Here is a 57,671-nt window from a genome sequence, read left to right as displayed (position 1 = left end):
CGCTCTGCCCAAACTTGTTCCGGTACCGGCACGGCGATAAGCCGGCAATCAAAAGCCTGTTCACCCTTGCCGACAGTTACGATCGTTTCCAATTTTTTATCAAAGCTGCCTTGCATTTTTTTGTAAAGTCCTACCCAGTCAATAAACTTCCCAGTGATGGCTTGTACCGGCTTCCATTGCGGGTGTAGCCTGTTCAGGAAAAAAGCTTCTTCAGCCGCCACGGTAGCCAGGTATTCATGAGTCATATAACCCAAGTCACGAATAAGCAGATCTCCTTTAAGGATGTGTTGATATGTGCTCTTTGAATACCCATTATCGCTTTGGGTGGCTTTAACCAACTCCAATGTTTCCCAATTGCCCGACTTAATATCAAAAGCATACTGAATATTCATTAAAGCTTGACTACGCATCCCACCAAAACCGGGGTAATCGTTCTTACATTGCTTCGGCAATGCAAACTTAGTAGAATCAGAAATCAATACCCGGGAGAATGGCGGCCAGTCGTTTTCCCCGCTTAAGTCAAGCTTAAGTGACATTTGCTCTGAAAGGACCAATTTAAGAAATTCCAGGCTCCGTTGATTGAATCGTTTGTGCAGTGCTACCTTGCTTAATGATTTGCCACTTTGCTGTTCAAGTTCATTGCAACAATCCTGTAAACTTAACCGGCTATGGTCAAGATCACTAAACATTAGCGTAGTAATAAAATCCTCTGGTTTAAGTTTAGAACCACGCTGCAAAAATCCGCTTTGACGGGCAAGAGATGCAAGCTTATCAGGCTCAAAACTATAGTTAATGCCATCTTGTAAGGCGGCCGCGTAATCTTTTAAAAAAGCAGCATCATTGAAATTAAAAGGAACTTTCCCCCTTGGAAAATGCCTCTTTTTGATTTTTTTTGGCTATATTTATAACAGAAAAAGGCGGTAAATGCTTCGAAAACATACCGCCTTTTCAATAAAAATAATCTATACAAATCTCAAAAAAACTTTTCGAAAAATCCTTAAGTTAACGGCTATGGCGTAGACGCTTACAACTGTTGTTGTATGTGCGAATGAGGCCAGAGGCCTAGAAATACAAATCACGAGCGGGACGCTCGCGCTAGCATACTTTATGAATAATCCCCCTTATCCCCCCTTTGTGGGAAATATATCAGATAAGATGCCTGCCTGTCGGCAGACAGGGAAAATGTGGCGCAAAAAAATCTTACTTTATCCCCCTTGGCTATTGGAGTTTCTTGAGGTAAATTAAATCTTCTTAGTTGATTTCGTGCCTGATACCCTATCGGAATTATCTTTAATAAAGGCAGCCCAGCCTGTGGCGCTTTTTTTGCCGCCACCTATACTTGATGTTCCTTTGAGGCTTATTTTTTGGAAGGAATGACATACGGCTACAGCGAGACCATCGGTAGCATCCAAAAACTGCGGTGTTTCGGTAAACTTTAACAGTGTTTGCAGCATGGCGGCTACCTGTTCTTTCGTAGCGTTACCGTTGCCGGTGATGGATTGCTTGATCTTCCGGGGGGCGTACTCGCAGATGGGTAGGTTTCGTGAGAGTGCCGCGGCCATAGCTACGCCTTGAGCACGACCCAACTTGAGCATTACCTGGATATTTTTGCCGTAGAACGGCGCTTCGAGGGCCATGCAATCGGGCTTGTATTCGTCTATTAAGGCTATCGTTTTCTCGAAGATGCGCTGGAGCTTGAGGGCATGATCGTCCAGATGATCCATTTTGACTACGCCGAGGCTTACCAGTTCGACCTTCGAGCCAGTTTCTTTGATCAGGCCGTAGCCCATTACGGCAGTGCCGGGGTCGATACCTAAAATAATACGTTCTTTAACACTGGGCGCCTGCATACTGTAGCAAGTATAAACAAAAGGTTAACTCCAATTAAAACAAATTACAAAAAACAGGCTTTTATAGGGATGCATTGTATAATGCATTTTGTAACATTGCACCAAAATCTTATCCTGTTGACTAAAGCTACCAAAAAAATAATTTCGTACACAATTAAAGCACTCATAATTGTGCTGGCTTACGTTTTTATTTATCGCACGGTAAGTAACAATAACAAACTCCAGCAGTTTAAATCGCTTATAGGTAAAATAGATCACGACCGGGTTGTTACCATATTGGTAGCCGTTGTAGCGCTTATGCTGGTTAACTGGTTCCTGGAAGCCTTAAAGTGGAAATACTTAACCCGCAAACTGCAACATATAGGCATTTGGGAATCGGTAGAAGCTATATTTTGCGGACTAACCTGGGCCATTTTCACACCTTACCGATTGGGCGAATACGGTGGCCGGGTTTTGTTTTTACCTGCCCGTAAGCGAGCTTATGGCGTGTTTGTAATGGGCATTGGTCAGTTTGGGCAGGGTGCCATTACCGATGTTATGGGATCGCTCGCGATAAGCTGGTTTTTTTTTACCTACTTCCATTTAAATAGCTGGCTCATGTTGCTTATAGGCCTGGTATTCGGTTCGTTCGCCTTGCTCAGACTCATCTGTTATTTTAACATGAAGTGGTTTGTATCCAAATTGGACAAGGTATCCTTTTTGCAAAAATACAGTCGCTTCTTTGACATCATAGCAAGATATTCCACGCAGGAACTCATTATTACATTCCTGTTTTGCATAGCACGTTTCTCGGTATTTTCGTTCCAGTATTTTCTTGTTTTACATTTACTATTGCCAGCTTTACCGGTATTCCCGAGTATGATGATGGTGTTTAATAACTTCTTTGTACAATCGGCACTACCAACCTTAGACCTGATCGATGTTGGCTTACGTGGTTTAACCGCTTCTACATTTTTTGGCTTTATCACCAACCAGCAAATAGCGGTGCTGGCGGCAGTTTCGTCCATATGGTTTACTAATTTAATTGTTCCTGCTATTTTAGGTTCTGTATTCGTTTTAAAACTCAAATTCTTTGATCGTAATTCATAGTATTATATCGCTTCTGTGCACGGGCATTTACCTGGCAGTTTTGTCGTATCTGATCAAAGGCTGGTCGCATTTAAAAACCCCGGCAACATCGGGCAAACCATTTACCACTAAGGTTACAGTACTAATCGCCGCAAGGAATGAAGAGCAAAAGATAGGTTTAACTATTGACGATATACTGGCGCAAGATTATCCCAAAGAGTTATTTGAGATTATCATTGTTGATGATCACTCAACAGACCGTACTGCCGAGATCATTACCAGCTATGCCGACCGGGGAGTTAGGCTTTTGCAACTGAAGGATGAGGCGGCGTTAAACTCGTACAAAAAACGGGCTATAACCGAGGCCATTAAATTGTCCACAGGTGATTTTTTGGTTGCTACCGATGCCGATTGCCGGATGGGTACACAATGGCTATCATCGGTAGTGGATTACTACCAGTCGAATGATCTGGTGATGATATCATCGCCGGTGACGTACTTTGAGGAGAAGAGCCTGTTTGAATTGATGCAGACTTTAGAGTTTGGCTATCTTATTGGGATAGGTGCCGCATTTATTGGCAATAGCCGCGCATCAACCTGTAACGGGGCCAACTTTGCTTATCGTAAAGATATATTTTATGAGGTTGGTGGTTTTAAGGGTATTGACGACCTGGCATCGGGCGATGACGAGTTGTTGTTGCAAAAGGTAGCTGAGCGATATCCCAACAGAATTGGCTTTTTGAAAAAACGTGAAGCCATTGTTTATACCGATGCCAAACCCAACTTGAAAGAATTTATGCAACAACGCAGGCGTTGGGCATCCAAATCTGTTAAGTATAAAGATAAGCGGGTGGTTGCGGTTGCGGTTGGCATATGGTTATTTAACCTGTCGCTATTGATCAATGGCTTGCTTAGTTTTTATGATATCGCTTTTTTTAAGCTTTTACTGGTTCAATTTGCGTTGAAGTATGTGTTCGAGATCGCTTTCCTGGTACCGATCATGGCGTTCTTTAAGCGGAAGAATTTGGTTGGGCTGTTGAGCATTATATCGCCCATACATGTAATTTACTTTGTATATGTGGGTATTATGGGGAATGCGAAGAAGTATAATTGGAAGGGTAGGAATGTGAGGTGATTTGGGTTTGGATATCGGATGTTCGATTTCGAATTTGATAGTATTGATTTCGGCCACCACATCATTCTTCGACTGCCGCTCAGAATGACACCGCCTGCATCATTATAGGACATAAAAAAAGCGGCTGATTTGCATCAACCGCTTTTCACGATAATAATTTATGCGCTATAATTAAGCAACAACCACTACATTAACAGCGTTCATTCCTTTTTTACCACGTTCTACTTCGTATTGAACTGAATCGTTTTCACGGATCTGATCTTTCAGGCCTGAAGAGTGAACAAACACTTCTTCACCACCATCGTTAGGAATAATAAATCCAAACCCTTTTGTTTCATTAAAAAACTTTACTTTACCTTCTGACATTGTATTATGTATTAAAAATTTGAACGAAAGTAGACATTTCAAATCAATTATCACCTACTTAAAAGGCATTGTTTTAATTAATTGACAATAAGGGGCATTACAAGCCTTTTAATGACAGTTTTTAGACCTCATTTAATCGCACAAAATATATTAACGTACAATATTATCCTCTGGGAATTGCAATATCACGTTAGGATCGGCAATGTTTTGTTGATAGCTTTCCTTCTCGGATAAGCGGCATGCACCTGGATAATCGCCTACATTACCTTCCATATCAAACATCAACTGAAAGTGCAGATGAGGCGGCCAGTTACCATTTTCTTCGCAATCGCCAAAATGCCCCACCGGCTCGCCTTTGGCCATGGGCATACCAATATGGAGGCCCATTAATGATTCGTGACTAAGGTGCCCGTAAAGCGAATAGAGTTTAAGGCCATCCAGATCGTGTTCCAAAATGATGGTTGGGCCATAATTACCCTCGCCGCTATTATCCTGATAACTGTGTACTTTGCCTGCTATGGGATTATAAACCGTGGTTTCGGCATCACCCCAAATATCTACACCTAAATGCAGACTGCGGATGTCGCCATCGGTATTAAATAATTTGGTTCCATTATAAAGCACCCGGTCTTCAAGATAACCACCAATACCATACCTGCAATTATCTACCTTCATCTTATCAAAAACCCAAAACGATAGCTGCTCTGTGCTCCCTAAAAGCTCGGGTGTCAATTCGGCGTTATTAGCGGTAAAATCAAACAGTAATAGTTTATGGCGCTTGGGCTCAAAAAATATCAGTTTACCAATTTTACCGGCATTGTTGGTAACGTATTGTTTTAATTGCTGGTGCTTATCCATGGTACCGGATTATGCTTCTTCGTTACTTGAACTTTCTTCTTTATGGATCTTATCGAATATTTTATCCATACGCTCTACATATTCGCTGGTATCATCAATAAAAAACTCAAGCTGTGGTATAATGCGAACCTGATCTTTAATACGAGCACCCAGTTTATAGCGAATTTCGGAAGCATGCAGTTTTATGGTTTGCAGCGCTACCTGAGTATTGGTATTGTTGAAAAAGCTTAGGAAAATACGGGCCAAAGCCAGATCGGGTGTAACCCTTACTTTGGTGATAGTTACCAGTGTGTTGGGCAAAAAGGTCATCCCCTCGCGTTGAAATATGGCTGCCAGATCTTCTTGTATTACTCCTGCAAATTTTTGTTGACGTTTTGATTCCATGATAAGATGTATTAAACAGAGGGATGAATTACTTAAACCAAATATATTGAAATTAACAATGTAACCTATACTTTGTAAATGTTTACAAAACAAAGTGGTACAATAATATAAGTAATTTAGAGCGTTTTTGTTTATACTTGAAATGGAAAACACAGTGATGTTATGCGGTTAACATCAAAAACAAATGATCTGATCAAATTGAATACCCTTAAACTGATAGTAATATTATTAATAAGCTGTTTGGCAGCCAGTGCTCAAAACAGCTATTACCGGCCATTTAGTTTTGGTGTTGGTTATGGTGTAACTATCGCCAGTGCCGGCGAAGAAACCTTAACATCGGCCAATGCAGCCGAAGTAAACTTTAACTATCATTTTACCCCTTTTGTATCACTTAGCCTTTCGGGACAATTTGGACAGCTAACTGGTGGCGACTTCGCTAACGATACTTACGGAAAGCAATTTATAAACGACTATACAGCGGTGTTTGTATATTTTGACTTGCAAGCCGGTGAGTTTATAGATTATGAGCATAGCCAATTTTTAAACGGACTTAAAAATGTGCATGTAGGTGTGGGCATGGGTTTTATGGCGAACAATATTACCAGCATTAATTTGATAAACAAGGTTGATGGTTCAACGCTGACGTATATTAAGAATAGTCCCAATTTTGTGGTACCGCTAAGAGTGGGGTATGAGTTTAAAATATTTAACCGGTACGATGAACCACAATTAAGGTTTGATATTAACTACAGTTTCAATACTGCGTTTGGGACGGGTTTAGATGGTTATACAAGTATCTATTCGCATAGCTTTATTAACTTTTATAATTATTTCTCGGTTGGGTTAAAGTACTGCTTTGGCCCTGTACGCTCCTATCGTAAACAAATATATTATTCCAATTTTTAAAATAGTTGGTCTTTTTCGGCCTTTAAGGCCCGTGTCATTTCAGGGTAGCCCATTCTTCGCGATGCAGCGTTTACTGTGTTTACAATCCGCTTAATACGGGTGGCTTCTGTTTTGGCACCTTCTATCCATTTTACAAAGTAATCGCGGTGTGAGCGGAGCAGGCTGTTGAAAAATTCTAAAGCTTCGGGATCGGCTTCAAAACATTCGATCAAATCGGCCGGCATTTCAACTTTATAATCAGTATCTAACTCAAGTTTCACCTGTAACATGGCACCTTCGCGTTTATGAATAGCTTTGCGGATATCCGCTTTAAGCGCCATAATAAAATTACCCTCGCCCATGGGCATTAAAGCTAATCCGGCAATGGGATAAGCATCCAACATACCTTTAACTCTGAATGATTGCTTGTTACCCGGTTTAAGCTGTTGGGCAATATCTGCCGGGATATCAATATAGCGCCAGCCAGTTTTTTCGCCCTGATCGCCAAATTTTAAGATGATGGTATTAAACTCAACCATACTACTAATGTATCAAAACTGGTAGTATTTTCAATGTTTTAATGTTTTGCAGATAAGCGTTAACAGTAAAAATCAAATAAGCCCGTAAAGTTTCTATCATTTTGCGATAAATGTTAAATGATTGTTAAATATATTAAAAAAGGCCAATCTGCTGTAACGATTTTTTTATAGATGCGTCTTATCTATAAAACAACAATAATTTAAATACTAAACTTAATAATCATGAAAACTTTAAAAACAATCATCCTGGGTTTAATCGCAGTAATAACTTTTGGTGCAGCAAGTGCAAAATCAAACCCTACTGCTGCCGAAAAATCATCTGTAAATTATACCTTAACATCGTACGTTAACGCGCTAACTTTAGGTCAAAATGATGCTGTAAGCGAAGTGCTTGATAACGACTTTAAATTTACAATGCTACGTGGCAAAAGCATAGTAAGCTGGAACAAAGATCAAATGCTGGAATCGTTAAAATCAACTGCGGATATTAAGCAAGATTGCAAATCAACAGTAACTATCACCGAAAGCAACTCGGATATTACCGTTGCCAAGGTTACTTTGGAATACCCAGGTTTCACACGTACTAACTATGTAACCGTAGCTTCTACTACTGATGGTTGGAAGATCACCAGTATTTATTCGGTATACAAATCATAAGTTAATTATAATACCATTGAAAGAGCGATAGGAAACTATCGCTCTTTTTATTTTAAGCGATCTTCAAAAAACAGGAAGGGCAAAAAGCATTGTACACCACAGGTTTTCCAGATAGATCCGTTTTGACAATACAACATTACCTCGATCGCTTTGCCTTGTTTTTGCTCATATTCGGCCAGTACCTGCAAGCATGAGCCACATGGCGTTACCGGTTTAACTAACGAAAATTCGTTGGTGTGAGCCGTTACGGCTAAACTTACAATAGGATCATCGGGATGATTGGCTCCCCAATGGAAAAGCGCCACACGCTCGGCACAAAGGCCCGATGGATAGGCTACATTCTCCTGATTACTGCCGTAAATTACTTTGCCGCTTTGTAAGCGTAAAGCCGCGCCTACCCGGAATTTTGAATAGGGTGAATGTGAATTGCCCATGGCCTTTACGGCTTCCAGACACAGATCTTTATCTGATGAGTTGAGTTGATCTAAAGTTGAATATTCTTCGAACGCTATTTTTATTTCTTTGCTGATCATAAGCCTTACATGTACTCCCGGCAATAATCGGGAGATGATTATATTAATCCCCCTGCTTAATTAAGAGGGGGATACAATATAAGAATTTTTCTTCGATTTGCAAATTCTATTTAAATCCACCCATAAAAAGCATTTTTTGCATTTATACAGCAATAGCTGCCGGCTCCATCTCAGTTATGGTTGGATTAATGCTTTCGTCGTCTTTCTCTACACGCAGGTTGTTAACAATGTGCTGCTGCCTATCGGGTGTGTTTTTACCCATAAAATATTCAAGCAGGCCTTTGATGTTGGCATCTTTCAGATAAACCGGATCAAGGCGGATATCTTTACCGATGAACAAGCCGAACTCGTCGGGCGATATCTCACCTAAACCTTTAAAGCGGGTTATTTCGGGCTTATTGCCTAATTTTTCAATGGCGTTGCGGCGCTCTTCGTCGCTATAGCAATAAATGGTTTCCTTTTTATTACGAACACGGAACAAGGGCGTTTGCAATATAGATACATGCCCGGCCTTCACCAGATCGGGGAAGAACTGCAAAAAGAAGGTCATCAATAGTAAACGGATGTGCATACCATCAACATCGGCATCAGTAGCTATTACAATATTGTTGTAACGGATACCGTCGATACCATCTTCAATGTTCAGCGCGTGTTGCAGCAGGTTAAATTCTTCGTTCTCGTAAACCACTTTTTTGGTTAGTCCGAAGCAATTTAATGGCTTACCCTTTAAGCTGAATACAGCCTGCGTCATCACATCGCGAGATTTGGTGATAGAACCGCTGGCCGAGTCACCCTCGGTGATAAACAGTGTAGTATCCTGACGGCGCTCATGCTGATCATCAAAATGAATCTTGCAATCGCGGAGTTTTTTGTTGTGTAACGATGCTTTTTTAGCGCGTTCGTTGGCCAATTTTTTAATACCTGCAATATCTTTACGTTCCCGTTCCGATTGCATAATGCGTTTTAACAAAGCATCGGCTGCAGCCGGATTTTTGTGCAGGTAATTATCTAACTCTTTCTTAATAAAATCGTTAATAAAACCACGAACCGTTGGCCCATCGGGAGCAATATTTTGCGACCCCAACTTGGTTTTAGTTTGCGATTCGAATACCGGTTCTTGAACTTTAATGGCAATGGCAGCTACAATTGACGCTCTTACATCTGATGCATCAAATTCCTTTTTATAAAACTCGCGAATGGTTTTTACCACCGCTTCGCGGAAAGCGGCCTGGTGTGTGCCGCCTTGTGTGGTATGCTGCCCGTTAACAAATGAGTAATACTCTTCACCGTATTGCTGGCCGTGTGTCATAGCCAGTTCAATATCTTCGCCTTTTAAATGGATGATCGGGTAACGAATATTATCGGCATCGGTTTTTTTGGTTAACAGATCATATAATCCCCGTTCCGAGAAAAACTTAGTGTTATTAAAATTAATGGTTAGGCCCGAGTTTAAGTATACATAGTTCCATATCATGTTATCCACAAACTCCGGGATAAAGTGATAATGGCGGAAAATGCTGTCATCCGGAAGGAAATTGATGGCTGTACCGTTGCGCTGTGTAGTTTCTTTTTCAGGCTCGTCGCGAATTAGTTCACCTTTGGCAAACTCGGCTATTTTGGTACGGCCATCACGATAGGATTGCACAACGAACGAATTTGACAAGGCATTCACCGCCTTTGTACCCACACCATTTAACCCTACCGATTTTTGAAATGCCTTACTATCATACTTACCACCTGTATTTATTTTGGATACGCAATCGATCACCTTGCCCAAAGGTATACCACGGCCATAATCGCGAACGGAAACCTTTTGATCGCTCATCGTGATCTCAATGCTTCTGCCCGCTCCCATCACAAATTCATCTATTGAGTTATCTACAATCTCTTTCAGCAAAACGTATATCCCATCATCATAAGCGGAGCCATCGCCCAGCTTACCAATGTACATACCAGGGCGCAGGCGGATGTGTTCCTTCCAGTCTAATGATCGTATACTATCGTTATCGTAATTTACATTTTCGGCCATATTACAAATATAAGCGTGTTATTGAGGTGCGGACGAATAAGTAATCCACATTGTGTTAAAATAAGAAATTTTGGCGATCAATTAGCCATTAAACTTGAAGCAATACCTCAGTTTATTGATGTTTTTGAAAAAGATTGGCCCTTTTTCGTTGGTCAAACAAGCCACTACAATATTGCCATAATGGTTTTTATGCAATACAATTAATAGCGCGTATTGATAATGCTTGGTTTCGGGCATATCTGCCAGGGTTATCAGATATGAGCGGCCTTCATCGGCATTGTAGCTATCCAGTATACGCTGGGGCATTGGCCTGCTCAAAAAATCCTTCGTCCCGCCCATTATGAGGGCTTCGTCTGATGCTGTTTTAATATAGGTTGAATCTGGATTTGTTCCCTGCTTACCACCCTTTTCAAAACGCGACCATTCGCCTTTAATTGAATTTACCTGGAACCATACTTCGCAATCAGAATCAGGAAATTTTAAGGCATATTGAAAAGGGAGTTTATCGTTATTAGGTACTTTTGCCTCTGTGAAATTTTCGGGTAATACAAATGATCCATTAATACCAGATAATAACGCTTTAAATCCGGTTAAAGATTGGCTTGAAAATGGTTTTGACTGCCCCATAACACAGGACACCATTACCATTAAATACAACAATATTCCTAATAACTTTTTCAAACCAATATACTAAGGCCAGGAAGATTTACTAATTAAAGGTAATTTGTTTAAAGCAGAATTTGAAATACTATTTACAAATATTTCCTATTAATTAATTAGTGTCTGTTTCACTATTCTTTTTATAAACTATCCAGACGTAGAACGGTACACCGGCCATTAATAGTATAAAGCCCCAATAAACTTACTTTGCCCGGAGCCGCCAATAGCTCACATAATGATTAATAGACACCAATTACCACAGCCGGCCTTAATTACCTTTTGCTATACATTTATGCTGTAACCGATGATAACGTATGATACCGCTGAAAAGAGGTATTAAAACAAATAATGAGTCGCCTTCCGGATAGTTCTTGTAAATATTCACCTTTCAGTTAAAGCGGGAGCAAAGGCTGGTAAATGCTTACCCGTCAGCAACCGTTCGTACTCAGCTTCATTAATATCAATAAACTTTAGAATATAATAACGATTTTTTTCATTATAAATGAGCAGTAAATGTTTAGCATATTTTGATAAATATTTCTCAGATGGAATAGGGCTCCATTCAAGATTTTTCCTGCTCAACATTAATTTCAGATCTTTTTGATAACAGGAATCACAATCAAAAGATATCTTTTGGGAAATACAATCTCCTTTTTTATTGAAAGTACAGTAAACGCTTACCTTACTTATGCTGCTATCTGCTGTGGTTAACATATAGCTCGTATCAGTTTGAGCTATATTGTATTTCAATTTTCTAAAATCACCTTTTAACCATACGGCAGCGCTACTTTTACTTTTGCCTATAAGTATGGTTTGACCAAAGCTGTTAACAAATAGCCCTGTAAATAAGATAAGGAAGAATAAAAAACATCTCATAGCAATTCAAATATAACAAAAATGGCACATCGTAAACAGATGCGCCATTGGATATAATTCGTAATATAATTAAGCTAAATTATTTAACACTCACCTTATAAACTGTAGTGCTATGGAATGTTTCGCCTGGTTTTAATACCGTGTTAGGGAAAGCTGGCTGGTTTGGTGAATCAGGATAGTGCTGAGTTTCTAAACATAAAGCGGTATGCTGATTGATCGGCTTACCACTATCGGCAATTAGTTTACCATCTAAAAAGTTACCGGTATAAAACTGGATAGCTGGTTGGGTTGTGCTAACCTCTAGCTGGCGGCCGCTTTTGGCATCGTACAATACGGCTGCCTGGTGCATGGTGGTATCGCTAGTGTTCAACACAAAGTTATGATCGTAACCTACGGGAGTTCCGGGTACCTGGCTCATGCGCGAACCGATTGCCATAGGCTTGGTAAAATCAAACGGTGTACCTTTAACAGGCTCTAATTTACCTGTCGGGATCAACTCTGAATTAACCGGGGTATAACGATCCGCATTGATCTGAATAGTTTCATCCAGAATAGTGCTGCTTAAATCGCCGCTCAGGTTAAAGTAAGTATGGTTAGTTAAATTGATAGGCGTTGCTTTATCAGTTGTAGCCGTGTAATCAATCTTTAGTTCATCAGCATCTGTTAAAGTATATTTAACAGTTACTTTCAGGTTTCCCGGGTAACCTTCTTCGCCATCTTTACTCAAATAAGTTAAGGTTAGGGCCGATACCGAATCAACAATTGGCTCGGCTGTCCAAATCACTTTATCAAAACCTTTGTTGCCACCGTGCAATGCATTTTTGCCATTGTTGGTAGCTAAGGTGTACGTTTTCCCATCAATAGCAAATTTACCGCCTGCTATACGGTTACCGTAACGGCCTATCAGCGCGCCAAAATAAGGTACATCTTTAGTATAACTATTCGGATTGTTAAAGCCCAAAACAATGTTTGATTTTGCACCGCTTTTATCAGGTGTTATCCACGATGTTACCTTGCCTCCGTAGTTAGATATTTTTACCTCAACCCCGTTTTTATTGGTCAGGGTATACAAGTCAACCGCCTGGCTGTCTACTTTGTCCCAGGCTTGTTTGGTGATGCCGCTCTTTGGCGCTTCATCCGTTTTTTTCTTTTCCATACACGACGTAAAAATTGTGCTTACTACCAGTGAACCCACTAATAAGCGACTTAAAATTATTCTTTTTTTCATACTATAGGTTTTATTTATTGGGAATGCGATTATACAATTTATTTTAGAGTTAATACCACAACCGAATGTGCAGGCAGGTCGGCCACTAATTCGTCGCCTTGTTTTGATGCTCCTGCAAAGCCTGCTATCTTCAACTTATTTGGATTTTCGAACGAGTTAACGTCGGTGAGCTTTTCTGAGTTTAAGATCTGCCCGCTAACGGTGCTCCAGTTTAAACCTTTCAGGCTTGTTTTGATGCTGATCTTTTTATTAGCATCCAGGTTCACCAACGAAATATGAATTACTTTGTTTGCATCGATAGATGCCGAAACATTCAAGGCAGGTATCTTTTTACCGTCTATCTCGTAGTCAGGCGATTCAAACTTGATCGGCAGGTACTTAGCATCCTGGTGAACCTTATACAAGTCGAATACATGGTAAGTTGGCGTTAGCAACATTTTTTCTTTATTGGTTAAAATAAGCGCTTGCAAAACGTTAACCGTTTGTGCCAGGTTAGCCATTTTAACCCTATCGCAATGGTTATTAAAAATATTAAGCGTTGATGCGGCAATCAAAGCATCGCGTAAGCTATTTTGCTGGTATAAAACGCTCGAGTTTGGTTCAGGGTCCGTCCATATCCCCCACTCATCAACAACCAAAGCCACTTTTTTACCCGGATCATACTTATCCATAATAGCCGAATGTTTTGAAACGATCTCGTCCATCTCCAAACAGTTCTTCATCGTATTAAAATACTCTTTCTCGTCAAACTGCGTTGCCGAGCCTTTTTTGCCCCAGTCGCCAGTTGGCAAAGTGTACCAATGCAAGGTTAAACCCCACATGCTCCTGCCTATATTTTTCATACATACCTCGGTCCAGTTATAATCCTTCCCGTTTGATCCGCTTGCTACTCTTTTGAGCGGTGTACCCGGATAGTCGCGGGCGTAGGTAGCATATTGCCTGTAGTTATCGCTGTAAAACTCTGGTGTCATGTTTCCGCCACAACCCCAGCTTTCGTTGCCCACACCCCAAAAAGTAACCTTGAAAGGCTCCGGGTGTCCGTTTTGCTTACGCAGATTAGTTACGGTAGTTTCGGCACTACAGTTGAGGTATTCAACCCATTTAGCCATTTCTTCAACGGTACCGCTACCCATGTTACCTGCAATATAGGGCTCTGTTTTAAGCAGTTTGCATAGCTCTAAAAATTCGTGTGTGCCAAAGCTGTTATCTTCGCTAACGCCGCCCCAGTTGGTATTCACCATTTTTGGTCGGGTTGCGCGGGGACCGATACCATCGCGCCAGTGGTATTCATCGGCAAAGCACCCACCCGGCCAGCGCAGGTTGGGGATGTTTATTTTTTTCAGCGCCTCAACAACATCCAGCCGGATACGGTCTTGTTTAGCTACCTGCAATTTCGGGTCAACCCAAAAGCCATCGTAAATACAACGGCCCAGGTGTTCCGAAAATTGGCCATAAATATGCCTGCTAATGGTTAATTTGGAATCATTGGCCGTAATGGTAAGGTTAGTGGCAGATTGGCTGTAGCCATAGCGCATACCCGTAACACTCAAAGCTAAGAGCAATAAAAGTTTTTTCATTTAGATAATAGGATTGGTTATAATTGAATTTGGTTAGCCTTCAATGTGCTAAAGGTATAAAGTTTTTGAATAAATGTACATTTCACAATTAATTATTTTCAAAAAATGTAACCGAAAATTTACACCCTGTAAAAACATCCCCCCCGCTTATTACAACACTTGGTATTACATAATTTGCTATTTTCGCTTTTTACCTATCACAAATAATGAAGTACTCGCATCAAACACGCATCCTGGTAGCTATCGATTGTATAATTTTTGGCTTCGACGGCGAAAAGTTGAAACTGCTATTAATACGCCGCGAAATAGAACCCGAGAAAAACAAATGGAGCCTAATGGGCGGCTTTGTTGAACCCACTAAAGGCCTTGATGTTGCAGCTAACTCCATTTTAAAAGACCTAACCGGTTTAGAAGGCGTTTACTTAGAACAATTACAAGCTTTTGGTGAAGTAGAACGCGACCCAATTGAACGCACCGTGAGTGTTGCTTACTTTGCGTTGATAGATATTCACAAGTACGAAACTCAGTTAAGCCATGAGCACCATGCCGAGTGGTTTGAAATGAACGAGATACCCCATCTGATATTTGACCATAACGCCATGGTTGAGATGGCTAAAAAGAGACTTCGTTACAAAGCGGCCCTCCACCCTATCCTGTTTGAACTACTTCCCGAAAAATTCACTATCCCTCAGTTGCAAAGCCTGTACGAGGGTATTTATGATAGCGTTTTTGATAAGCGTAATTTCAGCCGCAAAATACTATCAACAGGTTTATTGATCAAGCAAGCTGATAAAGACAAAGCCAACTCAAAAAAAGGAGCCTTTTATTATGTGCTGGATAAAGGTAAATACAGCGCAAACTTCCATGCTTTTTTAAATCTGATACCTAACCCGGATCATTTGCAGTTTGTGTAGATAGTCCCGATAGCTATCAGGATGAGTAATCACATAGGGGGGATAAAGTAAGATCTCTTTTCACCCACATCTTCCCTGTCTGCCGACAGGCAGGCATATTACATCATACATCTGCCATCATGGGGGGAATAAGGGGGATATTTTTCAAAAACAATCAGTGAGATTTCCAATTTAAATCGGTGAGATCCCACTAACACAAATATACAAAATCTTACCCAAATTATAAAATTCCGAACTTCCTCTATTCACTTCAATACCAACATCTTTAACGTCATTTCATTAAAATATTTCCACAAAAATTTCATAATTCAAAAATATAAGTGTTAATTAGACACGAAAACCGATTATGAATAAAGATTCTTTTGTTATAGGCGTAGATTACGGTAGTGATTCTGTACGCTCTGTTATTGTTGATGCCAGCAATGGCCGCGAGTTGGCCTCTTCTGTTTTTTACTATCCGCGCTGGCAAAAAGGCTTGTATTGCGATGCTCCGGCAAACCAATTCAGGCAGCACCCTTCGGATTATATTGAAGGGCTTGAGCAAACCATAAAAGATTGTATTAAAAAAGCAGGCGCATCTGTTGCCGCCAATATCAAAGCTATTTCGGTTGATACCACAGGCTCAACCCCCGTAGCGGTTGACGAAAGCGGAACACCCTTAGCCCTCCTGCCTGGTTTTGAAACCAATCCGCATGCCATGTTTGTATTGTGGAAAGATCATACCGGCATTAAAGAAGCTGCCGAAATTAACGAGCACGCTACAAAATTCGATATCAATTACCTGCAATATGTAGGCGGCATCTATTCATCCGAATGGTTTTGGGCCAAGCTATTGCGCACCTTGCGTACGGATGAAGCCGTACGTAAAGCCTGCCACAGTTGGGTTGAGCATTGCGACTGGATTCCCTTTTTATTAACCGGTGGCACCCGTGCCTCCGAAATTAAACGTGGCCGTTGTTCTGCCGGCCACAAGGCTCTTTGGGCTGCCGAATTTGGCGGCTTACCTCCCGATGAATTTTTCACCTCGCTTGATCCTTTGTTGAAAGGCATCACCGCCAGGTTATTTAAAGATACTTACACATCAGATCAATCTGCCGGAACATTAAGCCCTGAATGGGCCACCCGTTTAGGTTTATCAACGGATGTGGTAATAGGTGTTGGCGCTTTCGATGCCCATATGGGTGCCGTTGGCGGTCAGATAGAGCCTTACCATCTAAGTAAAGTAATGGGAACTTCAACCTGTGATATTTTGGTTGCACCCAATACCGATATGAGCGGCAAGCTGGTTAAAGGTATTTGCGGACAAGTAGATGGTTCGGTGATACCGGGCATGGCTGGTTTAGAGGCCGGTCAATCTGCCTTTGGTGATACTTATGCCTGGTTCCGTAACTTATTGGAGTGGCCTTTACAAAATTTATTGGCTGGTTCATCAGTAATTGACGCGCAAACCGCGGCTGCTTTGAAAGATGAAATGTCGGGCAGGATCATTCCTGAGTTAAGCCGACAAGCTGCTTTGTTGCCTGTAGATGAAAATGAACTGGCTATAGACTGGTTCAACGGTCGCCGCACGCCCGATGCTAATCAGGAACTAAAAGGCGCTATCACTGGTTTAGGTTTAGGTAGCGATGCCCCACGCGTTTTTAAAGCTTTGGCCGAGGCTACCTGCTTTGGTGCTAAAAAGATAGTCGACCGCTTTAACAGCGAAGGTGTTCCCGTTAAGGGCATCATTGGTATAGGCGGTGTGGCTAAAAAATCGCCATACATTATGCAAATGATGGCCGATATTTTGAACATGCCTATCCGCATACACCAGTTTGAGCATACCTGCGCATTGGGTGCCGCCATGTTTGCCGCAACAGCCGCTGGCATATATCCAAACGTTCAGGAAGCGATGGCTGCCATGGGCGGTGGTTTTGATAAAGAATACATCCCACAAAAACAACTGGAAGCGATCTATAAAATCCGCTATCAGCAATACAATCAATTAGGCAGTTTTATTGAGCAACAAACCCGTTCTTCTCATTCAATCACTCAATAATTCAATCCTTCAATCATTAAGAAATGAGCAATAAATATCAGCATATTAAAGAAGAGGCTTATAAAGCCAATATGGAACTGCCCAAGCTTAACCTGGTGATCTTCACCTTTGGGAACGTAAGCGCGGTTGATCGTGCCGAAGGCGTTTTCGCCATTAAGCCAAGTGGTGTTCCTTACGAGGATCTGACACCCGATAACATGGTGATCGTTGATTTTGACGGTGTGACCGTTGAGGGCAAATTACGCCCATCATCAGATACTAAAACCCACGCGGTATTGTATAAATATTGGGAAACCATTGGTGGTATTGTTCATACGCATTCAACTTATGCTACAGCATGGGCGCAATCCTTACGGGACATTCCAATCTTCGGCACCACACATGCCGATTATAATACCGTTGATATCCCTTGCGCCGCGCCAATGAACGATCTGATGATCAAAGGTAATTACGAACACCAAACCGGCTTCCAGATCATTGAGTGCCTGCAACAAAAGGGCATGGATTATAAAGAGGTAGAAATGTGTTTGGTAGGAAGCCACGCGCCATTCACCTGGGGTAAAACTGCCGCCAAAGCCGTACATAACAGTGCCGTTTTAGAGGCTATAGCACACATGGCCTTATTAACCGAACAAATTAACCCATCGGCACCACGTTTAAAAAGTGCGCTCATTAATAAGCATTATGAGCGCAAACATGGTGAAGGTAGTTATTACGGACAATAAAATGAGATCAACATCTACGATAAACAAAGCGTTAGCCTCGTGCGATTCCCCTCTTGAGAGGGGTGGAGGGGTGTGTCCTTTCGCCGCGCGCAGAAACACACCCCTGCAACCGCACTGCCCAACGCGCGCCCTCTCGAGAGGGGAATTGCATTGGCTCCCTAAAATCGTTATTGCTTTATTGCTGATAATTGGTTTGCATGGTAAAGTCAACGCCCAAACCAAAGATTTCCACACCTGGGCCGAAACCCCGCCAATGGGTTGGAATAGCTGGGATTGCTTTGGCCCAACCGTTGTTGAAGCCGAGGTAAAAGCCAATGCCGATTACATGGCTAAAAACTTGAAAAAATTTGGTTGGGAGTATATCATAGTTGATATCCGCTGGTATGTAGGTAATGATAAGGCTCATGGCTATAACGAGAAAGATGCGAATTATGTGTTAGATGAATATGGTCGTTTTCAACCCGCTATAAATAAGTTCCCATCTGCCGAAGGTGGTAAAGGATTTAAGCCGCTGGCAGATTATATTCATAAAAAGGGATTAAAATTCGGTATCCATATTATGCGGGGTATTCCGGTTGAGGCCGTAAAGCGCAACCTGCCAATTTTGGGCAGCAAGGCTACCGCGAAAGACATTTACAGTACCGAGGGCCAATGCAAATGGCTGCGTGATATGTACACCGTTGTTGGCGGCCGTGATGGAGCGCAGGAATACTACAATTCTTTATTTAAGCTATATGCCAGTTGGGGTTTGGATTTTGTAAAGGTTGATGACCTATCACGCCCATACCATGCCGCAGAGGTAGATATGATCCGCAAGGCGATTGACCTTACGGGAAGGAAGATAGTACTCAGCACATCACCCGGTGAAACACCTATTGCCAGCGCGCCCGATGTTCAGCAGCATGCCAACATGTGGCGCACCGTTGATGATTTTTGGGATAACTGGAAAATGCTGAAAGAGCATTTCGACGTATTTGAACGCTGGAACCAGTACCGCATACCCGGCGGCTGGCCCGATGGCGATATGCTGCCCTTAGGTAAAATAGGCATCCGCGCCGAGCGTGGCAACCCACGGATGACGGCTTTTACCAAAGACGAGCAATATACGCTGATGACCTTGTGGACTATCTTCCGCTCACCGTTAATGTTTGGCGGTAACTTGCCGGATAATGATGAGTTTACACTGTCGCTTTTAAATAATAAGGAAGTGATGAACCTGCTAAAATTCAGCACTAATAATAAAGAACTATCCCGCAACGCCAATGGAATTGTGTGGGTAGCCGATGATAGCCAAAGCGGCGATAAATACATCGCTGTTTTCAATCCCAATGATGGCGATGATCCCATAAAAATTTCGGTTAAACTAAGTGACCTCGGTTTTAACTCGACCTGCAAAATAAGGAACCTGTGGAGTAAAAAAGATATCGGAAAATTCAGCGGTGAGTTTGCTCCGCTAACCAATAAACATGGTGCGGGATTGTATAAAGTATCGGCTAATAAATTAAAATGAGGAAGTTTAAGATAGCTTTAATGGTTTTGGTATGTAGTAACAGCTTATTACATGCTCAGGATTACCCTATCCAAAACGTACCCTTCACCAACGTTACTCTGACTGATAAGTTTTGGACGCCCCGTATTGAAACTAACCGCACTGTAACCATCCCGGCAAGTTTTGAGCGCTGCCAGAATACGGGCCGCATCCAAAATTTTTTGAACGCGGCTACCAAAACCGGTAAGTTTTGTACCAAGTTCCCATTTGATGATACCGATATTTATAAAACTATTGAGGGCGCTTCGTTCTCCTTAGCTAACCATCCCGATAAAAAGCTGGAGCTATATCTTGATTCGCTCATTACCATTGTTGGCAATGCCCAGGAGCCCGATGGTTATTTGTATACTGCCCGTACTATTGACCCCTTGCACCCGCACGCGTGGTCGGGCATGCAGCGTTGGGAAAAAGAGCGCGAATTGAGCCATGAGTTGTATAATTCTGGTCATTTGTACGAGGCCGCGGTAGCGCATTTTCAGGCCACTAAAAAGCGCAACTTCCTTGATATCGCTATCCGGAATGCCGATCTGGTTTGCTCCGTGTTTGGACCTGGTAAATTAGCCGTAGCTCCCGGTCACGAAATTGTGGAAATGGGCCTGGTAAAACTTTATCGCATTACAGGCAAAAAAGAATATTTAAGTACCGCCAAATTCTTTATCGAACAACGCGGCCATTATCCTAAATATAACACTACCAGTAAAGATGAATGGAAAAACGGCAAATACTGGCAGGATGATAAACCCGTAACCGAGCAAGACGAAGCCGAGGGCCATGCCGTTCGTGCGGGCTATTTATACTCGGCTATGGCCGATGTTGCCGCTTTAACAAAAGATGATTCGTTATTGAAAGCTATCGATAGGATATGGGAGAATATGGTGAGTAAAAAGCTATATGTGCAGGGTAGTGTAGGTGCTGTTGCTGGTGGCGAACGCTTTGGTGAAAACTATGAACTGCCCAATGCCACCGCTTACAACGAAACCTGTGCCGCCATAGCCAATGTATACTGGAACCACCGCATGTTTTTATTGCATGGCGATTCTAAATATATTGATGTGTTAGAAAAAAGCCTGTATAATGGATTGCTATCTGGTATTGGTTTGGATGGTAAATCTTTTTTCTACACCAACGCCATGCAGATAACCAATGGCTATGCAGGTGGTGGCGCTTTTAATAGTTTTAACAGCAAAAGCATTGAGCCAACCCGTTCCGGCTGGTTTGAATGCTCATGCTGCCCTACCAATATGGCGAGGTTACTGCCATCCATCCCTGGTTACATGTATGCTGTGAAGGATGGTAAGCTATACGTTAACTTGTTCATCAATAGCAACGCGTATTTAACCATCGGCAAGCAAAACATTGAATTGACACAACAAAACAATTATCCCTGGGATGGTGGTTTGGTATTCAATGTTAACCCGGAAACTACCGCAACTTTTAACATGATGATCCGCATCCCCGGATGGGCGCAAAATGAGGCCGTACCATCCGACTTATACAAGTTTGCAAACAACGATAACGAAAAGGTTACCATCACCGTAAACGGCAAGCCTGTATCCTACAAAATAACAAACGGTTATGCCAATATTAACCGCACCTGGAAAAAGAATGATATGGTAAAGGTTAACCTGCCCATGCCGGTGCGCAAAGTAATAGCTAACCAAAACTTAAAAGACGACATTGGTAAAGTAGCCCTGCAACGCGGCCCTATGATGTATTGTGCCGAGTGGCCCGATAATAATGGTACTACCAGCAGTATTACCATCCCGGCAAAAACAACTTTTAATGCCAGCTTTACGCCAAACTTATTGAATGGCGTAATGGTATTAACCAATAAATCAACCCAAAAACCATTCATCACAGCTATACCTTATTACTCGTGGGCAAACCGGGGTAAGGGCGAAATGCAGGTATGGTTCCCAGAAAAGTAAGCGTAAAAAAACATAATAAAATGATCAATTTAAAAGAGTTAGAAGTTTGGTTTGTAACCGGCAGTCAGGATTTATATGGCGAAGAAACCTTAAGGCAGGTTGCCGAGCACTCGCAGCAAATAGCAAAATCACTGGATTCGGCATCACAGATCCCGGTGCGCGTGGTGTTCAAACCAACCGTAAAATCAACCGAAGAAATTTTTGCCACTTTACAGGAAGCCAATGTAGCTAAAAACTGTATCGGCGTTGTAGCGTGGATGCACACTTTCTCGCCTGCCAAAATGTGGATCAGGGGGTTAAAAATTCTTCAAAAACCATTGCTGCATTTGCATACGCAATTTAACAGCGATATCCCCTGGAGCAGTATCGATATGGACTTTATGAACCTGAACCAAAGCGCTCACGGCGATAGGGAGTTCGGTTTTATGATGAGCCGCATGCGTTTAAACCGCAAGGTTGTAGTTGGCCACTGGCAGGATGAAAGTGTGTTGAGCCAGATTGGTGGCTGGGCACGCGTTGCCGCCGGATGGAACGATTGGCAGGGAGCACGCTTTGTTCGCTTTGGCGATAACATGCGTTATGTTGCCGTTACCGATGGTGATAAGGTAGAAGCTGAACTGCGTTTTGGCTACTCGGTAAACACACATGGCATTGGCGATTTGGTTAAGGTGATAAACGCGATAAGCGATGCCGAGATTGACAGGCTTACTGCCGAGTACGAAGAGCTTTATGCTGTAGTGCCATCGTTGCGTAAAGGTGGCGATCAGTATTCCTCTTTACGTGATGCTGCTAAAATTGAATTAGGTATGAAAGCCTTTTTGGTTGATGGTAACTACAAGGGATATACCGATACCTTTGAAGATCTGCATGGCATGGCACAATTGCCGGGCATAGCATCGCAACGTTTAATGGGCCAGGGTTATGGCTTTGGCGGCGAGGGCGACTGGAAAACCGCTGCCTTAGTACGCGCCATGAAAGTGATGGGAAGCGGCTTAGCAGGCGGTAACTCGTTCATGGAAGATTATACTTACCACTTTAACCCATCAAACCCGATGGTATTAGGATCGCACATGCTGGAAATTTGCGAATCGATTGCCTTAGGTAAGGCTAATTGCGAGATCCATCCTTTAGGTATTGGCGGCAAAGCTGATCCGGTACGTTTGGTGTTTAATGTTGGTGGAGGTCCGGCACTTAATGCATCGTTAATTGATATGGGTAACCGTTTCCGTTTATTGGTTAACGAGGTAACCGCTGTAGCACCGCAAAACGAATTGCCTAAACTACCTGTAGCCCGTGTATTATGGAAACCATTACCTGATATGAAAACAGGCTGTGCCGCATGGATACTGGCCGGTGGCGCGCACCATACCTGCTACAGCCAAAACTTATCATCAGAGCAATTAATGGATTTTGCCGAAATGGCCAACATTGAATTTGTACTGATAGGTAAAGACACTAATATCCCGCAGTTTAAAAATGAGTTGCGCTGGAGTGAGGCTTATTATCAGATGAATAAGCAATTTTAATCTCGATTATATCATACATAAAATATTGTTAATTACAACATATTTATATCAATAAAACATTCCAATTAACAATATTTTATTATCCATTAAATAATGTTAATTACAATATTTTTAATAGTTTTCTAAAAAAAAGATGAAAGTAATTTTAGGGGTTGAAAAACTGGAAAAGATCTTCTCGAAGCAGCAAATTTTAGAATTGGAGATAGCTATTGGAGAATGGAAAGAAGAAGATTCCGTAGAATTTAGAATTAAAAGTACACAAATTTCTGATATATACAAATGCATTTCTGTAAAAGTTATTCAGCCTAAAACCCAGAGTGGTTCATACCTGCACGAGCATGAAATGGTATCCATAACCGAAAATATTTTTAAACCCTATTTAACTGCGGGTACTTTTTTGGTTGTTAAGGCCTATCCACACAAATCTGTGGTGGTTAATGTAGTTACCCCAAACTGGCTTGAAGAGCGACTGGTAAAAAAAGGAGTTCGTGTTAAAGACCTGGCTTTGATGACCGGCATCAATCGCACCAATATTTCGGCATGGGTAAATGGCAGCAGGCCAATGTCGCAGCCGGTAAAAGCCATGTTTTACTTTTTCTTAACTCAACCCACTTATAAAAAAGACATTTTACAGTCCTTTTTTGATGACCTGGCATCGGCAAACATTGGTAGTACCATCCCGGTGGTAACGCGCCATTTATCAGAGGAAGACATCAAACATCACGTCATCAAACGCGCCCGCGAACTGGATTGTCAGCACACCCTTGGAGATTTTGCAAAGGAAATAACCCACGTTAAATTCACAGAGAAAAGGTTTTTGACGAAGTGAATATCTTACTTATACCTATTTTGATATGGTTTGCTATCAACAAAGGTTTGATCCTATGATATAGCTTACGGGTACCTAAACGAAGTAATGACTTACGTTCTGCGTCTATCAGTTCTTTAACTAAATGCATGTTATGATAAACAACAGCTAATTCCTTTTGTTGCTTGTAGTAATACTGCCTTGAATATCCCAACGTTGCTGCTATTCGCTTTCGGGTTGTTCTCTCCCCTGCTGCCCGAAAGCTTGTTGTGACAGGGGGGCAAATACTTTTTTCTAATATTGGTATTGAATACCTCATCGGCAATGTCAATGGCCCGGTTTAGTATCTCTTACTCCTGTTCATGCCACTTGATCTTTGCTTCCAGTTCATTGATCTTTTTCGTGGTGGTTGTTTACTCTTAATCGGTGCTTTGCTTTTCCAATCTAAGCTACCGTGTTTTCTTAACCAAACCAATATTGTACTACGGCCCTGGATGCCATACTTCTTTTGAGCCTGCTTGTAAGTGAGCTGCCCTTTTTCTACTTCGTTTACCAATCCAAGTTTGAAAGATAAACTGTAGTCCTTTTGTGTCTTTCTGAAATGTTTGTTTTTAAATACGTTTTCCATATAAGTCAACTTTTGTGTCAACTTATTTTAGGACGATGCATTAATCTTATAATAAAAAACCCTCGCCAAAAGCGAGGGTTTTTTATTATAAGACTTGTTATTTCTTAAAATCTACTCTAAAACCATTTACTTGCCATACAGGCATATTTGCTGGTTTGGTAATTACCAGGGCATCATCCTGTTGTACCCAACTTAGTTTCTCTTTACTGCCGAGCATCGTTACTGATGCTATTCGTTTATCGAGATATTTGGAGTTTTTGCCTAAGGATACCATCTTAATTTCACCCTCCGGAGCAGCCATACAAAAAGCGAACAAGGTATTACCTTTGGTTGTATAACGTATATCGGTTGATTGATAAATATGGCTATCGCTTATACCTCCGAAACGTCCTTTTTGCTGGTTGGCTTTAACGGTTGAAGGGCCTTCGCCGTAAATTTTCCAGGGGCGGGTAGCGTAAATACCTTCGGCATTAGCGGTTGTCCAATTGCCAAAAGTTTCTACTATTTTAACTACGTCGGGTTCAAGGTCACCTTCGGGGGTTTGCACTACGTTGATAAGCAAATTGCCATTTTTGCTTACAATATCCATCAGCAACTGAGCAATAGCATCAGCGCTTTTATATTTCTGACCTGTTTTGTAAAACCAATCGCCAATAGAAGTATCCGTTTGCCACGGGAAAGGGCTGATAGAATCCAAAACGCCACGCTCAACATCCTGTGCCCATTTACCTTCTGATGGCTGTTTAGGCGTGTAAACGGCTTGTAATTTCCCGCCATTCTTCGCCATATCTGAGTTATAGTAATGCGCTAACATCGCACGGCCAACATCGCCAAAAGGAAGGGCGCTATCCGAATAAAGCAGATCAGGATGATAGTTATCTATCAGTTCGGTAACATCGCTCAACCATTCTTTAAACCAACGCGGGTCGTTTGTTAGCCAGTTTTTTATATCTGCAGAGTCAGCTTTTTGGTGATACAAGTCTTGATACTTAGGGTCGGCACCATCATAAGGTACCCCGGCAAACGGACCGATTTTATCAGCACCATGACTGGGTTGATACCAATTAAAACTTGCCGCCAAATGTTCCGATACGCCAAAACGCAAGCCCTCTTTTTTAGCAGCTTGTTGCCATAAACCAACCACATCTTTATGCGGGCCCATGTTTACAGAATTCCACCGGTGTATTTTTGAGTTCCATAAAAAAAAGTTATCGTGATGTGAGCCCATACTCACAAAGTATTTAGCCCCGGCTTTTTTGTAAAGTGCCATTAGCTTTGCAGGATCCCATTTTTCGGCTTTCCAAAGCGGGATAAGATCTTTGTAACCAAATTTAGATGGCGCGCCATAATTGGCTACATGGTATTTATTTTGCCCACTGCCTTGCACATACATATTTTTAGCATACCAATCGCCCTGGCGGGGTACGGCTTGCGGCCCCCAATGTGCCCAGATACCAAATTTGGCATCTCTAAACCATTCGGGATATTGATATTGCTTTAGTGATTCATCTGTTGGTTTAAATTGATCACCGTGATCAGTTTTTTGTTGTGCCGAAACATTAACTGTAAATAATACAATTAAACAATTGAACAGCGCCAATGCCTTTAAAAGCGATTGCTTCATAATTGATTTGAGTAATAAAGTTATTTAATGGTTTATTAATTGAACATTCCTTTTACAGAACGCACTACATATTGATACCGCAATTTGCTTTATTTCAAATCAATAACAGAAATTATAAAGTATACTATTTTAGCATAATAGTATATTATTCTACCATTTCTTGTTTAACAACTCCCTGTATACTAAAATCAGTTTAATAAGGAAGCAAAAAATGATTCAGTAAAATTTGGCGAGGTATATTTTACATTGGGCATTTCATCAAACTCGTTGGCTAAGTGGGTGGTGGTTAGTACCACGCAATCCATCCCAGCATTGAGCGCGGCTTCGGCACCTTTAGGTACATCTTCAAAAACGAGGCAATCTTCGGCAGGAATGTTTAAGGCTTGGGCAACTTTGATATAAGTTTCGGGATTGGGTTTGCTGAGTACCACATCATCGGCGCTCACAATGGCTTTAAAATAGTGGCGGATATTAAGGTTATCCAGCACAAAATCAATATTGAACGGTATTGCCGCCGAGCCTATGGCCATGGGGATTCCTTTTTGATAAGCGGCTTCTAAAAATTCATGCAATCCTGGTAACAGCGCCAATTCGGTAAAGTATTCTTGCTGGTAGCGTTTTTCCTTTTCGTAAGATAGGGCAACCATTTCGTCCATCGTGAACTTATCGGGGCCAAACATCCTAACCAATACTTCGGGATTTTTACCGTACATCTGGTGTTTAACTTCGTCCCAGGTAAAATTGCCGCCTAAATCGTTATTTAAAAGGTAGCGCCATGCACGGGTATGGTATTCCATATCGTTTATCATGGTGCCATTAAGGTCGAATATAAATGCTTTATAGGTAGGTCTCATTGCGTATGTTATATCGCAAAAGTATCGTAATTTACTTATAACAGCTGTATTTATTGCAGATTAAGACTTATCTCCGACATACTTTTGCGTCATTTTTTTTACAAAAGCGATAGATTCTACCCAGCCCGTAGATAAGATGTTCTTGATTGAATAGCCTGGTAAATGTTTCTGTAAATGATAATATCCAAAACCCAGGCCGGCTACTATGGCAAATGGGAAGGTACAGGCTGCACCATATATATTTTTAAATAAATAGATGCCTAAAAATGTAGTGCTCACATTCACCACGATCATGATGATCACCTTGTAAAAGTTAATATGTGGTAAATGGATAATATCCAGCGTAACGCCATTAAATCTGTCGATAGGATAAAGTATGGCAACAAACATAAACACCCGGAAAATATTGGCCGCTTCTGTTCCAACGTATTGTTTACCGGCTAACAACCAGATGGCCAAATCCGCAAAAAAGAATGCCCCTATGGCTAATGGTATAAATAACCAGGTTAACATACCTGCATATTTTTGCGAAATATAGGTTAGATGCGACATGTTGTTGTTATTTTGTGCAATTGCCATGCCCGACATGCCCGTGCCTACAAACGTGCGCAGTAGTATCTCAACAATTTCCATCAGCTTATTAGGTACCTGGTATATGGCCAATGCAGCAGGGCCAAGCATAGCCGTTATAATAAAGGTATCCGCGCTGCCCAATAAGTTTGAGCTTAGGTTAGTAGCCAGGCTATACTTACCAAAATGGGCAAGCTCTGTCATAGATTTGCGGGTACGGTTCCATATCGTTTTTATCCGCGAATAGCCAAACACTACACAAACCAAACTGGTAAGGCAATTGGTTAAAAAATTAATGATCAGCAGGTTCTCGAGCGATCCCTTTTTCAATATCAGCATAACAACCAAAGCCACAATCATTGAGCCGCTGTTCACAAACCTTAGTGCCAATATCCTCAGGTAGTTTTCATCGGCCACTAATATCCAAAAGGTTACGTTAAACACTACCGAGCTTAATACCGTAACACCAAACCATTTGATAACCAGTATTACCTGCTCATTATGTATCATACTGATAAAAGGCATGGCGCAGGCATCTAACAACATCAAACCAATTGAAACCGCTATGGCTAAAAACCAAACAGAACCTAAAACAACCTGAGCTTGCTCTTTGGCCACACCCGCGTAAAATTTCATGGTACCTGTTGATAAAAAACCATTGCGTAAAGCATCGGCCAGGCTGTAGATAGATAGGAAGAAAAACCATACGCCTACGTCGGGCTTTGTCATTGTTCTGAGCAATAACGCCATGGTTACAACATTAAATACAGCAATAACTAAATTGCCTATCAATGCTAAAACATGTTTATTATTCAGATCTGACAATTTAGGGATATGCATAGCGCCTCAAGTTAAGCAGATATACGTAAAAATTAAAAAATGGTTTAGAAAAATGGTTAAATATTTATATTTGGGCAAAGTATTTAGTGTTACTGTAGAAACAATTACCTGTATATAAACACAATTGGCTAATGCTATAGGGGATTTACACCGCTATAACATAATAAAAAATCATATGTATAATGTTTTGCTCGTATCTATAGCGAGTTTTTTTGATTCTACCGGCGAGATCCCCTTTATGTTTAAGAGGGCCGGTTGTAATGTTGATGTTTTTTGCAATAAAACATCGTGGTTGTTAACCAACCGTTACCATGATAACTGGATAGAGAGCAGCGAGGACCACGAAACCTTTAAAAACCAATTGCTCAAATTGGTTGAAGATAAGCCCGACCATTATGATTGGATAGTGCCGCTTGAGGATATTACGATCAAGCTGATGAACGAATCGATTGAGTCGGAAGCAATCTTCAAAAAAATATTACCTATTAATAAGATAGAAAACCGGGATATCCTATCGTCAAAAGCGGGCTTATCCAGCGTTTGCGAAAAGTACGGGATTGCAACACCACGCTACATCAATTACTCGGAAGTAATGGATATTGAGGTTATCAAACAAAAACTTGATTTCCCAATATTGTTAAAAGAAGATTTCAGCTTTTCGGGCATTGGGATACAGTATTGCGAGGATGCTTCAAAACTACAGGAATGCCTGGATAAGGTACGTGTAAAAACGAACCTGGTTTTGCAGGAATTTATTAAAGGTGAAGATATTGGCTTAGAGGCCCTTTTTAGGGATGGCGAGCTGATAACCTATAATACTGGCGAAGTACTGAATTATATGTACGATAAGTTTTCGTTCACTACGCGGCGTAAGTATTATCAGGATGTTGACATAGCCGGGCTATTACGAACGCTGGGTAAAAACGTTGGCCTGAACAGCTTTGCTAGTATACAATACGTTTATCATCCCGAAAGGAAAACTTATTATTTAATTGAAGTTGACGCGCGCACCAACTCGTGGATGCCTTACTCCAGGTTTACCGGGTATGATTTTTCGGACGGGATCAGGCGGATCATGAACAACGACCTTACTTACATTGAAACCGGAACCACACCGGTTGACAAACGTGTTGAAGTTGCCATATTTGACCGCGACATACGCCGCTGTATTAAACATAAAGATTTTAAAGGTATGCTCCCCTGGATATTCAATACCGGTGGATACTGGAAATTTATTCCACTTTATGACCGTAAAATAAGCAGGCGCGTTTTCAAAAAACTAATGAAAGATTTTCTGAAGATCAGGAATAACACTTAGGGCGTTACTCCTGTTTGATCGTTAACGGGGCCTTGTTCGCTATCCGGAACAAATTTCATGGATAGTGAATTAACGCAATGCCTTGTATTTTTAGGGGTGAACCTTTCACCTGCAAAAACGTGACCCAGGTGAGCGCCACAGTTTGAGCAAACAATTTCGGTACGGCGGCCATCGGCATCGGTAACACGCTCAACGGCTCCGGGTATCTCATCATCAAAGCTCGGCCATCCGCAATGCGAATCAAACTTATCGGCAGATAAATACAAGGGCGAATTACACCTGCGGCAAATATAGGTGCCCGGTAATTTGTTGTTGGTGTATTCGCCTGTGTATGCCCGCTCGGTGCCTTTGTGTACTATTACGTATTCCTCTTCGGGGGTTAGTTTATTGTAGTTCATTTTATAATGATTGATGGATTGAGTGTTTATTTATATGATCAAATATTAAACCAAATTGAGTGTTTATCAGGCTAATTAAATAGTATTTACATACTGCTGACCCAAGCCTGTTTAATCGCCACCGCAACCACCGCAGCTTGAACCTCCGCAACTGGAACCGCATGACGAGCCGGAATCACCACCGCTGCTATCGCTGTTACCATAGTTAGTTAAAGGCATAAATACCGATGCAAAAACTGCATTACCCAACAAAAAATATTGCCAATCCCACTGTTGGTATTCCGGCCTCTCGGATACAATATACCGGTTATAATATTTAGGCAAAATGGTTTTACCTATAGCTATAGTTAGCCAATACAGGTTAAAAATCATCACAACCAGCATACCGCTACAGCTATTGTGATATAAGTTACCGGTTTATCCCTAACCACACCCGTTGCCAACCTTATGGCGCCAAGTGTGAGCACCATACCGCTTATGATGAAATTTAAACTGAACAACCGGATAAATTGCTTTGACCGGCTTACATATTTTTGAAAAGCATCCATTGCACGGGCGGTTTTGTTAAAGGCGGGTTTTTGTTTTAAGATGTTGACCAATTTGTAATAAGCCATTTGTGGATTTGCGCTTACCGTTTGGAGCACGCAAAATAAAACCGGATCGCTAATGCCCGAATCATTGATCACGGCAAGGTTGTTATCCGGTTCAACCGAAAGGCGATTATCTAGTATCAATTGATTAACAACACCATGAATAACGGGTTCGATCTCATTATTCTGTAAATAAACCAATTCCAGCGGTGTTAAAGTAAACGCGAACGCGTATTTGCTCCATTGCATAATCATTGCGTTGAGCTTGGTATGATTATAGAGCAAAAGGCTTACAAAAGCGGCTACGGCGATACTGGTATACCCCAACATAAAATCGGGATTGTGGATGGTTATATATATCGGATAAAGGCAAAAGTAAGCAGCAAAAAACAGAGGGATAAATAGTACGATACCAATGCTGATCAGCTTTACGGTATTGAATTTGGCTTTCTCCATATTCAAAGGATAGTATAGGGTATCATGTTCCCAAATTTCGGCAGGCTGGGTACCGAAGGTTTCTTTATAGAGTTTCTTCGTCCTGTCTCCCGCTAATTTGAATTTACTGAATTCGCTTTTATGATGAGTTGATGGGATGTGCTGTATCTTTTTGCCCAATAGCTCACCAAATTCATCGTACGATTTGGTGAATACCAAGTGCTGGTGCCAAACAATATCCACAATCTCGGATGGTGAAACCATACCGTCGGACACCGCGGCCAGGTACATAAACTTTTTATACTCTAATATAGCGGCAGCGGCAAAGTTAGCGGTCCAGTAATTTTCGTTCTCCAGGCGGGTGGTAAAACAATATTCACTAACCACCCCGTCGATGTTAAAATTGACTACCTTATCCCAAAGTGCAGTATCCATTTATGGTTAATTTGTTGCTATAAATATATCTTTTTAATATAAACTAACCTTACATCAACAAAAAATCCCGGCCTATAGGGCCAGGATCTTCTATATCTAAATACTATGTACTAATACTTACTTTGCAAGCTTAGCTAATTCCTCGGCCATAGCAGCACCAATTTCGGCAGGTGATTCTACAACGCGGATACCGCACTCGGCCATAATTTTCATTTTTGCAGCAGCAGTATCATCAGCACCGCCAACAATTGCACCAGCGTGACCCATACGACGGCCCGGAGGCGCGGTTTGACCAGCAATGAAACCAACAACAGGTTTAGTACCGTTAGCTTTGATCCACAATGCAGCTTCGGCTTCCATGCCACCACCAATTTCACCAATCATAATGATACCGTGAGTTTCCGGGTCGTTCATTAATAGTTCAACAGCTTCTTTAGTTGGAGTTCCGATGATCGGATCGCCACCAATACCGATAGCTGTAGTGATACCTAAACCAGCTTTAACAACCTGGTCAACGGCTTCGTAAGTTAACGTACCTGATTTTGAAACCACACCTACATTACCTTTTTTGAAGATAAAGCCCGGCATGATACCAATTTTAGCTTCGTCGGCAGTGATGATACCTGGGCAGTTAGGGCCAATTAAACGGCAATCTCTATCGCTGATGTATTCTTTAACCTGAACCATATCCTTAGTTGGGATACCTTCGGTGATACAAACAATAACTTTAATACCTGCTTCGGCAGCTTCCATAATAGCATCGGCAGCAAAAGCGGGAGGTACGAAAATGATAGATACATCGGCACCTGTTTGTTTAACGGCATCGGCAACAGTGTTAAACACAGGGCGGTCTAAATGGCTTTGGCCACCTTTACCTGGCGTAACACCACCAACCAATTGGGTTCCGTACTCAATCATTTGCGATGCATGGTAGGTACCTTCGTTACCTGTAAACCCCTGAACTATAACTTTAGAATCTTTATTTACGAGAACACTCATGGTTTTTATTTTTGTATCGCAAAGCTAAACTTATTGACTATAAAGTCAAAAGATAATTGTGCTAAATTTGATGTAAAACGGCATTTTACGATATACTTTATTCTGTTAGGTTAGGGTCAACCAATGCGAAGCCTGTATCCATCTCTTTCTTTTTGTAAAGCGCGGTAGGTTCAACGGTTAGGGTGATCTCTAAAGTAGGCCATACCGTACCCTGGAACAGGTGGCCACCAAGCAATATTCCACTGCTTTGTGCAACAGCCATATGCACATGCACAGTAGGCTTGCCGTTAAACATGGCAATGTTCCCTAAAAAGGAAACCGTTTCGGCCTGGCCCTTAACGGGGATGATGTGATACATTTGCTTTTCGCGATCGTAACAACCTAAGCGGCCAGAACTTATAGCACCCAAACCTGAGAAATGTGCACAGGTTACATGATACTTTTCGGCAAACTCGGTTAAGCCGGATAGGATATCATCGCCACGGTTGAGGATGATGGCGTAGGTTTTTACACCACGGCCGGTTTCGCTGAGTAGTTTGATCTTCATACCAGGGGCGGCGTTTTTGGCGATGGTTTGGCCGGGTTTTACGTATTCTTCCTGCGCGAATGCAAGGTTGAAGGTTAGGGCGAAGAGGATTAAGGGTAGTAGTTTTTTCATGTGATGTGATTTTATGTTGTTTTTTTTATTCCCCTCTTGAGAGGGGGCGCGTTGGGCAGTGTAGTAGCAGGGGTGTGTTCTCCGCGCGACGAAGCATATCGCAGAAAGGACACAACCCTCCGCCCCCTCAAGAGGGGAATCGCACAAGGCCTGCGCTTTTATCAATGGTACTTCATTTATGAGTTATTTATAGCCGCCTGATACTTTTCCTCATCAAACTCTTTTTCACTTTTGGCTATTACGATGGTGGCTATGCCGTTGCCGATGACGTTGGTAATGGCGCGCGCTTCGGACATGAAACGATCTACGCCGAGTAATACTGCTACGCCTTCTATCGGGATCATTTTAGTGGCGGCAAGGGTTGATGCCAGTACAATGAAACCGCCACCCGTTACCGCTGCCGCGCCTTTTGAGGTTACCATCAGGATGCCCATTAAGGTTAGTTGTTGCATAAAAGTTAAGGGTACCTGAAAGGCTTGCGCCAAAAAGATGACTGCCATAGATAGATAAATGGTTGTGCCATCTAAATTAAAAGAGTAGCCTGTAGGGATAACCAAACCTACCACCGATTTCGCGCAGCCAAACTTTTCCATCTTGTCCATCATCCCCGGAAGGGCGGATTCTGATGAAGAAGTACCCAATACAACCAAAATTTCTTCGCGAATAAATTTAAGGTATTGCCACAGGCTAAACTTATACAACCAGCAAATAAGGTTGAGCGCCACAAAAATGAACAATCCCATAGTTAAATAAACCGAACCCATTAGTTTAGCCATTGGCGCCAGCGTTTTAATACCAAAGGTGCCAATAGTAAAGGCCATTCCGCCGAAGGCGCCGATGGGGGCCAGTTTCATCACCACCTTCATGATGTTGAAGAATACTTTGGATAGTTTATCGAATGTATTGACCAGCGACTGCCCGGCAGTTCCCATATGACTAATACCGTAGCCGAAGAAGATGGCGAAGAACAGGATCTGCAAGATATCGCCACGGGTAAAGGCATCGAAAATATTGTGGGGCACAATGTGGGTTAGAAAATCGGCAGCGTTCATTTCGGCGGCTTCTTTTTGGTAGCCTGCTATTTTGGAGGTATCGGTAATTACTTTGTGTACGAAGCCTACGCCGGGTTGGGTTAGGTTGGCTACGGCCAGGCCGATGAAGAGGGCAAATGTGGTAACGATCTCGAAATACAATAAGGCCTTCCCCCCTACTTTGCCCACCTTTTTCATATCGCCCATGCTGGCAATGCCTAATACTATGGTGAGGAAGATGATTGGGGCGATAAGCATCTGGATCAAACTGATGAAAGTTTGACTGATGAGTTTTGCTGATGGCGCGAATTGTGGAAATACTACGCCAACGATAACTCCCAGCGCAATAGCTACCAATACCTGGAAAGTTAGATTAGAAAATAGGCGCTTCATTGCGTTTTATGTGATTAGTTTAGAGGTGTAAGATAATAAGAAAGAATCAAGATGCAAGAATCAAGACCTTTTTGGCATTTATGAATCTTAATGACAAATTTCGAATAAGACCTTGCTTTCTCTTGATTCCTGATTCTAATCTTCCTATTTTAATTTACAAATACCAATTGGTATATTTGTAAAATGAACACATTATCAAAAGCGGAACGTACGCGGCAGTTTATTATTGAAACTACGGCGGGGATATTCAATACTAAGGGGTACTCGGGTACTTCTATGTCGGATATTACGGATGCTACCGGGTTAACTAAGGGCAGCATTTACGGCAATTTTGAGAATAAGGAAGAGGTGGCGCTGGCGGTTTTTGATCATAATTACGGCAAGATATCGCAGGATATTTACCAGCGGAACAGTCAGGCGAAAACTTATTATGATAAATTGATGGTATATTCTAAGGTGTACCACAGTTTTACGCGCGGCGCTTTCCCGCAAGGTGGCTGCCCTGTTTTAAATACCGCTATTGAGGCTGATGATACTAACCCTTTATTAAAAGACAAGGCGGCTAAGGCTGTGTTAAAATGGAAACGTGGCATTATGAATTTGATACAAGGCGGTATTGATGCCGGGGAGTTTAAAAGTGGTGTTGATCAAAACCGGGTTGCCCTATCTATTATAGCGCTGATTGAGGGTGGTACCATGATAGCCAAAGTTACCGATGCCCCGGTTAATATGGATACAATACTGCATACAGTATCTATACTGATCGATCAGTTAAAAGTATAAAAATTTGACATAAAATATACCGTTTGGTATATTTTATGTATTACTATTGCATCTCAATTTAAGTCAAGAATTATCGCACTATAAAATATACCCATTGGTATAATATAAATAAACAATGAGCCCGTTAAAACGACAAATACTGATCATCACTGTAATATTGGCCGCTATTATGGAATTAATAGATACTTCTATTGTAAACGTAGCGCTTAATTACATGAGCGGGAATTTGGGTTCAACGTTGGAAGATACGGCATGGGTGATCACATCGTACGCCATAGCGAATGTGATCATTATACCGATGACGAGCTTTTTAACCAATATGCTGGGGCGCAGAAACTATTATATCGGTTCGATCATCCTGTTTATTCTCTGTTCGCTGATGTGCGGGCAGGCACATTCTATAACTGAACTGGTACTGTTCCGCTTTTTGCAGGGCCTGGGCGGCGGTGCATTGCTGTCGGTTTCGGCGGCGGTGGTATATGAGCAGTTCCCGAAAGAGAAATTGGGTACAGCCAGCGCGCTGTTTGGCATAGGCGTATTCATCGGACCAACTATAGGGCCCACCTTAGGTGGTTACATTACCGAACATTACTCCTGGCCCTGGATATTTTATATTAATGTACCTATCGGTATATTGGTTGCGGTATCGTGTTACTTTTTGTTGCCGGAATCATCTACAAAAACTACCGTTAAAAAGGTTGACTGGCTGGGTATAGGTTTACTGACTGCCGGGATTGGCGCTTTGCAAACTGTTTTAGAGCGCGGGCAAACTGAGGATTGGTTTGCTACCAAGTACATTACTTATTTAACCATAACCGCTGTGGTTAGTTTGGTTGGTTTTGTAATAAACGAACTGCATGTAGAAAACCCTGTGGTTGATTTGCGGGTATTGAAAAGTAAATCGCTTAAAGTTGCAGCCATACTCACCTTTATTACGGGGATGGGAATGTTTACCTCTATATTTTTAACTCCGGTAGTGGCTCAGCGGTTGCTGGGTTTTACGCCATCGCAAACGGGGCTATTGCTTTTGCCCGGGGCCATTATCGCGGTGTTCGCACTAATCATTTCGGGGAAGTTATTGCAGAAAGGGGTTTCGCCGGTATTGATCATTTTGGTTGGCTTTCTGTGCTTCATTTATTTCAACTGGAGCATGGCTACCATGAATCCGGATACCCCGGCTATGTTCATTACGTTGCATTTGATCTTCCGGGCTTTGGGAATGGCTCTGCTGACTGTTCCCCTGAGCTCGCTGGCGGTATCATCGCTTCCCGCCAAGGATATGCCGCAGGGTACGGCACTCAATAATATGATGCGCCAATTAGGCGGCTCGTTCGGAATATCTATCATCAATACTTATTCGGCAAGGCGGCTGGCCGTTCACCGGACGGATCTGATCACACATGTTACGGCCACAAATCCGCTGACCGTTGACCGGATAAATGGTTATACGGCGTACTTTCAAACCAAAGGCATTAGTTTTTTAGATGCCAAAGTAAAAGCGATGAAGCTGATTGATATGAGCGTGGTGAAGCAATCGACACTGTTAAGTTACTTGGATTCATATCTGCTTATCGGATCGTTGTTTGCGCTGGCTTTGCCTTTGTTGCTGTTTGTGATTAAGCGGGGGAAAGCGGCGGGGCCTGCGGTTGTGGTGTCGGATCATTAAGATGCATATAGTGCAGAAACCCCTCCCTACATCCTCCCGTTGGGAGGGAATCGCGCAAAGCCAACGCTTTTGAGAATAGAATAATAAATTGTTTAACATATATAAATCAATAATAAAATGAATATTTCAAATAAAACAGTCCTGATCACTGGTGGTGGTTCGGGTATTGGGCTGGAGATAGCTAAGACATTAATTGCTAAAGGGAATAAGGTAATTATTACCGGGCGTAATGCTGACCGATTGGAGAAAGCAGCTTCGGGGCTGAGTAATATCAGCACCTTTGCGGGTGATGTTACAAAGGAGGCCGATGTGGTTAAATTGGTAGCTTATCTTAATGAAACCCACAAAACTTTGGATGTGGTGATCAATAATGCGGGGCAGGCGAGTTTGAACCAGCTTGGCGCTGAGGGATCGAAATCGTATGATAAGGCGAGTGAAGAAATACTGACCAATTACCTCGCGGTGATCCGGTTGAATGATGCGCTGTTGCCTTTGCTGAAACAACAAAAAGAGGCGGCTATTGTAAACGTAACTTCTATTGTAGCTATTGCGCCTAATGTGGGTATTGCTACTTATGCGGCAAGTAAGGCCGCTTTGCATTCGTACACGCAATCGTTACGTTATGTATTGAAAGCTACTCCGGTTAAGGTTTTTGAATTGTACCCTCCCTTGGTTAACACCGAGTTTTCGGCAGAGATTGGTGGTGAGAACGGGATACCGCCGTCACAGGTTGCGGATGAGTTTATCACTGGTTTTGAGCAGGACGAGTTTGATATTCGCGTAGGCTTTACTGCTGAGTTTTACAAGGCATTTTTGGCTTCGCCGGGGGATGCTTTTGTGGCGTTGAACCAGGCGAGGGGGCATGAGTAAGTAGCTGGTAGTTTCTTGTTATTTAATCATCGCGTCATTGCGAGGTACGAAGCAATCCCCGATTGGCAGAGCAGCTCTACAGACTGCTTGTCCTAAAGAGATTGCTTCGTACCTCGCAATGACGCATTTGTGATTTGTCAGTTTATTACTTGTATAGCGGCTCGGCTTCCGTGCGATTGCTTCGTACCCTGTCTGCCGACAGGCAGGCTCGCAATGACACAGTTTTATAGTTTTATACCGCTTTAAACACCACTATCCCATTATGGCCGCCGAAGCCGAAGGTATTGCTCATGGCTGCTTTTATGGGGTGGTTTATTGCTTTTCCGGTAACGATATTCATGTTGTCGGGGATTGTTTCGTCCAGTTCTGTGGTGTTGATGGTTGCGGGGATAATGCTATCGCGCATAGCTAATAAACAAATGATAGCTTCTATTGCTCCGGCAGCACCTAATAAATGGCCCGTCATGGATTTGGTTGCGCTGATGTAGAGGTTGTTTTTCTCTTCGCCAACTATTGAACTTATGGCTTTGATCTCGGATAGATCGCCAACCGGGGTTGAGGTGGCGTGAGCGTTGAGGTAATCAACCTGGTTTATGGTTAGGCCGGCTTCTTCCAAAGCCAATTTCATGGCGTATAATGCGCCCAGGCCTTCGGGGTGGGTTGACGTCATGTGGTAGGCATCGGCCGTCATGGCGGCACCGCCTATTTCGGCGTATATTTTTGCGCCGCGTGCTATGGCGTGTTCGTATTCTTCTAATACCAAGGCCGCTGCTCCTTCGCCCATTACAAAACCGTCGCGGTGCGCGTCGAATGGTCGTGACGCGGTTTGGGGGTCTTCGTTGCGGTGTGTCATGGCTTTCATCGCTGCAAAGCCACCTACCGACGCCGGTGATATTGGCGCTTCGGAACCACCACTGATGATGATCTTGGCCTTGCCTAAACGGATGTAATTAAAGGCATCCATAATGGCGCTGTTTGATGTAGCGCAGGCCGACATAGCGGTATAGTTTATACCCATATAACCGTGCCTTAACGAGATCAACCCCGAAGCCATATTGGCCAGAAACTTGGGTATAAAGAACGGGCTAAAGCGTGGGTGACCATCGCCTTTAACGTACTCGGTTACCTGCTCTTCGTAGGTATCCATCCCGCCCTGAGCGGTTCCCCATATCACGCCTACATCAAAAGGGTTCATTCCGTCGAGCTGGAAGCCTGAATCTTTAATGGCTTCGTCGGACGCTATCAGGGCGTATTGGGTGAACAGGTCGGTGCGTTTGATCTCGCCCCTGTCGAAATAAATTTTGGGATCGTAACCTTTTAATTCGCAGGCTACTTGTGTGCGAAATAGTGATGCATCAAAACGGGTGATGATACCCGCGCCGCTTTTGCCGGCTATTATGTTTGGCCAAAAATCGGCCACATTATTTCCAAGCGGGGTTAGCGCGCCTATGCCTGTAACAACAACTCTTTTTAACATTTTATTATTTTTTGCGGTGCAAAGGTAATGATTATTAGGGTTAGGTTAAATTTTGGATACCGACGGGATGATTTGTTGAACCCGTGATTAGGCCTTTGCGCTCCGTGCTTTTACTCGAGATGCATATCGCAGAAACCCCTCCCTACACCCTCCCGTTGGGAGGGAATCGCACAAGGCCACCGCTTTTTGAATCTTTCCCCAAAAGACGGATGGAAATTTATGCCTGGAACCTTCGCTGTAAAAGCTCGTAAAATTTATCGGTTGTGGCTTGTTTAGCTTCCCAATTGTTTTTGGTGTAGTAGTTTATTTTCAGAAAGTTATCGGCTTCTTCAAATCGGCTAAAGCGGTTCAGTATTTCGATGGCTTCGCCGTAGGCCATGCTGTAACCGTTGAACAGATCGCGCACGTACAATAGTTTATCATTCAGGGTAATGGCCGATTTCAGATCGGATATAGGCTGTAATTCTGAATGGTGGGATGCGCTTGCTACCTGTGCCGATAAGATCTGGTTGATGGTAACCAGTGGTTTCTCGTTGGCATCTTCAATAATTATTTGTGTTTGTATAACCGGGGGCCCGGGTTTGGTTACTTCGGGCTCAGGTTCAATTATCTCGGGCTCGGCTGGTGCTTCGGCAACGGGTTCTTCAACAGGCTCTTCTTCTTTAACTTGCTCCTCTATCTCAACTTCCATTTCCTCTTCGGTTGCCCATTGTTCGTTGGCTTCTGGTTCTTCATTATCAAGATACGCCGGTTCATCTAAAACTAACTCGTGACGGATAACAGCCTCGGGAACATGTTCTTCTTTAATAGGTTCTTCTATTTGATTTTCTTCTGCAACTATAGTTTCATCTTCTTCAGGGAAATCAAAAGCTGGTTGTTCTTCGGGAATGGTTGGTTTTACTACGGGTTCAAAATACTTAGGCTCTTCGGCTACGCGTTGCCTAAACTGCGTTGCTTCGTGGTTATTGAGCTTGCGGAGTATTTCAATATGATCGGTTAAAAAATGAGCGTTAGCAACAAATAACTCCAGTTCAATATCATTGAGATCATTGCGGTTTAATTGCGTAAGGTCGTATTGTTCACGAAGTTCTATAATTATGATGCCTATCTTTTTCAGGATGTCATTCTTGGTCATAAATATGCTGCTGTAGTGTTGGTAAAAACTTGTTCAAAAGTACCATTTAATTCTGATATTTGGGGCTATAAAGGGTAACGATGCTATTTAGTGAAGATGTTTTTAAGCGCCGCAGTGAGTATGGCGGCAGTATAGAGTTGATATGTGGTTCGATGTTTTCGGGTAAAACCGAAGAGTTGATCCGCCGTTTACGCAGAGCGCAGATAGCACGTTTAAATGTGGAAATATTTAAACCTAAAACAGATACCCGTTATGATGATACCGCCGTGGTATCGCATAATTTGAACTCTATACACTCTACCCCGGTTGAAAACGCATCGTCTATTTTACTACTTGGTGGCAATACCCAGGTTGTTGGTATTGACGAGGCCCAGTTTTTTGATGATGAGCTGCCCGATGTTTGTAATAAGCTGGCCAATAAAGGCATCCGTGTAATTGTTGCCGGTTTGGATATGGACTTTTTAGGCAAGCCCTTCGGGCCGATGCCCGCCATTATGGCCATTGCAGAATCGGTAACTAAGGTACACGCGGTTTGTGTGAAATGTGGTAACCCGGCTTTATACTCGTACCGTTTGGTGCATAATGACGCTAAGATTCTGTTAGGCGAAAAGGAAACTTATGAGCCGAGGTGCAGGATCTGCTTTCATTTAGACTAGTAAGTTGTTTTACCACAGAGATTCTCAGAGACAAAAAACACAGAGTTCACAGAGGCTAAATCCAATTGACTCAAAAACTAACTCTCCCTGTCTTCCCGTTTAACTAACAATACCTCGTCGCCATCTAAAAACAGGTAGCCATACTCGTAGCAAAAGATATATTGCTTTTCGGTTTTGGTTTGGTAGATACTGGTGTGATGATCAAAATCAAAGCCTTTTGCTGATAGCTTTTTGCGGGTGGTTTTGGTTTTACCTGTGGGATTTAATTCTTCCAGTATCCGGCGGTTGCGTTTTAATATGTTGTTGATGTTGCGTACCAGGTTATAGCTATCGCTGTTGAGCTGATTGTTATAATTATTGCGGCATTGATCGTTACAGAATTTTTTATCGGCACGACCGTGCAGCACTTCGTTGCAATCCAAACAATATCTAACTTCTAAGGGCATAATTGAGTGATGTTTAGGTAAAGATAATCAATTATTTATCCGTTTGCAAACGTTTGTAATTATGTATTGTCGACTATAAGTGCTTATTAACCGGGTAAGGTTTGGGGGCTGCTGCATCTTTGTACTGTTAATTAAAACGAATAGTAAACATTAAAATAGTATAACAATGAGCACATTAAAAAACAGCGTACGCTTAGTAGGTAATTTAGGTATGGACCCGGAGATTAGAACATTTGATAACAATCGTAAACTGGCCAAGTTATCTTTAGCTACTAACGAATCTTACAAAAACGATAAGGGAGAAAAAATAACTGAAACGCAGTGGCATAACTTAGTGATATGGGGCGCACAAGCCAAATTCGCTGAAGATATTTTAAAAAAAGGTGACGAGGTTGCTATTGATGGTAAGCTGGCCAGTCGCAGCTATGTGGATAAGGATGGCAATAAAAAGTATGTGACAGAAATTGTAGTTAATGAGTTTTTGAAAATTGGACAAAAGGCCTGATTGCTGGCTTATGTCATTTCTCCTCGTACCTGCCGGCAGGCAGGGTACGAGGAGAAATCTTTTGCGGGTGATTGGCCTGCTGTAGACTTGTTGCGCGTTGATTGAATGGCGCAGAAGATTTCTCCTATCGTCGAAATGACAAAAAGGGGTTTTTGAATTTGTGTTATGGAGTGCTAAGTGCTACCGGTAGTATCTTCCCATTAAAAAATTTGTGACCTGTGATGGCAAAATCGGCGATGTATTTACCCATTTCGAAAGCCATTACCGGGGACTGATAACCGGGGAACGCTTTTTCGAGCATTTCGGTTTGGGCGGAGCCGAGGGCGAGGCAGTTGACTTTGATATTTTGTGTAGCAAGCTCTTGGGCCAGGCATTCGGTTAGGGTGTGTAGTGCTGATTTACTGGCTGAATAGGCTGATAAACCTAAAAATTTATCGCTACCGGGGTAACCACCCATGCTGCCAATGTTTACAATGTGTGAACCGGCCGGCATTAGCGGCACTAAGGCCTGGATGATGCGTACATGGCCCATGTAGTTGCTTTGCAGCATCTCGACAAAGTCGCTTTCCAAAAGCTCCATGAAGGGTTTATTGATGAGTACACCTGCATTGTTGATCAGCACATCAACCTGGTTATCAAAGTGCGAGGCGATGAATTGTTGCAGACTATCGTAATCGTCGTGAACAATATCGAAAGCTACGGGGTATAGGATGCATTCGGGGTTGAGGCCGAGCGCTATCTCTAATAAACGGCCTAATTTATCTTCTGATCGCGCTAAGGCAATTACTTTGTGTTTGCCTGATAGTATTAATTCTAAAACGGCTTCAAAGCCTACTCCGCTGCTGGCGCCGGTTATTACGATATTCATATGCCCACTGTTTTTCAGTCGCGTCATTGCGAGGCACGAAGCAATCTCTATACTATACAGAACGGACTTGCTTAGTTGATCTGCTTCAGTAGAGATTGCTTCGTACCTAGCAATGACGTTTTTTATAATGTACGGTCACTAAAATAGCAAAATTTAGTCAACTACAAGCTTTTGTTCTACCGGATGTGTGATGAGGTAGAAACCATCGGTGATGAGTTTCTTTAAATCCGGTTCTTCGGAAGCTTGTTTTTGGAGGAAATCATGGATCTGTTGAGCGGTATCGGGCATTAGACCTTCGTGATCTAAAATTTCTAAAATTTCTAAAGCGCAGAGCCAATCGGCCGGATGATCTTTTTGCAGTTGTTGCCAAATGGCTGGCAGAACCTGGTAGTCGGATTGGTTTTGACGGCAATCGCGAACCTGTTTATATAGTTGGTGTAGCTCTAATGTTTTGGGGCTGTATTCGGGGTGGTAGGTGTTTGTTTTGGGCTGATAAACAATATCTTCAAAAGCATCTTTATCTGCCGCGCCGCAAAATACGGAGGTTATGGTTTCGCCAACGGCCATATCGTAAACTCCCCATGATGGGTCGAATAGGATTTGACCCTCAGCATCGGTTACTGTGCAGTTTTCAAAGGTGATGAGTATGGTTTTGCTGTTTTGTTGCACAATGTTTTTTACCGTTCCTTTTACGGTGATGCTGCTTTCAAAAATCAGGGTGGCTTGGTTATTTAATATGATGCCTACTTTATTGAGATTGAGATCTTCTAATGGTGTAACTTGATCTTTCAATTTCCCGACAGGGGAACTAAAACCATCTTTGTGATAGGTTTTGCCGTGGCCATCTAACTGTTTGTTATTGCAGGACACGTTTGTTGGTCCGGTGGTTTTGATGAATGACGGCTGACCATTACTTTCAACAACATTGGTAAATGTTCCGGAAACTTGCAGGCCCGAACTATAAACCGCTGTGCAGGTGTTTTTACTTTCGATGGCTTTTTGCAGACCGTATGACCCGCCTACACGGAAAGCCATTTTGTTGGCGAACTGCTCCAGCACATCAATCAGGTTTTGAAAGTTGGGGGTTACAAATAGTTGTGGTTGCGGTTTGGTGATATCGTAAGTGTAATTAACCGTTTCGGGGCTGTACCATAGCTTTTGCACATCTGGTGCCATGCAGGTTGAGCTTTCGCCGATTGAGGAGAGCAGGCCGGCTCCGTATATTTTGGGATTTTCGAGGGTGCCTATCAGGCCGTATTCAACCGTCCACCAGTGGAGGCGGCTTAGTAAGGCCATTTCGGATGGTTCGCCCATGTTTGCCAGGCAGTAGGTTACCTGGTCTTCGGCTTTTTGAATTTCGCTGGCATCGGCATCGGGCATTTCTTTGAGGATGGACAGGGCGCGGATGGCTTCGTACAATTCATAATCCTGGGCCGAGAACATGGCCTTGGCACCTATCGAACCAAAATAACTGAGGTATTGGTGGTAATCCTGATCGGCGATAATAGGCGCATGGCCCGCGGATTCGTGGATAATATCCGGCGCGGGGGTGTATTCGATATGTTTGAGCTGGCGGATATCGGCTGCGATAACCAGTACCCGGTAAGCCTGGTATTCCATGAACGCAGCGGGCGGAATAAAGCCATCAACGGTAACGGCACCCCAACCTATTTTGGCAAGGGCGTTGTTCATATCCTGTAAGCTGGGGATCTTTTCTATGGTTAGTCCGGCTTTTTCTAAACCGGGGATATAGGGGTAGTAGGCAACATTTTTTAGGTAGCTATAATTTTGACGCATCACATATCGCCATACGGCATGGTCAACGGGTGTGTAATGCTCGTAATGCTGATCTACAATAAATTGTTTAAGGTGTTTGGGCAGTGCCGTAACCTGCGGATTATTAAAATCGTTAAAATGGATCATGCAGATGCAAGGTTATAATACTGTAAAATTAGGAATAAAATATCGCCTGTATAAATTAAGGTGATATTATATTTTGACTTTATTGAATTTTACAGTTAAATAACGATTAATGATGGAAGATGTTTTATGCGATTAAGCGAAAAGGCAGAACTTCATCTATTATTTGTTTAAAGTATACGTATCGCGCGTTTAGGCCACCGCTTCGAGTGCCTCAGCATGACACCCATAGCTTTTCTTTTCATAAGTCAATCATTTTTACAATGCAGCTAAGAGTTTGTTACCTTGAAAGACAACAAGTTGTGGTTTTATTTTTTCTCGGTGGCAGGTAAATCCTTGTCCAGTTTGTCCATCCGGAAAACGTAATAGATGCCTAAGAGGGAAACAATGGCTGAGATAACGTAGAATGAGAGGCTGAGCACTACGGCCAAGTCGCCGTTTAGGTGGAACATTTCGGCAACTACGTATTTGAAGATAAATTCGCGGAAGCCTAAGCCACCTACGCTGAATGGGATTACGGCTGCCATTGATGAGGCCAGGAAGGCTGATAAATACGGAGCGTATTTATCGGTATGGTGCAGGGCTACCATCACTAATAAAATGGTTAATACCTGTAACGATTGTACGCCTATTGCCTTGATATGCGCTTCGATAAAGTGTTTGGTGTAATCTTTAAAAAAGCGGTGCGCTACAAAATAATACACCACTGATGCTACTAAAAATACCGCCCAGGTAATTACCGGGGTAATGTGCAACACTTTGAGCTGGGGTAAAAATATGACCAGTACGGCTGTGATGAAACCTATTGCCCAAAATCCGCTCAAGCGATCAAACAGTATGGCCCAAAAAACTTTTTTGGCGGGCATTTTATAACTTTTGTTGAGCAGGTAAATTTTGTAACCATCGCCACCGATGCCGCCGGGTAAAAACAGGTTGTAAAACATACCCAGCATGTACAGGCGCAGGTTAAACTGCCAGCGAATGTGCAGATCAATAGACTTGAAAAAGCTCATTAACCTGGATGCCGACACCATAGTTGACGCGAAGAAGGTTAATACAGCGGCCAGCCCCCACCAGGGGTTTGATTCGCTGAGGAGGGTTTTAACCTGATCGATATGAATTTTACTAAATACGTAGTATAGCAGCAGGCCGGTTACGCCAATTTTTAAAAGCAGTTTGGCTATGTTCCAAAGTTTGTCTTTGAGGGTTTTTGGCTTTTTTTCGGCGGTTATGGTTTCGAGGTCTTCCACTAAGTATGAGTCTGATGGGTCAAAATCGCCGATGTAATCTTCGTCGTACAGGCGGCGTTTTTCGGGGTCGTTTAAGGTTTGGTAGGCCTCTTCAACATCGGGGGTAATGGCGGTAATGTTACGATAAGCTTGGGCAATATCATCGGTTGTGGCGCTGCTATCTATTCCTAAAATACCGTAATAATCTTTATCCATCATTGTGCTATTGTATGTAATGGTTTAAGCCATTAGGTGCAAAGCTAATAAAAACGATAAAATGCAGATTATGTTTTGTTGCATTGTGCAGGAAACGCTTTTGGACCTTTTCCTCTTTGATGAGGTGTAGGGTTCCTTGTGTGGGGTTATTGTTATGCATATCGCAGAAACCCCTCCCTACACCCTCCCGTTGGGAGGGAATCGCACATGGCCTAAGCTTTTTAATACTATTGCATAGTGTGCCACGAAGCCTTAGCCAACTTTTAAGCCTGCCGAATTAAATTGCAGGTCGTAGAGTTTGCGGTAATAGCCTTGCTGTATTTTTAGTAATTCCTGATGGGTACCCATTTCCATGATCTCGCCGTGATCCAGAACGATGATCTTATCGGCATTTTGGATGGTGGAGAGGCGGTGGGCAATTACTATTGCTGTGCGGCCCTCCATTAGTTTGTAGATGGCTTTTTGGATGAGCTCTTCGGTTTCGGTATCTACGGATGAGGTGGCTTCGTCGAGAACCAGAATCTTCGGATCGTAAACCAAAGCCCGGATAAAGGAGATGAGTTGCGCCTGCCCGGCGGATAGGGTTGCGCCACGTTCCATTACGTTATAATCGTAGCCTCCGGGTAAGCGTTCGATGAAATCGTGGGCGCCTACTTCTTTGGCGGCGGCTATGACGCGTTCGCGGCTGATATCGGGATTGTTGAGGCTGATGTTATTGGCTATGGTATCGGAAAACAAAAACACATCCTGAATTACGGTGGCGATCTGCATACGCAGAAAGTTGACATCGTATTCGCGAATGTCGATACCGTCTACTTTTACTGCCCCCTTCCCTATCTCGTAAAAACGGTTGAGGATGTTGATGGTGGATGATTTTCCGGCTCCCGTTGCACCTACTAAGGCCAAAGTTTCGCCGGGTTTTACGTGGAAGGAGATATCTTTTAGTACCCAGTTCTCGTCGTTATAGGCGAACCATACGTTGCTAAATTCTATTTCGCCGTTGATGTGGGTTGGCTTTAGCGTCCCGGTGTTTACGGCTACTTCGTCGGTATCGAGTACTTTGAAGATCCTGTCGGCGCCTACCATGCCCATTTGCAGGGTGTTGAATTTATCGGCCAGTTGGCGGATGGGGCGGAACAGTAAGTTGAGGAATGTGATATAAGCGATGATGGTACCGGGCGTGATGCCGTTTTTGCTGGCGGATATGGTGGCCAGTTCCTGATCGGACAGGATACGTTTTGAGCCGTACCAAACCAGTAAGCCTATGGAAACGGCGGCAAAAATTTCGACAACCGGGAAAAAGATGGAATAGTACCAATTGGAACGGATGTTGGCATCGCGGTATTTTTGGTTCACGGCGGTGAATTTGCGCATCTCCTGATCTTCGCGGGCGAAGTATTGGATGATGCTGATACCGGTGATATGCTCTTGCAGGAAGGTATTTAAATGTGCTACTTGTGTGCGCACTTCCTGAAAAGATGATTTGATGGCTTCTTTAAAAACGTAGGTGGCGAGTAATACGAATGGTATCGGGATGAGTGTGATCAAGGCCAGTTTCCAATCCTGCCAAAGCATACAGCCAATGATAACTATGACCAATAATAAATCACCGATGATGGAGATCAAACCTTCGGAGAAGATATCGGCGATGGTTTCGAGATCGGACACGGTTCGGGTGATGAGCATCCCGATGGGTGTACGGTCGAAATATTTGAGGCGCAGACTTGTGATGTGGTTGAAGATATCGATACGCAGATCGCGGATAACGGATTGGCCCAGGGCATTGGTGCTGTACGTTTGGTAATATTGCGCCACGGTTTGCACAATAAGTTGCAGAATTAACAGGCCAACCATCATAACCAAGCCATTGTAATCGCTTATCATGATATGATCATCAAGCGTGCGCTGGATCAATATGGGTTGCATTACCGCAATGAAAGCGAGGAACACGGTTAGAAAACCCGCTATTACAAAAGTTTTGTTGTAGGGTTTTACGTAGTACATTACGCGCTGCAGTAATTTCCAATCGAGTGCTTTACCTGTTACACTCCCCCCGCCCCCTGAAGGGGGAGCTTTTGAAGTAGCAGAGTCCCCTCCGCCCCCTAAAGGGGGAACTTTTGATGTGCTATTTGTTTTGTTGCTCACAGTTTCAAAGGTATGATTTTCAATTCCACTTTTGTATTCTTGTTCCCCCTTTAGGGGGTTAGGGGGCTATATACGGATACTTTACTTCGGTTAAATACAGGCCGCAGGCTGGCACGGATGTGCCGGCGTTGGAGCGGTTTTTTGATTCTATTATTTTTCTTACGTCTTCGGGTTGAATGTTGCCTTTGCCAACTTCCATTAACGTGCCTACTATGGCGCGTACCATGTTGCGGAGAAATCTATCGGCAGAGATGTGGAAGGTTAGTTTGCCATTATCCATAATCCACTCAGCTCTTGTTATTTTGCAGTTGTTGGTGAACACCTGGGTGTTTGATTTGCTGAAAGCGCTAAAATCGGTGTATTCCATAATGATCTGCGCGGCCTGGTTCATCAATTCTACATCGGGTATATCACGTACCTGCCAGGACAGGTTTTGCATGAACGGATCTTTTTCGAAATGGATATGATACTCGTAGCTGCGTTGGGTGGCATCAAAGCGGGCGTGTGCATCGGCGTGAACAGTGATTATCCGCTTTACGGCGATATCGTAGGGTAACAAAGCATTGAGGCCTCTTAGGCTGATGGAAGAGGTATCAGATAAGATGGAAGATGGGGTTTGGGAAATGGAAGATGTATCAGGTAAGATGGAAGATGGGGGTGTTTTTACATCTTCCATATTACCTATTCCATTTTCCATTATATCTACATCTTCCATTTTACCTATCCCATTTTCCATCACATTAAAGTGTGCGTATAACTGTTTGGCGTGTACGCCGGTGTCTGTTCGGCCTGCGCCGATGGTTTCTATCGGGGTGCGTAATAGCGTGCTTAGGGCTTTATCTAACAACTCCTGAACGGTAACTGCGTTGGGCTGAATTTGCCAGCCGTGGTAATTGGTGCCGTTGTAGGCGAGCTCTATAAAGTATCGTTGGGTTGTGGGCACGTGCAAAGTTAAGCAAAGCTTAAATATAGGCCGCAATAATGTGAGTGAAACAAATTATCTTTGCGTTTCAATTTACGATGTTATGATACAAAGGATACAAAGTGTTTGGTTGTTATTAGCGAGCCTGGCCATATTCGCGCTGTTTTTTTTCCCGATAGCGCACGGGGTTTACATCGGCGGGAGCGTTAAAACTATTAAGGTAGATGGTATTTACGAGGATATTAACGGACAATTATTGCGCACGGTTTCGTTTTTGGCCTTAACCATTGCTACTATTGTTATTGGTATTTTACCGCTGATCATCATCTTTTTGTATAAAAACCGCAAGCAGCAAATTGCTTTGGGCTACAGTTTTATGCTGGTACTGGTTGGCTTTAGCTTTTGGATGAGCCAAACGGTGAAGGGTATTGCCGAAGGAATAACTTTTGGTACTAACAATATGGGGATAGGGATATTTTTGAGTTCGGTTAGTATTGTTTTTGTGCTGCTGGCGATTAGGGCTATTAAGAGTGATGAGAAGCTGATTAAATCGGCGGATAGGTTGAGGTAGATGCCCCCTAACCCCCTGAAGGGGGAACTAAAGATGCAAATCCAACTTATCTGGATCTTGACGGGTATCAAATACGGTTATCACTCGTATTGTATCTTCAAATTCTATAAAATAGATAATGTTGTGTTTAGTAACAACACATTTTCTTATCTGTTTCCGCTTGTTTAAGTAGGGGTAGATTTCGGGGTCCTGGGATATGAGATCACATACTTTTTCAAAGCGATCAATAAAGTTGGTCATAACTGTTATGCCAAATTTGTTGAAAAGATAATCTAATACAGCTTCGTAATCTTGTTCGGCAACAGGGCTTAGCAATATTACTTTAGCCATTTATACCGTATTTGGCTTTTATTCTTTTATTGATATCGGTTAAAGAGTTCCCTAATCCTGCATGGGCCTCATCAAGTCCTTTTAAGATGTGTGATTTTTGGGTTTCGGTTAAAATATCCCATTCTTCATTTTCGCCACTTACCAGGTAATTATTGATCAAGCCATAAATCTGTTTCAATTGTTCGGAGTTCACTTCATCAATTTTTTGATGCAATTCACTTTTAATTTTTGATACTACCATACCATTGCGCTTTACTCAAAAGTAAATGAATTTATTAAAAGGGGCAAGTGCTGTGTGACGAGGGATTAAATTTTATGCATTCATAACTTAAATCATCGTCCGCTCATGGCCGCGGAGGCCTAGTTCTTTTTCCTTGATGAAAAAGAACCAAAAAATCAAGACAGCCCGAACCTTCTGCCCGCACGGGCCATACTCCCGGCCCGGCGTGCTGTCGGGCCTTTGCGCTCTTTTTTTGGCACTCTTTTTTGTGTGGATTTTTTTGATGATTGTTTTGTGGTTGTTATTTTTTGCTTTTGCGTTAAGGATTGGAGCGGATACCGGCCTGTGGTTAAGGCTTGTGCAGTATGAGCGGAAAGCCTGGCCGCTTCTATCGGCGGCAACGCCCAAATGATTTCGGAATTGGGAATTTCGATTTACGATTTGAAAACAGTTGCATAATTAATAAATCAAACTCCTTTTATATCGCCGATAAGCACTTCCATTGTCATTGAATTACTTTATTAACAATAAGTTACGAAGCGATTTTTTTATTTCACAAAAAACACTACCTTTGCACCCGATTTAGCAATGTAGCTAAATACGTTTTTTATTTTAAATATTTCATGAACAACCCATTTAGTCTTTTGGGAATCCGTCATGATATTGTTAATGCCATCACTGATCTAGGATTTGAAAATCCTACGCCAATCCAGGAACAATCAATTCCGGTTTTGTTAACAGGCAGCAACGATTTTGTCGGATTAGCTCAAACAGGGACCGGAAAAACCGCTGCCTTCGGATTGCCACTTTTAGAATTGCTGGACTTCGAACAAAATCATCCTCAGGCGCTTATTCTTTGCCCAACCCGTGAACTGTGTTTACAGATCACCAATGATATCAAAAATTACTCTAAGAAAATGGACAACGTTAACGTTGTTGCCGTTTATGGAGGTGCAAACATTGCTGACCAATTGCGTCAGATCAAACGCGGTGTACAGATCGTAGTTGCTACGCCTGGCCGTATGCTTGACATTATTAACCGTAAAGCCATTAACTTTAGCGATGTTAACTTTGTTGTTTTAGACGAAGCTGACGAAATGCTGAACATGGGTTTCCAGGAAGATATCGACAGCATTTTATCAACCACTCCGGAAGATAAAAAAACCTGGTTGTTTAGCGCGACCATGCCTACGGAAGTACGCCGTATTGCTAAAAAATACATGACCGACCCTTTTGAGTTGACCATGGGCGAAAAAAATACTGGTAATGCTAACATCGAACACGAATACTACATTGTTCGTGCCCGTGATAAGTATGCCGCTTTTAAACGTATTGTTGATTTTAACCCGGATATTTTCGGTATCGTATTTTGCAGGACTAAGATTGAGACGCAAGAGATTGCTGAGAGCTTGATTAAAGACGGTTACAATGCTGATGCTTTACACGGCGATTTATCACAACAACAACGTGATAAGGTAATGAAACGCTACCGCGACCGCAGCCTGCAATTGTTAATTGCTACTGACGTTGCCGCGCGTGGTATTGATGTTAACGACGTTACTCACGTTATTAACTACAGCTTACCTGACGAAATTGAAAATTACACTCACCGTAGCGGCCGTACCGCACGTGCCGGTAAAACTGGTGTATCGGTAGCGATCATCAACTCGAAAGAGTTGGGTAAGATCCGCCAGATTGAGCGTGTGATTGGTAAGAAATTTGTTAAGGCTGAGATACCTAACGGTTTTGATGTTTGCGAAAAACAATTGTTCGCGATTGTTAAGAAGGTGCACAATGTGGTTGTTAACGACACCCAGATTGAGCAATACCTGCCGCGCATTATGGATGAGTTTAAGGACCTGAGCAAGGAAGAAATTATAACACGTTTTGCATCGTTAGAGTTTAACAGCTTTTTAGATTATTACAAAAACGCGCCTGATTTGAACGCTCCTATGGACGACAGAGCTGTGCGTGGCGAGTTTAGCGACCGCGCCCCACGTGGCGAAGGTGGCGGACAAAGTGATTTCACCCGTTTGTTTATCAACTTAGGTTCGGTAGATGAGTTTAACCGTGGCGATTTGTTGGGTTACATTTGTAACACTGCCAAAATTAGCGGCCGCACCGTTGGTAAAATTGATGTAAAGGGTGTTTACTCTTTCTTCGAGGTGCCTAAGGCGGATGTTGAGAAGGTGATGACGGAGTTTAAAACTGCCGAGTTTAAAGGCCGCCCTGTTAGGATAGAAATATCTGGCGAGGGTACCAGCGATAACCGCAGCAGCGGTGGTGGTGGAAACCGCAGGCGTGAAGGTGGTGGTGGCTATCAAGGTGGTGGCGAACGCCGCGAAGGTAACTTCCGCCGTGGTGATGGTGGTGGTAACCGCCGCGAAGGTGGCAACAGCACCGGTGGTGGTAGCAGCAGTGGCGGTGGTTTCCGCGACTTTAGCGGCAAACGCCGTGAAGACCGTAACAGCGGTAACGCTGGTGGTGAACGCCGCAGAAAATTTTAGTTTATCAATTAGTTTTAGTTTAACAGAGCCTCTTTCGGAAACGGAAGGGGCTTTTGTTTTTTTGTTTCTTATTTAAGCAGGTCTTAATTTACATATTCCGGCCGCTCAATTGGCGCGAGCCTGTTCTTTTGTCTTGACACAAAAGAACCAAAAAGTCAAGTCAGCAAAAAGGCTTCTTTGCCCTGCCCGTCCGGCAGGCGGGCGCACGGGCCTTTGCTCACAAGCAGGCAGAACCACGGCTATCCAGCCCTTACAGCCGCACGGGCCACCAAAACCCGTCTGAAAAATCGCGAGTAATAAGAATATATTAATATATAATAATATGTAACTTTATACAATTCATTTTAATTATTTGATTTATGTTAAAAAAAAGAAACGTATTTCCATTTATAGTAATATTGATTAGCATTTTTTGTCTGCAAAATTGCAAGAAGCACAGCGAAATATTCCGTGAAAAGAGCGTGGATTCGGTAAATAGGATGGTGCTTGTATATATTGCCGGAAATAATAATCTACAGTATGATGCAATTAACAGTATTAATAAATTAGAGATGGGCTTAAATAATGCCAATGCGACCTTACTTGTATTTGTTAAAACCACATCGGCACATTCCTATTTATTAAAAATTAAGCATGACAATACTGACAAAATAATTAGCGACACTATAAAAACTTATGGTAGCAGAAACTCTTCCGATCCTGACTTCCTAAAAGAAATAATCAATGACTCAAGATCTCTTTCTCCTGCAAAGTCTTACGGGCTTGTATTGTGGTCGCATGCTACATCATGGGCTCCATCTGAATTAAAGGTTAACGCTTTTGGGAATGATAATGGGAAGGAAATGGACATAAAGGATTTAAGAAACGCAATACCCTCTGATTTTGCATATATTATGTTTGATGCTTGCTACATGGGCGCCTTAGAGGTGGTTTATGAACTAAAGGGGAAAACTAAATACATACTGGCCTCGCCTTCGGAGGTTTTATCTACAAGTTTTCCATATGAATTAATCACACCATACCTATTTGGCGGCCAGGAAGATTTAAAAATTATTGCGCAAAAATATTTTGAATACTATCAATCTAAATCAGGATACAATGCATCGGCCACGATTGCTTTAATTGATACAGAACAATTAGAACAATTGGCACTTTACACCAGTAGTTTATTAAGTTCCAATCAAATCATAAATAAAAATTTCAATATTTCTTTGATACAGAGAATGGATTTTGATGCATCGTCACAAATTAAGGCTTATGATTTTTTAAGCTTTTTAAAGGAAAATTTTAAACCGGAGCAATATTCAAATATTACGGATCAATTGAATAAAGTTATATTATACAGTAATCATACTAACAAATTTCTTAATAATCCAATTAACGATTTTTGCGGTTTAAGTATTTATTTACCGATTAAAAACGATCCATTTATTACATTTTACAGCACCCTAAACTGGTATAGCTCATCGGGATGGTTCAATTTATTTCAATAAGATATTTATTAATAATATTATTAATAAATATTAGTATTATTGTTTAAATTAAATACATAACCATATGAAAAAATTAGTAACCTTTTCTTTAGGACTCATCTGTCTTCTTTATGCCTGTAAAAAAGACAAAGAAAAATCTGTTAATGTTAATGGCATAGATCCGCGCAGGCTGGAAATAAGAAAACAAATTGCTTTGCACAACAAGGGCATGCAGTATTTTTTAAGTAAAATGAGTGGCATTGCGGTTAGCCAATCGACTTCGTCGGTAGTGGTGGGACCGGGGCCGGGTGACCCTACTGGACCAACAACCCCAATAGTAGTGGTTCCGCTAGGTTTTGTTAACAATACTATAAATGATTTTTTGGCTATAGAAAACGTTCCCAGTACTGGTTTAGGCATTGTGTCTAACGATTTAAGTTCTCCAAATTCAACTATTTTATCAACTACCGATTATAATGTTAAGCTTAGCGAGGATTTTTACCGTATCGCTTTAAATATTATAAACACACAAGGGTCTAGTGTTACAGAAATAACAACACATATAGACAGCCTTGTTACTTCGGGTGATTTTTTAGCGCTGCCTCAAATAGAAAAGGATATTTTATATGTAGGTTCTGAAACTTTTATAGCCTCATATACCTATTGGTCTAACGCTGAAGGAACATGGACCCCTGTAATAGCATCACTTAGTCCTGGAAGAGTACAGACCAAAGGTTTTTGGGGAAGCGTATGGTCTACCGCTAAAGCAGATGGAAAAGGAGCTATTGCAGGAGCTATTGGAGGGGCTATTGGCGGCGCGGTAGCAGGAGTTATGATTGGAGGAATTGGTGCAGGACCAGGAGCAGCAGCAGGAGCTGTAGGTGTTGGCCTGGCAACTGGGATAACAAACTCAATACTTCATGTTTGGAATTTTCAAGTTGCGTATACTGATCCAACCACTGGAGGAACTGCTATTGCACCTATCACTAATCTTGACGGTGATGTATTGGTTGATAACCTAACTGTTCCGGAAATGTGGACTAAAATTTCGATAGATTCAAGCGTACCGGTGCCATCTACTATTCAATACAACCAGGGGGTATTTACAATAAATTAATAGCCGTTGAGATGACAAGGATAGTTATTGTTGTTTATGTTTATTGTTAACTTTTAACAAACCTGAAATTAGCATATATTAACTATAAAAACCGTTTCATAATTATGTTATGAAACGGTTTTTATTTGGATAGTGTTTATATATGATTCTACATGCGTGCACAAAAGGGGATTTGTGGTAGCGTTAAGAGTGATTGGTGTAGACCTAAGCGGATGCACCATAAGGCAACATGGGGAAATACTTTAGCTTCAATAGTAGACATGGAATTACTGTTGCGCAAAGCTTAATTTTGCCGTTTTGATTTAGATTATTTTAATCACTTTGGTGATTTTAAATATTCAAGCTATTATAAATCAGATATCTATGTAAATTCCATGATTGAGATTTGATTGTCTATTTGTATCTTTGTATTTCTGGATGCGTGTCTGTGGTATCCGCTATGGTCCCACCAAAAAAATAAATAAACCAATGAAATAATTCTGAAAATTTAACTTTGCAACAACAACGTTTTTGTGACGAGTATTTGGTGAGCTTTAATGCTTACCGCGCGGCTATCTGTGCCGGTTATAGTGAAAATACTCCGTAACTGGCGCAAGTATGCCGCGTTGAAAACGAGCGGAGTGTACTTGTGCCTATATTATACTTTTTGATTGGTTTATGGCTATGTCACAAGAACTCCAGGCACTATTCAACGCTGCATACTCATGCCAGTTAAAGTACAAGAGATGTTGACACCGAAATGCAGCGTGCCGGCTTACACGGCACTCCCTGCCCAATTAAACAGGTAAATATGAAGAAGTTATTTTTATTCCCGATCCTAATCATCAGCCTTTTTGTTAAAGCACAAACAGTTGGGCATAAAGAGCGCGTGATCACAAATGTAAATGATATTGGATGGGTCATCGTTGATCATTACAAACCGCAGGAAGATTCTGTAAAAAACAATTGCTGGGCTGGTTGTGTATTTATCCGGTTTACTATTAACAGTAAACGCCAGTTCACCAATATCGGTTACACGGCTTCCACACCTTTTTTTATAAAAGATGCGCTGATGAACGCCTTTTTAGCGATTAATAAGAAATCAAGCTGGATAAATCAGATGCACAAAACTGATAACAGCACTTATATTTTACCGCTTATCATTTACAATAGAGATGGTTGTGGGTTTATGTCAGGTTGGGAAGATGCAAGCTATAAGCCCGACGAAAAAACTAAAGAAATGTATGCAATGAGGCAATATAGCTACAACCAATCGATAAATTCGATCTTTAACATCCTGAATTTTTCAGATCTAAAATTAAACTCTATCAATTGTATTTTACTTAGTCCTTTGCAAACAGGGTATGTAATGTACTAACCGCCGCCCCTCACCGGCGCAAGTATGCAGCGCCAGCAAAAGAGGTGGCGTACTTGTGCCTATACGCAATGCCATTTAAAACTTATCAATATAATCGTAATAAACCGCCTGCATCTCATAATAATATTTCATAGTTGGCACAAGTATTCCACTCCTCATTCCCACCGCTGCATACTTGCGCCAGTTATGGGGTTTGTATCTTAAGAATATGGCTATTATTTAAGTGTGTCATTGCTGTAAAGGTTTATTAATTCGGTAACAGAATTAGCTTTATACTATGTAAGCTAAAAGTTATGCGGAATATTAATAATGACCTAACGCTAAAGCGGAACTATCTGAGCAAGTATCGTTTC

The 57,671-nt window shown here is 42.2% G+C and carries 54 protein-coding genes and 1 pseudogene (1 of these 55 running past the window's edge); 23 read left to right on the top strand and 32 right to left on the bottom strand.

Annotated features, from left to right (window positions below):
- Positions 1-794: the 5' portion of an IS4 family transposase gene (locus ABIN91_RS22720; protein ID WP_348053994.1), read on the bottom strand. The gene continues 526 nt to the left of window position 1, outside the view; 794 of the gene's 1,320 nt are visible here — the first part of the coding sequence; the start codon lies at positions 792-794; its stop codon lies off the left edge, out of view.
- Between the two features lie 447 nt (positions 795-1,241).
- A complete protein-coding gene (gene ruvC, locus ABIN91_RS22715) occupies positions 1,242-1,850 on the bottom strand; it encodes a crossover junction endodeoxyribonuclease RuvC (RefSeq protein WP_348053914.1) in 609 nt (202 codons plus the stop codon).
- An 81-nt stretch (positions 1,851-1,931) separates the two neighbouring features.
- Between ruvC and ABIN91_RS22710 the strand changes: the two genes are divergently transcribed.
- Complete coding sequence (locus tag ABIN91_RS22710) at positions 1,932-2,939, top strand: hypothetical protein (protein WP_348053913.1); 1,008 nt, start codon at positions 1,932-1,934, stop codon at positions 2,937-2,939.
- 40 nt (positions 2,940-2,979) lie between these two features.
- Entirely contained in the window at positions 2,980-4,053 is a 1,074-nt protein-coding gene (locus tag ABIN91_RS22705) for a glycosyltransferase (protein WP_348053912.1), read from the top strand.
- Positions 4,054-4,224: 171 nt separating this feature from the next.
- Here the strand turns inward: ABIN91_RS22705 and ABIN91_RS22700 are convergent, their stop codons facing one another.
- From ABIN91_RS22700 to rbfA, 3 genes are all read right to left on the bottom strand, one after another.
- Positions 4,225-4,419, bottom strand: a complete 195-nt coding sequence (locus ABIN91_RS22700) for a cold shock domain-containing protein (RefSeq protein ID WP_348053911.1) — start codon at positions 4,417-4,419, stop codon at positions 4,225-4,227.
- Positions 4,420-4,569: 150 nt separating this feature from the next.
- The gene (locus ABIN91_RS22695) at positions 4,570-5,277 is read right to left on the bottom strand and encodes a peptidoglycan DD-metalloendopeptidase family protein (protein ID WP_348053910.1); all 708 of its coding nucleotides are present in this window, start codon (positions 5,275-5,277) and stop codon (positions 4,570-4,572) included.
- 9 nt (positions 5,278-5,286) lie between these two features.
- Positions 5,287-5,661 (bottom strand): 30S ribosome-binding factor RbfA, encoded by a 375-nt coding sequence (gene rbfA / locus ABIN91_RS22690; RefSeq protein WP_348053909.1) that lies wholly within the window; start codon positions 5,659-5,661, stop codon positions 5,287-5,289.
- Positions 5,662-5,823: 162 nt separating this feature from the next.
- Here rbfA and ABIN91_RS22685 point away from each other — a divergent pair, with 162 nt between their 5' ends.
- The gene (locus ABIN91_RS22685; RefSeq protein WP_348053908.1) at positions 5,824-6,567 is read left to right on the top strand and encodes a hypothetical protein; all 744 of its coding nucleotides are present in this window, start codon (positions 5,824-5,826) and stop codon (positions 6,565-6,567) included.
- Here ABIN91_RS22685 and ABIN91_RS22680 read toward each other — a convergent pair.
- A complete protein-coding gene (locus ABIN91_RS22680) occupies positions 6,564-7,085 on the bottom strand; it encodes a YdeI/OmpD-associated family protein (RefSeq protein WP_348053907.1) in 522 nt (173 codons plus the stop codon). The genes ABIN91_RS22685 and ABIN91_RS22680 overlap by 4 nt on opposite strands.
- 222 nt (positions 7,086-7,307) lie before the next feature.
- On the opposite strand from ABIN91_RS22680, the gene ABIN91_RS22675 reads away from it, so the two are divergent.
- Complete coding sequence (locus ABIN91_RS22675) at positions 7,308-7,742, top strand: nuclear transport factor 2 family protein (RefSeq protein WP_348053906.1); 435 nt, start codon at positions 7,308-7,310, stop codon at positions 7,740-7,742.
- A 47-nt stretch (positions 7,743-7,789) separates the two neighbouring features.
- Here ABIN91_RS22675 and ABIN91_RS22670 read toward each other — a convergent pair whose 3' ends face one another.
- The 6 genes from ABIN91_RS22670 to ABIN91_RS22645 form a co-directional block, all read right to left on the bottom strand.
- Positions 7,790-8,275, bottom strand: a complete 486-nt coding sequence (locus tag ABIN91_RS22670) for a cytidine deaminase (protein WP_348053905.1) — start codon at positions 8,273-8,275, stop codon at positions 7,790-7,792.
- Between the two features lie 142 nt (positions 8,276-8,417).
- Positions 8,418-10,304 (bottom strand): DNA topoisomerase IV subunit B, encoded by a 1,887-nt coding sequence (locus tag ABIN91_RS22665; RefSeq protein WP_348053904.1) that lies wholly within the window; start codon positions 10,302-10,304, stop codon positions 8,418-8,420.
- Between the two features lie 81 nt (positions 10,305-10,385).
- Positions 10,386-10,985 carry a hypothetical protein gene (locus tag ABIN91_RS22660; RefSeq protein ID WP_348053903.1) on the bottom strand — a complete coding sequence of 200 codons (600 nt, stop codon included), beginning with the start codon at positions 10,983-10,985 and terminating at the stop codon, positions 10,386-10,388.
- A 360-nt stretch (positions 10,986-11,345) separates the two neighbouring features.
- Positions 11,346-11,840 (bottom strand): hypothetical protein, encoded by a 495-nt coding sequence (locus ABIN91_RS22655; protein WP_348053902.1) that lies wholly within the window; start codon positions 11,838-11,840, stop codon positions 11,346-11,348.
- Positions 11,841-11,919: 79 nt separating this feature from the next.
- Complete coding sequence (locus tag ABIN91_RS22650) at positions 11,920-12,996, bottom strand: aldose epimerase family protein (protein ID WP_348053901.1); 1,077 nt, start codon at positions 12,994-12,996, stop codon at positions 11,920-11,922.
- Between the two features lie 110 nt (positions 12,997-13,106).
- Complete coding sequence (locus ABIN91_RS22645) at positions 13,107-14,645, bottom strand: alpha-L-arabinofuranosidase C-terminal domain-containing protein (RefSeq protein ID WP_348053900.1); 1,539 nt, start codon at positions 14,643-14,645, stop codon at positions 13,107-13,109.
- A 206-nt stretch (positions 14,646-14,851) separates the two neighbouring features.
- Between ABIN91_RS22645 and ABIN91_RS22640 the strand changes: the two genes are divergently transcribed.
- The 7 genes from ABIN91_RS22640 to ABIN91_RS22610 all read left to right on the top strand — a co-directional run bounded on the left by ABIN91_RS22640 (position 14,852) and on the right by ABIN91_RS22610 (position 24,154).
- Positions 14,852-15,559 (top strand): NUDIX domain-containing protein, encoded by a 708-nt coding sequence (locus ABIN91_RS22640; RefSeq protein WP_348053899.1) that lies wholly within the window; start codon positions 14,852-14,854, stop codon positions 15,557-15,559.
- A gap of 346 nt (positions 15,560-15,905) precedes the next feature.
- Complete coding sequence (locus ABIN91_RS22635; RefSeq protein WP_348053898.1) at positions 15,906-17,597, top strand: ribulokinase; 1,692 nt, start codon at positions 15,906-15,908, stop codon at positions 17,595-17,597.
- 23 nt (positions 17,598-17,620) lie between these two features.
- Positions 17,621-18,322 (top strand): L-ribulose-5-phosphate 4-epimerase, encoded by a 702-nt coding sequence (locus ABIN91_RS22630; RefSeq protein WP_348053897.1) that lies wholly within the window; start codon positions 17,621-17,623, stop codon positions 18,320-18,322.
- 1 nt (position 18,323) lies between these two features.
- The gene (locus ABIN91_RS22625) at positions 18,324-19,832 is read left to right on the top strand and encodes a glycoside hydrolase family 27 protein (RefSeq protein WP_348053896.1); all 1,509 of its coding nucleotides are present in this window, start codon (positions 18,324-18,326) and stop codon (positions 19,830-19,832) included.
- Positions 19,829-21,799, top strand: a complete 1,971-nt coding sequence (locus ABIN91_RS22620) for a glycoside hydrolase family 127 protein (protein WP_348053895.1) — start codon at positions 19,829-19,831, stop codon at positions 21,797-21,799. Before ABIN91_RS22625 ends, ABIN91_RS22620 begins: the two co-directional genes overlap by 4 nt.
- A 20-nt stretch (positions 21,800-21,819) precedes the next feature.
- The gene (araA, locus tag ABIN91_RS22615; RefSeq protein WP_348053894.1) at positions 21,820-23,325 is read left to right on the top strand and encodes an L-arabinose isomerase; all 1,506 of its coding nucleotides are present in this window, start codon (positions 21,820-21,822) and stop codon (positions 23,323-23,325) included.
- A gap of 133 nt (positions 23,326-23,458) precedes the next feature.
- Positions 23,459-24,154, top strand: a complete 696-nt coding sequence (locus ABIN91_RS22610; RefSeq protein WP_348053893.1) for a helix-turn-helix transcriptional regulator — start codon at positions 23,459-23,461, stop codon at positions 24,152-24,154.
- Between the two features lie 415 nt (positions 24,155-24,569).
- Here ABIN91_RS22610 and ABIN91_RS22605 read toward each other — a convergent pair.
- The 4 genes and pseudogenes from ABIN91_RS22605 to ABIN91_RS22590 all read right to left on the bottom strand — a co-directional run.
- Positions 24,570-24,761: pseudogene (locus ABIN91_RS22605) on the bottom strand (IS3 family transposase); the annotation flags it as partial.
- A gap of 97 nt (positions 24,762-24,858) precedes the next feature.
- Positions 24,859-26,385 carry an alpha-L-fucosidase gene (locus ABIN91_RS22600; RefSeq protein WP_348053892.1) on the bottom strand — a complete coding sequence of 509 codons (1,527 nt, stop codon included), beginning with the start codon at positions 26,383-26,385 and terminating at the stop codon, positions 24,859-24,861.
- A 188-nt stretch (positions 26,386-26,573) separates the two neighbouring features.
- The gene (locus tag ABIN91_RS22595; RefSeq protein WP_348053891.1) at positions 26,574-27,239 is read right to left on the bottom strand and encodes an HAD family phosphatase; all 666 of its coding nucleotides are present in this window, start codon (positions 27,237-27,239) and stop codon (positions 26,574-26,576) included.
- A gap of 60 nt (positions 27,240-27,299) precedes the next feature.
- Positions 27,300-28,649: an oligosaccharide flippase family protein gene (locus ABIN91_RS22590; protein ID WP_348053890.1), complete on the bottom strand. Its 1,350-nt coding sequence runs from the start codon at positions 28,647-28,649 to the stop codon at positions 27,300-27,302.
- Positions 28,650-28,824: 175 nt separating this feature from the next.
- Here ABIN91_RS22590 and ABIN91_RS22585 point away from each other — a divergent pair, with 175 nt between their 5' ends.
- Entirely contained in the window at positions 28,825-29,967 is a 1,143-nt protein-coding gene (locus ABIN91_RS22585) for a hypothetical protein (protein WP_348053889.1), read from the top strand.
- Here ABIN91_RS22585 and ABIN91_RS22580 read toward each other — a convergent pair.
- The 6 genes from ABIN91_RS22580 to ABIN91_RS22555 form a co-directional block, all read right to left on the bottom strand.
- The gene (locus tag ABIN91_RS22580) at positions 29,964-30,365 is read right to left on the bottom strand and encodes a methionine-R-sulfoxide reductase (protein ID WP_348053888.1); all 402 of its coding nucleotides are present in this window, start codon (positions 30,363-30,365) and stop codon (positions 29,964-29,966) included. The two genes, ABIN91_RS22585 and ABIN91_RS22580, sit on opposite strands and share 4 nt — an antisense overlap.
- A 111-nt stretch (positions 30,366-30,476) precedes the next feature.
- Positions 30,477-30,737 (bottom strand): hypothetical protein, encoded by a 261-nt coding sequence (locus ABIN91_RS22575; protein ID WP_348053887.1) that lies wholly within the window; start codon positions 30,735-30,737, stop codon positions 30,477-30,479.
- Positions 30,737-31,825, bottom strand: coding sequence for a hypothetical protein (locus ABIN91_RS22570; RefSeq protein WP_348053886.1), 1,089 nt, complete (start codon positions 31,823-31,825; stop codon positions 30,737-30,739). Before ABIN91_RS22570 ends, ABIN91_RS22575 begins: the two co-directional genes overlap by 1 nt.
- Positions 31,826-31,942: 117 nt before the next feature.
- Positions 31,943-32,824 (bottom strand): succinate--CoA ligase subunit alpha, encoded by an 882-nt coding sequence (sucD, locus tag ABIN91_RS22565; protein ID WP_348053885.1) that lies wholly within the window; start codon positions 32,822-32,824, stop codon positions 31,943-31,945.
- 97 nt (positions 32,825-32,921) lie between these two features.
- A complete protein-coding gene (locus ABIN91_RS22560; RefSeq protein ID WP_348053884.1) occupies positions 32,922-33,482 on the bottom strand; it encodes a DUF296 domain-containing protein in 561 nt (186 codons plus the stop codon).
- A gap of 176 nt (positions 33,483-33,658) precedes the next feature.
- Positions 33,659-34,906, bottom strand: coding sequence for a dicarboxylate/amino acid:cation symporter (locus ABIN91_RS22555; protein ID WP_348053883.1), 1,248 nt, complete (start codon positions 34,904-34,906; stop codon positions 33,659-33,661).
- Between the two features lie 183 nt (positions 34,907-35,089).
- Here ABIN91_RS22555 and ABIN91_RS22550 point away from each other — a divergent pair, with 183 nt between their 5' ends.
- The 3 genes from ABIN91_RS22550 (at position 35,090) to ABIN91_RS22540 (ending at position 38,225) form a co-directional block, all read left to right on the top strand.
- On the top strand, positions 35,090-35,689 hold the full coding sequence (locus ABIN91_RS22550; protein ID WP_348053882.1) for a TetR/AcrR family transcriptional regulator: 600 nt from the start codon (positions 35,090-35,092) through the stop codon (positions 35,687-35,689).
- A gap of 115 nt (positions 35,690-35,804) precedes the next feature.
- Positions 35,805-37,355: a DHA2 family efflux MFS transporter permease subunit gene (locus tag ABIN91_RS22545; protein ID WP_348053881.1), complete on the top strand. Its 1,551-nt coding sequence runs from the start codon at positions 35,805-35,807 to the stop codon at positions 37,353-37,355.
- A gap of 117 nt (positions 37,356-37,472) precedes the next feature.
- Positions 37,473-38,225 carry an SDR family NAD(P)-dependent oxidoreductase gene (locus tag ABIN91_RS22540; RefSeq protein ID WP_348053880.1) on the top strand — a complete coding sequence of 251 codons (753 nt, stop codon included), beginning with the start codon at positions 37,473-37,475 and terminating at the stop codon, positions 38,223-38,225.
- Between the two features lie 232 nt (positions 38,226-38,457).
- Here ABIN91_RS22540 and fabF read toward each other — a convergent pair whose 3' ends face one another.
- Together fabF and ABIN91_RS22530 are read right to left on the bottom strand one after the other, a co-directional pair.
- Positions 38,458-39,702 (bottom strand): beta-ketoacyl-ACP synthase II, encoded by a 1,245-nt coding sequence (gene fabF / locus ABIN91_RS22535; protein ID WP_348053879.1) that lies wholly within the window; start codon positions 39,700-39,702, stop codon positions 38,458-38,460.
- A gap of 217 nt (positions 39,703-39,919) precedes the next feature.
- Positions 39,920-40,837 (bottom strand): hypothetical protein, encoded by a 918-nt coding sequence (locus ABIN91_RS22530; protein WP_348053878.1) that lies wholly within the window; start codon positions 40,835-40,837, stop codon positions 39,920-39,922.
- 80 nt (positions 40,838-40,917) lie between these two features.
- On the opposite strand from ABIN91_RS22530, the gene ABIN91_RS22525 reads away from it, so the two are divergent.
- A complete protein-coding gene (locus tag ABIN91_RS22525) occupies positions 40,918-41,493 on the top strand; it encodes a thymidine kinase (protein ID WP_348053877.1) in 576 nt (191 codons plus the stop codon).
- Positions 41,494-41,570: 77 nt separating this feature from the next.
- Here ABIN91_RS22525 and ABIN91_RS22520 read toward each other — a convergent pair whose 3' ends face one another.
- Positions 41,571-41,939, bottom strand: a complete 369-nt coding sequence (locus ABIN91_RS22520; protein WP_348053876.1) for a hypothetical protein — start codon at positions 41,937-41,939, stop codon at positions 41,571-41,573.
- A gap of 166 nt (positions 41,940-42,105) precedes the next feature.
- On the opposite strand from ABIN91_RS22520, the gene ABIN91_RS22515 reads away from it, so the two are divergent.
- Positions 42,106-42,444 carry a single-stranded DNA-binding protein gene (locus ABIN91_RS22515; protein ID WP_348053875.1) on the top strand — a complete coding sequence of 113 codons (339 nt, stop codon included), beginning with the start codon at positions 42,106-42,108 and terminating at the stop codon, positions 42,442-42,444.
- Between the two features lie 163 nt (positions 42,445-42,607).
- On the opposite strand, the gene ABIN91_RS22510 is transcribed toward ABIN91_RS22515, so the two are convergent.
- The 5 genes from ABIN91_RS22510 to truA all read right to left on the bottom strand — a co-directional run bounded on the left by ABIN91_RS22510 (position 42,608) and on the right by truA (position 49,765).
- Positions 42,608-43,312 carry an SDR family oxidoreductase gene (locus tag ABIN91_RS22510; protein ID WP_348053874.1) on the bottom strand — a complete coding sequence of 235 codons (705 nt, stop codon included), beginning with the start codon at positions 43,310-43,312 and terminating at the stop codon, positions 42,608-42,610.
- A gap of 153 nt (positions 43,313-43,465) precedes the next feature.
- Positions 43,466-45,235 carry an aromatic amino acid hydroxylase gene (locus ABIN91_RS22505; protein WP_348053873.1) on the bottom strand — a complete coding sequence of 590 codons (1,770 nt, stop codon included), beginning with the start codon at positions 45,233-45,235 and terminating at the stop codon, positions 43,466-43,468.
- A gap of 305 nt (positions 45,236-45,540) precedes the next feature.
- Positions 45,541-46,680, bottom strand: a complete 1,140-nt coding sequence (locus tag ABIN91_RS22500; protein WP_348053872.1) for a flippase-like domain-containing protein — start codon at positions 46,678-46,680, stop codon at positions 45,541-45,543.
- Between the two features lie 249 nt (positions 46,681-46,929).
- The gene (locus ABIN91_RS22495; RefSeq protein WP_348053993.1) at positions 46,930-48,681 is read right to left on the bottom strand and encodes an ABC transporter ATP-binding protein; all 1,752 of its coding nucleotides are present in this window, start codon (positions 48,679-48,681) and stop codon (positions 46,930-46,932) included.
- 199 nt (positions 48,682-48,880) lie between these two features.
- Positions 48,881-49,765 carry a tRNA pseudouridine(38-40) synthase TruA gene (truA, locus tag ABIN91_RS22490; RefSeq protein WP_348053871.1) on the bottom strand — a complete coding sequence of 295 codons (885 nt, stop codon included), beginning with the start codon at positions 49,763-49,765 and terminating at the stop codon, positions 48,881-48,883.
- 82 nt (positions 49,766-49,847) lie between these two features.
- Between truA and ABIN91_RS22485 the strand changes: the two genes are divergently transcribed.
- Positions 49,848-50,315, top strand: coding sequence for a DUF4293 domain-containing protein (locus ABIN91_RS22485; RefSeq protein WP_348053870.1), 468 nt, complete (start codon positions 49,848-49,850; stop codon positions 50,313-50,315).
- 27 nt (positions 50,316-50,342) lie between these two features.
- Here ABIN91_RS22485 and ABIN91_RS22480 read toward each other — a convergent pair whose 3' ends face one another.
- Together ABIN91_RS22480 and ABIN91_RS22475 are read right to left on the bottom strand one after the other, a co-directional pair.
- Entirely contained in the window at positions 50,343-50,645 is a 303-nt protein-coding gene (locus ABIN91_RS22480) for a type II toxin-antitoxin system RelE/ParE family toxin (protein WP_348053869.1), read from the bottom strand.
- Positions 50,638-50,886 (bottom strand): hypothetical protein, encoded by a 249-nt coding sequence (locus ABIN91_RS22475; protein WP_348053868.1) that lies wholly within the window; start codon positions 50,884-50,886, stop codon positions 50,638-50,640. Before ABIN91_RS22475 ends, ABIN91_RS22480 begins: the two co-directional genes overlap by 8 nt.
- Positions 50,887-51,022: 136 nt before the next feature.
- Here ABIN91_RS22475 and ABIN91_RS22470 point away from each other — a divergent pair, with 136 nt between their 5' ends.
- The 5 genes from ABIN91_RS22470 (at position 51,023) to ABIN91_RS22450 (ending at position 57,318) form a co-directional block, all read left to right on the top strand.
- On the top strand, positions 51,023-51,277 hold the full coding sequence (locus ABIN91_RS22470; protein ID WP_348053867.1) for a hypothetical protein: 255 nt from the start codon (positions 51,023-51,025) through the stop codon (positions 51,275-51,277).
- A gap of 211 nt (positions 51,278-51,488) precedes the next feature.
- Positions 51,489-53,372 (top strand): DEAD/DEAH box helicase, encoded by a 1,884-nt coding sequence (locus tag ABIN91_RS22465; RefSeq protein WP_348053866.1) that lies wholly within the window; start codon positions 51,489-51,491, stop codon positions 53,370-53,372.
- A 359-nt stretch (positions 53,373-53,731) separates the two neighbouring features.
- The gene (locus tag ABIN91_RS22460; RefSeq protein WP_348053865.1) at positions 53,732-54,865 is read left to right on the top strand and encodes a clostripain-related cysteine peptidase; all 1,134 of its coding nucleotides are present in this window, start codon (positions 53,732-53,734) and stop codon (positions 54,863-54,865) included.
- 64 nt (positions 54,866-54,929) lie between these two features.
- Positions 54,930-55,961 carry a hypothetical protein gene (locus tag ABIN91_RS22455; protein WP_348053864.1) on the top strand — a complete coding sequence of 344 codons (1,032 nt, stop codon included), beginning with the start codon at positions 54,930-54,932 and terminating at the stop codon, positions 55,959-55,961.
- Positions 55,962-56,751: 790 nt separating this feature from the next.
- Positions 56,752-57,318, top strand: a complete 567-nt coding sequence (locus ABIN91_RS22450; RefSeq protein WP_348053863.1) for a hypothetical protein — start codon at positions 56,752-56,754, stop codon at positions 57,316-57,318.
- The last annotated feature ends 353 nt before the right edge of the window (positions 57,319-57,671 follow it).

The organism is Mucilaginibacter sp. (genome assembly GCF_039921305.1).
In the GTDB taxonomy this organism is placed as follows: Bacteria; Bacteroidota; Bacteroidia; order Sphingobacteriales; family Sphingobacteriaceae; genus Mucilaginibacter.
The sequence above is the reverse complement of the archived record's forward strand: the minus strand, read 5'-3'. Positions and strand labels throughout refer to the sequence as shown.

Excerpts from the sequence above, each read along its gene's own strand:
- ABIN91_RS22685 (WP_348053908.1), top strand. The coding sequence starts at position 5,824 with ATGCGGTTAACATCAAAAACAAATGATCTGATCAAATTGAATACCCTT.
- ABIN91_RS22680 (WP_348053907.1), bottom strand. The coding sequence starts at position 7,085 with ATGGTTGAGTTTAATACCATCATCTTAAAATTTGGCGATCAGGGCGAA.
- ABIN91_RS22550 (WP_348053882.1), top strand. The coding sequence starts at position 35,090 with ATGAACACATTATCAAAAGCGGAACGTACGCGGCAGTTTATTATTGAA.
- ABIN91_RS22630 (WP_348053897.1), top strand. The coding sequence starts at position 17,621 with ATGAGCAATAAATATCAGCATATTAAAGAAGAGGCTTATAAAGCCAAT.
- ABIN91_RS22610 (WP_348053893.1), top strand. The coding sequence starts at position 23,459 with ATGAAAGTAATTTTAGGGGTTGAAAAACTGGAAAAGATCTTCTCGAAG.
- araA (WP_348053894.1), top strand. The coding sequence starts at position 21,820 with ATGATCAATTTAAAAGAGTTAGAAGTTTGGTTTGTAACCGGCAGTCAG.
- ABIN91_RS22570 (WP_348053886.1), bottom strand. The coding sequence starts at position 31,825 with ATGGATACTGCACTTTGGGATAAGGTAGTCAATTTTAACATCGACGGG.
- ABIN91_RS22620 (WP_348053895.1), top strand. The coding sequence starts at position 19,829 with ATGAGGAAGTTTAAGATAGCTTTAATGGTTTTGGTATGTAGTAACAGC.
- ABIN91_RS22470 (WP_348053867.1), top strand. The coding sequence starts at position 51,023 with ATGAAAAAGAACCAAAAAATCAAGACAGCCCGAACCTTCTGCCCGCAC.
- ABIN91_RS22505 (WP_348053873.1), bottom strand. The coding sequence starts at position 45,235 with ATGATCCATTTTAACGATTTTAATAATCCGCAGGTTACGGCACTGCCC.
- ABIN91_RS22590 (WP_348053890.1), bottom strand. The coding sequence starts at position 28,649 with ATGCATATCCCTAAATTGTCAGATCTGAATAATAAACATGTTTTAGCA.
- ABIN91_RS22475 (WP_348053868.1), bottom strand. The coding sequence starts at position 50,886 with ATGGTAGTATCAAAAATTAAAAGTGAATTGCATCAAAAAATTGATGAA.
- ABIN91_RS22640 (WP_348053899.1), top strand. The coding sequence starts at position 14,852 with ATGAAGTACTCGCATCAAACACGCATCCTGGTAGCTATCGATTGTATA.
- ruvC (WP_348053914.1), bottom strand. The coding sequence starts at position 1,850 with ATGCAGGCGCCCAGTGTTAAAGAACGTATTATTTTAGGTATCGACCCC.
- ABIN91_RS22520 (WP_348053876.1), bottom strand. The coding sequence starts at position 41,939 with ATGCCCTTAGAAGTTAGATATTGTTTGGATTGCAACGAAGTGCTGCAC.
- ABIN91_RS22665 (WP_348053904.1), bottom strand. The coding sequence starts at position 10,304 with ATGGCCGAAAATGTAAATTACGATAACGATAGTATACGATCATTAGAC.
- ABIN91_RS22485 (WP_348053870.1), top strand. The coding sequence starts at position 49,848 with ATGATACAAAGGATACAAAGTGTTTGGTTGTTATTAGCGAGCCTGGCC.
- ABIN91_RS22635 (WP_348053898.1), top strand. The coding sequence starts at position 15,906 with ATGAATAAAGATTCTTTTGTTATAGGCGTAGATTACGGTAGTGATTCT.
- ABIN91_RS22500 (WP_348053872.1), bottom strand. The coding sequence starts at position 46,680 with ATGATGGATAAAGATTATTACGGTATTTTAGGAATAGATAGCAGCGCC.
- ABIN91_RS22530 (WP_348053878.1), bottom strand. The coding sequence starts at position 40,837 with ATGACCAAGAATGACATCCTGAAAAAGATAGGCATCATAATTATAGAA.
- ABIN91_RS22575 (WP_348053887.1), bottom strand. The coding sequence starts at position 30,737 with ATGATTTTTAACCTGTATTGGCTAACTATAGCTATAGGTAAAACCATT.
- rbfA (WP_348053909.1), bottom strand. The coding sequence starts at position 5,661 with ATGGAATCAAAACGTCAACAAAAATTTGCAGGAGTAATACAAGAAGAT.
- ABIN91_RS22675 (WP_348053906.1), top strand. The coding sequence starts at position 7,308 with ATGAAAACTTTAAAAACAATCATCCTGGGTTTAATCGCAGTAATAACT.
- fabF (WP_348053879.1), bottom strand. The coding sequence starts at position 39,702 with ATGTTAAAAAGAGTTGTTGTTACAGGCATAGGCGCGCTAACCCCGCTT.
- ABIN91_RS22585 (WP_348053889.1), top strand. The coding sequence starts at position 28,825 with ATGTATAATGTTTTGCTCGTATCTATAGCGAGTTTTTTTGATTCTACC.
- sucD (WP_348053885.1), bottom strand. The coding sequence starts at position 32,824 with ATGAGTGTTCTCGTAAATAAAGATTCTAAAGTTATAGTTCAGGGGTTT.
- ABIN91_RS22450 (WP_348053863.1), top strand. The coding sequence starts at position 56,752 with ATGAAGAAGTTATTTTTATTCCCGATCCTAATCATCAGCCTTTTTGTT.
- ABIN91_RS22580 (WP_348053888.1), bottom strand. The coding sequence starts at position 30,365 with ATGAACTACAATAAACTAACCCCCGAAGAGGAATACGTAATAGTACAC.
- ABIN91_RS22555 (WP_348053883.1), bottom strand. The coding sequence starts at position 34,906 with ATGAAGCGCCTATTTTCTAATCTAACTTTCCAGGTATTGGTAGCTATT.
- ABIN91_RS22545 (WP_348053881.1), top strand. The coding sequence starts at position 35,805 with ATGAGCCCGTTAAAACGACAAATACTGATCATCACTGTAATATTGGCC.
- ABIN91_RS22595 (WP_348053891.1), bottom strand. The coding sequence starts at position 27,239 with ATGAGACCTACCTATAAAGCATTTATATTCGACCTTAATGGCACCATG.
- ABIN91_RS22510 (WP_348053874.1), bottom strand. The coding sequence starts at position 43,312 with ATGAATATCGTAATAACCGGCGCCAGCAGCGGAGTAGGCTTTGAAGCC.
- ABIN91_RS22540 (WP_348053880.1), top strand. The coding sequence starts at position 37,473 with ATGAATATTTCAAATAAAACAGTCCTGATCACTGGTGGTGGTTCGGGT.
- ABIN91_RS22625 (WP_348053896.1), top strand. The coding sequence starts at position 18,324 with ATGAGATCAACATCTACGATAAACAAAGCGTTAGCCTCGTGCGATTCC.
- ABIN91_RS22460 (WP_348053865.1), top strand. The coding sequence starts at position 53,732 with ATGTTAAAAAAAAGAAACGTATTTCCATTTATAGTAATATTGATTAGC.
- ABIN91_RS22560 (WP_348053884.1), bottom strand. The coding sequence starts at position 33,482 with ATGAAAAAACTACTACCCTTAATCCTCTTCGCCCTAACCTTCAACCTT.
- ABIN91_RS22455 (WP_348053864.1), top strand. The coding sequence starts at position 54,930 with ATGAAAAAATTAGTAACCTTTTCTTTAGGACTCATCTGTCTTCTTTAT.
- ABIN91_RS22525 (WP_348053877.1), top strand. The coding sequence starts at position 40,918 with ATGCTATTTAGTGAAGATGTTTTTAAGCGCCGCAGTGAGTATGGCGGC.
- ABIN91_RS22695 (WP_348053910.1), bottom strand. The coding sequence starts at position 5,277 with ATGGATAAGCACCAGCAATTAAAACAATACGTTACCAACAATGCCGGT.
- ABIN91_RS22600 (WP_348053892.1), bottom strand. The coding sequence starts at position 26,385 with ATGAAGCAATCGCTTTTAAAGGCATTGGCGCTGTTCAATTGTTTAATT.
- ABIN91_RS22655 (WP_348053902.1), bottom strand. The coding sequence starts at position 11,840 with ATGAGATGTTTTTTATTCTTCCTTATCTTATTTACAGGGCTATTTGTT.
- ABIN91_RS22645 (WP_348053900.1), bottom strand. The coding sequence starts at position 14,645 with ATGAAAAAACTTTTATTGCTCTTAGCTTTGAGTGTTACGGGTATGCGC.
- ABIN91_RS22465 (WP_348053866.1), top strand. The coding sequence starts at position 51,489 with ATGAACAACCCATTTAGTCTTTTGGGAATCCGTCATGATATTGTTAAT.
- ABIN91_RS22495 (WP_348053993.1), bottom strand. The coding sequence starts at position 48,681 with ATGTACTACGTAAAACCCTACAACAAAACTTTTGTAATAGCGGGTTTT.
- ABIN91_RS22700 (WP_348053911.1), bottom strand. The coding sequence starts at position 4,419 with ATGTCAGAAGGTAAAGTAAAGTTTTTTAATGAAACAAAAGGGTTTGGA.
- ABIN91_RS22710 (WP_348053913.1), top strand. The coding sequence starts at position 1,932 with ATGCATTTTGTAACATTGCACCAAAATCTTATCCTGTTGACTAAAGCT.
- ABIN91_RS22480 (WP_348053869.1), bottom strand. The coding sequence starts at position 50,645 with ATGGCTAAAGTAATATTGCTAAGCCCTGTTGCCGAACAAGATTACGAA.
- ABIN91_RS22515 (WP_348053875.1), top strand. The coding sequence starts at position 42,106 with ATGAGCACATTAAAAAACAGCGTACGCTTAGTAGGTAATTTAGGTATG.
- ABIN91_RS22650 (WP_348053901.1), bottom strand. The coding sequence starts at position 12,996 with ATGGAAAAGAAAAAAACGGATGAAGCGCCAAAGAGCGGCATCACCAAA.
- ABIN91_RS22670 (WP_348053905.1), bottom strand. The coding sequence starts at position 8,275 with ATGATCAGCAAAGAAATAAAAATAGCGTTCGAAGAATATTCAACTTTA.